41 protein-coding genes (2 of these 41 cut by a window edge) are annotated in these 57,671 nt (G+C 47.8%); 16 read left to right on the top strand and 25 right to left on the bottom strand.

Annotated elements, in window-relative coordinates; genetic code table 11:
- Together Q1V85_RS24965 and recN are read left to right on the top strand one after the other, a co-directional pair.
- Window positions 1–626, top strand: the 3' portion of a protein-coding gene (locus Q1V85_RS24965) for a C4-type zinc ribbon domain-containing protein (protein ID WP_300604882.1). Its footprint begins 130 nt before the window's first position; only the last 626 of its 756 coding nucleotides appear in the window; its start codon lies off the left edge, out of view; it ends in the stop codon at window positions 624–626.
- 283 nt (window positions 627–909) lie between these two features.
- On the top strand, window positions 910–2,565 hold the full coding sequence (gene recN, locus Q1V85_RS24960; protein ID WP_300604879.1) for a DNA repair protein RecN: 1,656 nt from the start codon (window positions 910–912) through the stop codon (window positions 2,563–2,565).
- A gap of 182 nt (window positions 2,566–2,747) precedes the next feature.
- Here the strand turns inward: recN and Q1V85_RS24955 are convergent, their stop codons facing one another.
- Window positions 2,748–3,356, bottom strand: coding sequence for a 4'-phosphopantetheinyl transferase superfamily protein (locus Q1V85_RS24955; protein ID WP_300604876.1), 609 nt, complete (start codon window positions 3,354–3,356; stop codon window positions 2,748–2,750).
- A gap of 55 nt (window positions 3,357–3,411) precedes the next feature.
- On the opposite strand from Q1V85_RS24955, the gene dcd reads away from it, so the two are divergent.
- From dcd to Q1V85_RS24935, 4 genes are all read left to right on the top strand, one after another.
- Complete coding sequence (dcd, locus tag Q1V85_RS24950; RefSeq protein ID WP_300604873.1) at window positions 3,412–3,948, top strand: dCTP deaminase; 537 nt, start codon at window positions 3,412–3,414, stop codon at window positions 3,946–3,948.
- 116 nt (window positions 3,949–4,064) lie between these two features.
- Window positions 4,065–5,384, top strand: a complete 1,320-nt coding sequence (locus tag Q1V85_RS24945; protein ID WP_300604870.1) for a dihydrolipoamide acetyltransferase family protein — start codon at window positions 4,065–4,067, stop codon at window positions 5,382–5,384.
- A 473-nt stretch (window positions 5,385–5,857) separates the two neighbouring features.
- Window positions 5,858–6,697 carry a glycoside hydrolase family 16 protein gene (locus tag Q1V85_RS24940; RefSeq protein WP_300604868.1) on the top strand — a complete coding sequence of 280 codons (840 nt, stop codon included), beginning with the start codon at window positions 5,858–5,860 and terminating at the stop codon, window positions 6,695–6,697.
- A 177-nt stretch (window positions 6,698–6,874) separates the two neighbouring features.
- Window positions 6,875–9,106 carry an alpha-L-fucosidase gene (locus tag Q1V85_RS24935; protein ID WP_300604865.1) on the top strand — a complete coding sequence of 744 codons (2,232 nt, stop codon included), beginning with the start codon at window positions 6,875–6,877 and terminating at the stop codon, window positions 9,104–9,106.
- A 276-nt stretch (window positions 9,107–9,382) separates the two neighbouring features.
- On the opposite strand, the gene Q1V85_RS24930 is transcribed toward Q1V85_RS24935, so the two are convergent.
- On the bottom strand, window positions 9,383–9,877 hold the full coding sequence (locus tag Q1V85_RS24930) for a VOC family protein (RefSeq protein ID WP_300604862.1): 495 nt from the start codon (window positions 9,875–9,877) through the stop codon (window positions 9,383–9,385).
- A 33-nt stretch (window positions 9,878–9,910) separates the two neighbouring features.
- Window positions 9,911–10,897 carry an aldo/keto reductase gene (locus tag Q1V85_RS24925; protein ID WP_300604859.1) on the bottom strand — a complete coding sequence of 329 codons (987 nt, stop codon included), beginning with the start codon at window positions 10,895–10,897 and terminating at the stop codon, window positions 9,911–9,913.
- Window positions 10,898–11,069: 172 nt separating this feature from the next.
- Between Q1V85_RS24925 and Q1V85_RS24920 the strand changes: the two genes are divergently transcribed.
- Window positions 11,070–11,447, top strand: coding sequence for a GxxExxY protein (locus Q1V85_RS24920; RefSeq protein ID WP_300604856.1), 378 nt, complete (start codon window positions 11,070–11,072; stop codon window positions 11,445–11,447).
- 479 nt (window positions 11,448–11,926) lie between these two features.
- Here Q1V85_RS24920 and Q1V85_RS24915 read toward each other — a convergent pair whose 3' ends face one another.
- A complete protein-coding gene (locus tag Q1V85_RS24915; RefSeq protein WP_300604853.1) occupies window positions 11,927–12,544 on the bottom strand; it encodes an NAD(P)H-dependent oxidoreductase in 618 nt (205 codons plus the stop codon).
- A gap of 99 nt (window positions 12,545–12,643) precedes the next feature.
- Between Q1V85_RS24915 and Q1V85_RS24910 the strand changes: the two genes are divergently transcribed.
- On the top strand, window positions 12,644–13,540 hold the full coding sequence (locus Q1V85_RS24910; protein WP_300604851.1) for a LysR family transcriptional regulator: 897 nt from the start codon (window positions 12,644–12,646) through the stop codon (window positions 13,538–13,540).
- Window positions 13,541–13,652: 112 nt separating this feature from the next.
- On the opposite strand, the gene Q1V85_RS24905 is transcribed toward Q1V85_RS24910, so the two are convergent.
- From Q1V85_RS24905 to rimO, 7 genes are all read right to left on the bottom strand, one after another.
- The gene (locus Q1V85_RS24905) at window positions 13,653–14,477 is read right to left on the bottom strand and encodes an SDR family oxidoreductase (protein ID WP_366914027.1); all 825 of its coding nucleotides are present in this window, start codon (window positions 14,475–14,477) and stop codon (window positions 13,653–13,655) included.
- Between the two features lie 31 nt (window positions 14,478–14,508).
- The gene (locus tag Q1V85_RS24900; RefSeq protein ID WP_300604849.1) at window positions 14,509–15,447 is read right to left on the bottom strand and encodes a helix-turn-helix transcriptional regulator; all 939 of its coding nucleotides are present in this window, start codon (window positions 15,445–15,447) and stop codon (window positions 14,509–14,511) included.
- A gap of 85 nt (window positions 15,448–15,532) precedes the next feature.
- On the bottom strand, window positions 15,533–16,027 hold the full coding sequence (locus Q1V85_RS24895) for a hypothetical protein (RefSeq protein WP_300604846.1): 495 nt from the start codon (window positions 16,025–16,027) through the stop codon (window positions 15,533–15,535).
- A gap of 36 nt (window positions 16,028–16,063) precedes the next feature.
- The gene (locus Q1V85_RS24890) at window positions 16,064–16,579 is read right to left on the bottom strand and encodes a hypothetical protein (RefSeq protein ID WP_300604843.1); all 516 of its coding nucleotides are present in this window, start codon (window positions 16,577–16,579) and stop codon (window positions 16,064–16,066) included.
- Between the two features lie 108 nt (window positions 16,580–16,687).
- Window positions 16,688–17,230, bottom strand: a complete 543-nt coding sequence (locus tag Q1V85_RS24885; RefSeq protein WP_300604840.1) for a dihydrofolate reductase family protein — start codon at window positions 17,228–17,230, stop codon at window positions 16,688–16,690.
- 110 nt (window positions 17,231–17,340) lie between these two features.
- The gene (locus Q1V85_RS24880; protein ID WP_300604837.1) at window positions 17,341–18,693 is read right to left on the bottom strand and encodes a PhoPQ-activated protein PqaA family protein; all 1,353 of its coding nucleotides are present in this window, start codon (window positions 18,691–18,693) and stop codon (window positions 17,341–17,343) included.
- Window positions 18,694–19,076: 383 nt separating this feature from the next.
- Window positions 19,077–20,387, bottom strand: coding sequence for a 30S ribosomal protein S12 methylthiotransferase RimO (gene rimO / locus Q1V85_RS24875; protein ID WP_300604834.1), 1,311 nt, complete (start codon window positions 20,385–20,387; stop codon window positions 19,077–19,079).
- Between rimO and Q1V85_RS24870 the strand changes: the two genes are divergently transcribed.
- Window positions 20,372–20,668, top strand: a complete 297-nt coding sequence (locus tag Q1V85_RS24870) for a hypothetical protein (protein ID WP_300604832.1) — start codon at window positions 20,372–20,374, stop codon at window positions 20,666–20,668. The two genes, rimO and Q1V85_RS24870, sit on opposite strands and share 16 nt — an antisense overlap.
- Before the next feature lie 196 nt (window positions 20,669–20,864).
- Here the strand turns inward: Q1V85_RS24870 and Q1V85_RS24865 are convergent, their stop codons facing one another.
- Window positions 20,865–22,577: an FAD-dependent oxidoreductase gene (locus Q1V85_RS24865; protein ID WP_300604829.1), complete on the bottom strand. Its 1,713-nt coding sequence runs from the start codon at window positions 22,575–22,577 to the stop codon at window positions 20,865–20,867.
- A gap of 113 nt (window positions 22,578–22,690) precedes the next feature.
- Between Q1V85_RS24865 and Q1V85_RS24860 the strand changes: the two genes are divergently transcribed.
- Window positions 22,691–25,258 (top strand): M1 family aminopeptidase, encoded by a 2,568-nt coding sequence (locus Q1V85_RS24860; RefSeq protein ID WP_300604827.1) that lies wholly within the window; start codon window positions 22,691–22,693, stop codon window positions 25,256–25,258.
- Between the two features lie 438 nt (window positions 25,259–25,696).
- The gene (locus tag Q1V85_RS24855; RefSeq protein WP_300604824.1) at window positions 25,697–25,918 is read left to right on the top strand and encodes a hypothetical protein; all 222 of its coding nucleotides are present in this window, start codon (window positions 25,697–25,699) and stop codon (window positions 25,916–25,918) included.
- 45 nt (window positions 25,919–25,963) lie between these two features.
- Here the strand turns inward: Q1V85_RS24855 and Q1V85_RS24850 are convergent, their stop codons facing one another.
- The 9 genes from Q1V85_RS24850 to Q1V85_RS24810 all read right to left on the bottom strand — a co-directional run bounded on the left by Q1V85_RS24850 (window position 25,964) and on the right by Q1V85_RS24810 (window position 41,960).
- Window positions 25,964–29,101, bottom strand: coding sequence for a GH92 family glycosyl hydrolase (locus tag Q1V85_RS24850; RefSeq protein WP_300604821.1), 3,138 nt, complete (start codon window positions 29,099–29,101; stop codon window positions 25,964–25,966).
- Window positions 29,102–29,368: 267 nt separating this feature from the next.
- Window positions 29,369–30,706 carry a hypothetical protein gene (locus Q1V85_RS24845; RefSeq protein ID WP_300604818.1) on the bottom strand — a complete coding sequence of 446 codons (1,338 nt, stop codon included), beginning with the start codon at window positions 30,704–30,706 and terminating at the stop codon, window positions 29,369–29,371.
- A 39-nt stretch (window positions 30,707–30,745) separates the two neighbouring features.
- Complete coding sequence (locus tag Q1V85_RS24840) at window positions 30,746–31,060, bottom strand: glycoside hydrolase domain-containing protein (RefSeq protein ID WP_300604815.1); 315 nt, start codon at window positions 31,058–31,060, stop codon at window positions 30,746–30,748.
- 322 nt (window positions 31,061–31,382) lie between these two features.
- Window positions 31,383–32,588, bottom strand: coding sequence for a DUF4998 domain-containing protein (locus Q1V85_RS24835; RefSeq protein WP_300604812.1), 1,206 nt, complete (start codon window positions 32,586–32,588; stop codon window positions 31,383–31,385).
- A 28-nt stretch (window positions 32,589–32,616) separates the two neighbouring features.
- Window positions 32,617–33,786, bottom strand: coding sequence for a DUF5000 domain-containing lipoprotein (locus tag Q1V85_RS24830; protein ID WP_300604810.1), 1,170 nt, complete (start codon window positions 33,784–33,786; stop codon window positions 32,617–32,619).
- A gap of 37 nt (window positions 33,787–33,823) precedes the next feature.
- On the bottom strand, window positions 33,824–35,764 hold the full coding sequence (locus Q1V85_RS24825; RefSeq protein ID WP_300604807.1) for a RagB/SusD family nutrient uptake outer membrane protein: 1,941 nt from the start codon (window positions 35,762–35,764) through the stop codon (window positions 33,824–33,826).
- Between the two features lie 21 nt (window positions 35,765–35,785).
- Entirely contained in the window at window positions 35,786–38,929 is a 3,144-nt protein-coding gene (locus tag Q1V85_RS24820; protein WP_300604803.1) for a TonB-dependent receptor, read from the bottom strand.
- A 2,117-nt stretch (window positions 38,930–41,046) separates the two neighbouring features.
- A complete protein-coding gene (locus Q1V85_RS24815; protein ID WP_300604800.1) occupies window positions 41,047–41,313 on the bottom strand; it encodes a SymE family type I addiction module toxin in 267 nt (88 codons plus the stop codon).
- Window positions 41,314–41,333: 20 nt separating this feature from the next.
- The gene (locus Q1V85_RS24810; protein WP_300604797.1) at window positions 41,334–41,960 is read right to left on the bottom strand and encodes a hypothetical protein; all 627 of its coding nucleotides are present in this window, start codon (window positions 41,958–41,960) and stop codon (window positions 41,334–41,336) included.
- A 174-nt stretch (window positions 41,961–42,134) separates the two neighbouring features.
- Here Q1V85_RS24810 and Q1V85_RS24805 point away from each other — a divergent pair, with 174 nt between their 5' ends.
- The 4 genes from Q1V85_RS24805 to Q1V85_RS24790 all read left to right on the top strand — a co-directional run bounded on the left by Q1V85_RS24805 (window position 42,135) and on the right by Q1V85_RS24790 (window position 47,734).
- Window positions 42,135–42,557 carry a helix-turn-helix transcriptional regulator gene (locus Q1V85_RS24805; protein ID WP_300604794.1) on the top strand — a complete coding sequence of 141 codons (423 nt, stop codon included), beginning with the start codon at window positions 42,135–42,137 and terminating at the stop codon, window positions 42,555–42,557.
- 12 nt (window positions 42,558–42,569) lie between these two features.
- Window positions 42,570–44,042, top strand: a complete 1,473-nt coding sequence (locus Q1V85_RS24800; protein WP_300604791.1) for a Fic family protein — start codon at window positions 42,570–42,572, stop codon at window positions 44,040–44,042.
- Between the two features lie 82 nt (window positions 44,043–44,124).
- Window positions 44,125–44,442 (top strand): hypothetical protein, encoded by a 318-nt coding sequence (locus Q1V85_RS24795; protein ID WP_300604788.1) that lies wholly within the window; start codon window positions 44,125–44,127, stop codon window positions 44,440–44,442.
- A gap of 49 nt (window positions 44,443–44,491) precedes the next feature.
- Entirely contained in the window at window positions 44,492–47,734 is a 3,243-nt protein-coding gene (locus Q1V85_RS24790) for a hypothetical protein (RefSeq protein WP_300604785.1), read from the top strand.
- A 487-nt stretch (window positions 47,735–48,221) separates the two neighbouring features.
- Here Q1V85_RS24790 and Q1V85_RS24785 read toward each other — a convergent pair whose 3' ends face one another.
- The 4 genes from Q1V85_RS24785 to Q1V85_RS24770 all read right to left on the bottom strand — a co-directional run bounded on the left by Q1V85_RS24785 (window position 48,222) and on the right by Q1V85_RS24770 (window position 57,482).
- Window positions 48,222–49,289 (bottom strand): hypothetical protein, encoded by a 1,068-nt coding sequence (locus Q1V85_RS24785; RefSeq protein WP_300604782.1) that lies wholly within the window; start codon window positions 49,287–49,289, stop codon window positions 48,222–48,224.
- Between the two features lie 1,380 nt (window positions 49,290–50,669).
- Window positions 50,670–53,204 carry a hypothetical protein gene (locus Q1V85_RS24780; RefSeq protein ID WP_300604779.1) on the bottom strand — a complete coding sequence of 845 codons (2,535 nt, stop codon included), beginning with the start codon at window positions 53,202–53,204 and terminating at the stop codon, window positions 50,670–50,672.
- Window positions 53,205–53,319: 115 nt separating this feature from the next.
- Window positions 53,320–54,747 carry a sulfatase-like hydrolase/transferase gene (locus Q1V85_RS24775; protein WP_300604776.1) on the bottom strand — a complete coding sequence of 476 codons (1,428 nt, stop codon included), beginning with the start codon at window positions 54,745–54,747 and terminating at the stop codon, window positions 53,320–53,322.
- A gap of 29 nt (window positions 54,748–54,776) precedes the next feature.
- Window positions 54,777–57,482, bottom strand: a complete 2,706-nt coding sequence (locus Q1V85_RS24770; protein WP_300604773.1) for a GH116 family glycosyl-hydrolase — start codon at window positions 57,480–57,482, stop codon at window positions 54,777–54,779.
- Between the two features lie 33 nt (window positions 57,483–57,515).
- Between Q1V85_RS24770 and Q1V85_RS24765 the strand changes: the two genes are divergently transcribed.
- Window positions 57,516–57,671, top strand: the 5' portion of a protein-coding gene (locus Q1V85_RS24765; RefSeq protein WP_300604770.1) for a hypothetical protein. It continues 66 nt past the right edge of the window; 156 of the gene's 222 nt are visible here — the first part of the coding sequence; it begins with the start codon at window positions 57,516–57,518; its stop codon lies beyond the right edge, outside the window.

The following is a 57,671-nucleotide window of genomic DNA, read 5'->3' as shown; positions in this document are numbered from 1 at the left end:
AAGATGAGATCCAGGGTTTGCACTCCCGGCAAACACGCATTGAGGAAGAGATCAATGGCGTTACAGAATTCATTGAAGAGCGGAAAGGGGCAATCAAAGAATCGGAAGAGCTGATAAAAAAATACGAAAAGGACAGTGAGAATGTAAAAAACAACCGTGAATTTGAGGCGATCAACAAAGAGATCGAAATGCAACAGCTGGAGATCAAACTGGCTGAAAAGCATATCAAAGATGCGAATGAAGAAATTTCCGACAAGGTAGTATTGCTGGAAAAGGCCAAAAAGAACCTGGGCGCTAAAGAAGGCGTACTGGATCTGAAAAAGACTGAACTGGAAAAGATCATCTCTGCCAACGAAAAAGAAGAGAAAGAATTTCTGAAACTTTCCGAAGCCGCGAAAGAAAATGTAGAACCCCGCCTGCTGGCCAGCTACGAAAAGATCCGCGGTAACTTCCGCAACGGACTGGCAGTAGTACCCGTAGTGCGCGATGCCTGTGGCGGATGCTTTTATGCCATTCCTCCGCAAAAACAGAGCGAGATCAAACAACATAAGAAAATCATCGCTTGTGAAAACTGCGGCCGCATCCTGGTGGATGAAGAGCTGCACAACAACGTTGAAGTAAAATAAATTCTTTTTTCCTGTCTGCCTGCAGACAGGCTTTTTTATTTTCCCCCATTTGCAAGAATGGGGGTTTTTATTTTCCGATATTGTCTGTCAATGCCCGATGTTTTATATCCGAAGCCGCTTCATATGCACATGGACGTAATATTTCCTGCAAATACCTGCCGGCAAAGATCCCTGAAGACCAGGCCCGCTTAACCATTCAATAAAAATTCAAACAGGCTTATAAACAGAAAATTGAGAATACAGAATGGAGATTTGAGCATTGTTTTTCTTAATTTGCCTTCCGATGCTGAAACAACTACATATCAGGAACTATGTGATCATTGATACGCTGGAGATTCATTTCTCCAACGGGATGAATATTGTAACCGGTGAAACCGGCGCCGGGAAATCAATCATACTGGGAGCCTTGTCCCTCATACTGGGAGAAAGAGCCGACACCGCCGCCCTGGTAGATAAAGAAAAAAAATGCATTATCGAAGGTTTGTTTACACCGGGAACGGTAAGTAAGATCACGCAATTCCTGGAAGCCAACGATCTTGACCCCGCTCCTGAAATTACCATCCGGCGGGAGATCGGCATCAATGGTAAAAGCCGCGCGTTTATCAATGACACCCCGGTAAACCTGGGGCAACTGCAGCAGCTGAGTTCATTGCTGGTAGATCTGCATCAACAGTTCGACACCCTGCAACTGGGTGATTCCGGGTTCCAGGTACATGTACTGGATGCACTGGCTAACAATACCAAACTCGTCAGCGACTACCGGTTGACCTTTGCCGAATGGCAGCAACATAAAAAAAAGCTGGAGCATCTGAAAGCACAGCAGGCACAGCTGGATAAAGAAAGCGACTACAATCAATTCCAGTACGATGAGCTGGCCGAAGCCAACTTGCAGGAAAATGAGCTGGAAGAGATCGATGCTTCGCTCAAACTACTTTCCAACTCCGAAGGCATTAAGGGCGCATTGGGCCGGGCATACAGTGAGCTGGAAGAGGGCGAACAACCACTAGTACAGCAGTTAAAAAGCATCGCGCACCTCCTGGCCAATTACAGTAATTTTCATAAAGACCTCCCGGACCTCGTACACCGCTTGAACAGTGCACAGGTAGAGCTGCAGGATATTGCAGCAGAGCTTGAGCATATCAGTAATGGCATTCACTATGATCCGGAAAAAATAGAAACCCTGAGCGACCGGCTTTCCATGGGATACCGGCTGCAGAAAAAGCACGGGGTACAATCGACCAATGAACTGTTGATCCTGCAAAAAGAGTTGGAGGAAAAACTGCAGGATGTGGCGCATATCCAGGAAGATATTGCCGCTCTGGAAGCCGCTACCGAACAGCGGCGCCTTTCTGCAGAAGCTCTGGCACAAAAAATTTCGGAAGCCCGTAAAAAACAGATCGCCCCTTTTGAGAAAAAAGTAGATACCCTCCTTACCCAGGTGGGCATGCCCAATGCAGCACTCCAGGTTTCTTTTGAGAAAAAAGCCCTGGGTATCCAGGGAGCCGATGCCGTGGATTTCCTGTTTGATGCTAACAAGAGCGGACAGTTTAAACCGGTGAATAAAGTAGCCAGCGGTGGCGAATTAAGCCGGCTGATGCTTTGCATCAAAAGCCTCGTAGCCCAGCGGATGAACCTTCCCACTCTCATCTTTGATGAAATTGATACCGGCATTTCGGGAGAAGCGGCGAAACAGGTAGGTATTATTATGAAGGACCTGGCCGCCAGCCGTCAGGTGATCTGCATTACCCATCAGCCGCAGATCGCCGGCCGTGCCGATGCCCACTATTTTGTGTATAAAGAAGTAGCCGGGAAACAGGTACGCACCGGCATGCGCCAGCTCGATACCGAAGAACGGATCACGGCCATCGCAAAAATGCTGAGCGGCGAAAAGCCCACTGCCGCGGCGTTGGAGAACGCAAGGGAAATGGTGCAGGCGTAGGTTTTGTTTCAGGTTTAAGGTTGAGCTTTGGGGGGGACAAGAAGACCTGGGAGACGAGGGTTTCGTTTGATGCCGGAGCTGAATCCACAGCGGTATCAACTGAAAGCTGAATGCTAACCGCTAAAACCGAATTTCACACCAAGTATAAAGCCTATCTAACCTGGAGCTTTAAACGAATATTGCTACTCCGAAACCACATAACTCAAACAAAGTCCCGCTAATTGCTGCAGGTGCACCGTTAAACGACTATCCGTAAGCATAAAATGACAATCAAAAGCGGACCGCAGATCATTATATCCCGTAAACCGGATATGTTCCCGGAAATCCACTTTGCCAAAGCCATACCATTTATACACCGCTTCTTTAGCCGACCATACCTGTGTATATTCCTCCATGGAAAGCGGGTTCAGGATCTCTACTTCTGCCGGACTCATAAATTTATGCCGGATGGAGATCACTTTTTCCACGGGAATTTCAATATCAATACCCACGCGCTGCTCCCGGCTTACGATGGCTGCCGCATAATCGCCGCAATGCGAAATAGAAAAATGAAAGGCTTCATCCGGAAGAAAAGGTTTGCGTGTTTCTGCAATTTGTATCAGGTGGTACGGGAAACCGGGAAACAGGTATTGCAATAAAAAACGGCCGGCAAGATGCTGCAACATTTTATGCGGATGGGTCACCGCCCGGTGCAGGGGAACCTTCTCCCGGAAGAACGCTGGCTCCTCCTCGATCTTCCAGATCCCCAACCTTGTGGAATTGTTAATTTCTTCTTGAAAAATAACGGGCATAAATAATCGGATTCACTTAATTTGTGCAAGTTAAGGATTTCACAAAGCACAACTCATGATCTTATCAGACCTGCGCATACTGGAAGAAATGGAGAAGGGAACCATTCTTATTAAACCTTACGACCGGGCCTGCCTGGGCAGTAATTCTTATGATGTGCACCTGGGCGCCTGGCTGGCTACCTACAAAAACCACCAGCTGGATGCCAAACAACACAATGAGATCGCCTCTTTTGAAATTCCTGATGAAGGCTTTGTCCTCTACCCCCATGTTTTTTACCTGGGTGTTACCCTCGAATACACCGAATCACATGCGCATGTACCCTTTCTCGAAGGCAAATCCTCAACCGGCCGCCTGGGAATCGACATTCATGCCACTGCCGGAAAAGGAGATGTAGGCTTTTGCGGGCACTGGACCCTGGAGATCTCCGTAAAGCAACCGGTAAAGATCTATAAAGGCATGCCTATCGGGCAGTTGATCTATTTCCCTGTTGAAGGTGAAATTGAAGTCAAATACAACCAGAAGAAAAACGCCAAATACAGCAGTCAGCCCGACCGGCCCGTTGAAAGCATGATGTGGAAGAATAAGTTTTAACCCGTTCACTTCAGGCCTTTTACGAATACTAACAAACGAAAGTTAGGACCAAAATCACTATTTTTGCGGCGGCTGATCATTTTAAACTAAATTTATTCAATAAATACAATTGTTCTATGGCTTTAGAGGATCTGGTGATGCCCAAGTTAGGAGAAAGCATAATGGAAGCAACCATCTTAAAATGGTTGAAGCAGGTGGGTGATGCCGTGGAAATGGACGAAACCGTTCTGGAAATTGCTACCGATAAAGTAGATAGTGAGGTACCCAGTACAGCCAGTGGTATTATTGAAGCCATTCTTTTTAATGAAAATGATGTAGTGCCCATCGGTACGGTTATCGCCCGCATCCGGACGGAGGGCCCAGCAAACGAAACGATTGCACCCGAACCCGCTCCTGCCCGGCAGCCGGAGCCCGTTGTAACGGAACCGGCACAGGAAGCCGAAGTCGTTTCCTCTACGATCAAACCGGCAGCCACCGGATCAGCTTCCGCAAAATTTTATTCTCCCCTTGTATTGAATATAGCCGCCAGCGAAGGCATTTCCATGAGCGAGCTGGAACAGATACCGGGCACCGGCAAGGAAGGCCGGGTGACCAAAAATGATATCCTGGATTATGTGGCCAACCGCTCCCGTCAACAACCTGCAGCCCCGGTTACAACCCCGGCTGTAACGGTTGCACCTGCCAGGGAAGCGCAGCAAAGCGGTCCGCTGGATATCAGCCGCCATGGCAGTAATGTAGAGATCATTGAAATGGACCGGATGCGCAAGCTGATCGCAGAGCACATGGTGCGCAGCAAACAGACCAGTCCGCACGTGACCAGCTTCTCCGAAGCCGATGTAACCAATATGGTGATGTGGCGGGAGAAAGTAAAAAAAGATTTTGAAAAACGGGAAGGTACCAAGATTACTTTTATGCCGTTGTTTATTGAAGCCATTACCCGGTGCATCAAACGTTTTCCGCTGATCAACAGTTCGATCGACGGCGACAAGATCATCATTAAAAAAGATATCAATATCGGGATGGCTACGGCTCTTCCGAGCGGAAACCTGATTGTACCCGTGATCAAAAATGCCGACCAGCTGAACCTGACAGGCCTGGCCAAACGCGTGAACGGCCTGGCAGATGCAGCACGGAATAATAAGCTAAAGGCGGAAGATACACAGGGCGGTACTTTTACCATTACCAATGTAGGAACCTTTGGCAGCCTTGCCGGTACGCCCATCATCAACCAGCCGCAGGTGGCGATCCTTGCCGTAGGCGCCATAAAAAAAAGACCCGTTGTGGTAGAAACCCCGCAGGGCGACAGCATCGCCATCCGGCATATGATGGTGCTGAGTATGAGCTACGATCACCGCGTGGTAGATGGGGCGCTGGGCGCTACCTTCCTGAGTGCTGTTGCGAAAGAGCTGGAGAGCTTTGTTCCGGTGGAGATTTGACATTTAGTTTCAAGTTCAATGTTCCAGGAGTCAGCCTTCAGCTATCAGCAATCAGTTTTCAGCAGATTACGTGCGGGATCGATGATCTGACATCCTATGCGAAAAGGAACAGGGAATTGAACAGCGCTCATCAGGTAACAAACGGGAACCAACCTGGAACGGTGCTCAGCAATCAGCAATCAGTTATCAGCAATCAGTTTTCAGTTGATTACGTATGGGATCGATGACCTGATATCCTATGCCGAAAAAAAACCGGAAATTGTGCTCCGCCCGCTAGGGATGCAGCTCCAGCATCAAACAAAATCCCCGTCTCCCAAGTCTTCCTGTCTCCCGAAGGCCGCCCTGAAACTTTAAACGTTAAACCTTGAACTTTAAACCACCCGCTTCCGGCAAGGCGCCTGCGCATCCGTTTGCACATTGGGGCTATTTCTCCGGCTGAGTGGCTATCTTGCGGGTTATTCAATCACCTGCCGATGCCATTGACAACCATAAAACAGATTTCCCTTTTACCCCTGGTGCTCCTCCTGCTGGCCACGGCTTGCAGCCGCCCCTTTACACGCTCCGCCCGGTATATATATCTTCAAAAGCAACACCGGCCCGAAAAAAAATGGACCCTGGTCTGGAAGGACGATTTTAATACCGCCGCCCTGGATACCGCCAAATGGACAAGGATCCCACCGGGTAAATCAGATTGGAACAAGCACATGAGCACACACCCGGATTGTTTCCGGATGGATAGCGGGTATGTATACCTCCGCGGTATCCGCAGCCCGGATACGATTTCCGATCCAAGACCGTTTATCACCGGAGGTATTTATACAAAAGGGAAGTTCGCCTTTCAATATGGCAAAATTGAAATAAGGGCGAAGCTGGAGTGTGCTACCGGTGCCTGGCCCGCCATGTGGATGCTGGCCGAACAAAATAAATACGGCGCCTATCCCAAAAACGGGGAAATCGATATTATGGAGCACCTGAATTTTGAGCACAAGGTTTACCAGACCACCCATTCTTATTATACGCTCGATCTCAAACAGACTCAAAAGCCGCCCCACTCCGGAACAGCCGCATTTGACCGGGATGGATTCAATACATTTGGCATTAAATGGTTCCCGGATAAAATTATATTTACTGTAAACGGGAAAGAGACCTTTACCTATCCACGTATTACCGGCGTGGATGCCAGCCAGTGGCCTTATGACCAGCCGTTTTACCTGCTGATTGACCAGCAGCTGGGCGGCAACTGGGTAGGCAAGGTAGATCCGCAACAGTTGCCGGTACAAATGATTGTAGACTGGGTAAAAGTGTACCAATAAAGTGCTTTACAATCGGGCAACAGACCGGTTAAAAGCTGTGCGTGTACAGTGTTTCCATAGGGACTTCTCCGCGGGGGTCGAAGTGATGATGATCTTTCTTTCAATGCCATTTTATCAAAAGCAATTCAGATGGCTCAACACATTTCAAAAACTCAAACAATCTCATACAAAGGCCTCATGAACTTTAAGACTTTTTTCCTGCTGTTAGCATTGCCGGTATGGGTACCGGCTTTTTCCCAAACCGTTAAACCGGCCAATACCATCCCCATCCTGCCGGGCGATTCAAAGGAAACCATTATTAGTAAAGCCGTGCAGGTGGTGCCCACCGCCAACCAGTATGCCGCCCTTCGCAATGAGTTTATCGCGTTTGTGCATGTTGGGCCCAATACCTTTACCCGCAAGGAATGGGGCAATGGAATGGAAGACCCAAAAATCTTTGATCTGAAAACGCTGGACACCGACCAATGGTGTGCCGCCATGAAGGCCGCCGGCATGAAGATGGTGATTCTTACCGTAAAGCACCATGATGGGTTTGTACTCTGGCAAAGCCGCTACACCAAGCATGGCCATGGCATCATGGCCTCCGGTTTCCGCAATGGGAAAGGCGATATTCTCAAAGACCTGAGTGCATCGTGTAAAAAATACGGGCTCAAACTGGGCATCTATCTTTCCCCCGCGGATCTTTTCCAGATCGAAAGTCCCGACGGGCTTTATGGCAATTTAAGCAAGTATACCACCCGTACCATTCCCCGCCCGGTAGCGGGTCGCCCGTTTAAAAACAAGACCACTTTTCAATTTGAAGCAGACGACTACAATGAATATTTCCTGAACCAGTTGTTTGAACTGCTGACCGAATACGGACCGGTGGATGAAGTATGGTTTGATGGGGCGCATCCCAAAACAAAGGGTGGTCAGCAATATAATTACGCCGCCTGGAAAAAGCTCATCCACACCCTTGCCCCAAAGGCCGTGATCTTTGGCAAACAGGATATCCGCTGGTGCGGCAATGAAGCCGGTAAAACAAGAAGCACGGAATGGAATGTGATCCCGTTTAATGAAGACCCCAATCAGATGAACAGCTTTCCGGACCTTACCGCTAATGACCTTGGCAGCCGGGAGCAGTTATATAAAGGCCGCTACCTGCATTATCAGCAGGCAGAGACCAATACTTCGATCCGCGAAGGCTGGTTCTATCGCGATGAAACGGCTCAAAAAGTGCGGAGCGCCGATGATGTATTTGATATTTATGAACGCTCCCTGGGTGGCAACTCAACCTTCCTGCTTAATATACCTCCAAACCGCGAGGGCCGCTTTTCGAACGAAGACGTGTCCGTTTTAAAAGAAGCGGGAGCCCGCATCCGTGAAACCTATGCGGTCAATCTTTTTAAAAGTGCAACCGGGCCCAAACCCGTACTGGACGCCGATCCGCGAAGTTTTGTATTGCTAAAGGAACAGCAGCCGGAGCTCATCATCCGTACTCCGCAGCCGGTTACCATCAACCGCCTGGTGCTGCAGGAAGCCATTACCACAAACGGCGAGCGCGTGGAACAACACGCCGCAGACGCCTGGATCGACGGGCAATGGAAAGAAATTGCCGCGGCCACCAACATCGGGTACAAGCGGATCCTGCGCTTTCCTGAAACCACCTCCAGCCGATTCCGGATCCGCATCCTCAGCTCCAGGGCCACACCCGCCATCAGCAATATTACCGCGCATTATTATAAAATGCGTCCGCCGCAACTGCAGTTAACGCGAAGCGCAAGCGGACTGGTAACCATTGCCCCCTATCAGCCGGCGTTTAACTGGAAGCCCCATGGTGAAAATACATTGAAGAACCTGGGCACCGGTATCGAGATCCGTTATACAACAGACGGCACTACTCCTACAACATCATCACCTGTTTACGTGGCACCTTTTACCGTAGTACGCGGCCCGGTAAAGGCCATGGCCATCAGTAAGAACAGTAGCGGTCCGGTAGCCAGTCAAACCTTTGGTCTGATAAAACAAAACTGGAAGCTGCTGGCTACAAGCGGCGATACCGCACAACATAGTGCGGCGCTCGCTTTTGATGCTGATGAAAAAACCTGGTGGCAGTCAACACCCGCCTCGGGTCATGGTTTTATAGCGCTGGATCTGGGTAAGGTTTATACACTCAAAAGCTTTTCCTATACCCCGCATGCGCAAAACAAAGCGGGTCTTATGAGTAAGGGAACCATCCAGATCAGCACCGATGGCAGCCATTGGACGAATGCCGATGTCTTTGAATTTGGCAACCTGATCAACGATCCGGTTACACGGCTTCATGCCTTTAAACAGGCATTCACAACAAGGTATATCCGCATAGAAGCCACAGAAACCGCTGCGCGGGATAATAGCGTATCAATTGCAGAACTCGATTTTTTTGAATGACGCGATGGGTATTTCCCGCTGATTCGCGCGGATCTGTTTCCCGCTGATCTACGCGGATGATTCCACCTGCCTTTTCTGCGTCATCTGCGGGAATTTTCTCCCGCTGATTCGCGCGGATCTGTTTCCCGCTGATTTACGCGGATGGTTCCACCTACCTTTTCTGCGTCATCTGCGGGAATTTTCTCCCGCTGATTTGCGCAGATTTTTCTCGCTGATCTACGCGGATAGCTTCCCTATCACTGCATTGCCTCTGCGCCATCTGCGGGATCGTTTCCTCTATTGTCCGTTCCGTTTAAACGGACCTTGTGGGGCGATCAGTTCCAAATTCGTGCCGTCCGGATCCTGGAAATAAACCACAGCCGTACCAAACCCGGATTTTAATCCATCTTCCTCCTGGAATACAATGGGCTCCCCTTCCGGCTCCACGCCTATTTCCTTTAGGCGTTTAAGCGCCGCCTCCATATCATCCACTTCAAAACAAAGGTGCATGGCACTGATCTGGTTATTCTTATAGGACGCTTTTTCTGCTTCTGGAATGACATATTCCAGTATGTCGATATTCAGGTTATCCAGGTGCAGGTTGGCGTAGCGGATCAGGGTGTTTTCCAATCCCTGTACCTGGGCCATTCGTTTACCCCCGATCTCGTCCCGGTTGGATATTTTCACCCCCGTTAACGCTTCATAGAAGGCGATCGACTCTTCAAGATTCTTTACCGTAATGCCTACATGATTGGCACGGCTAAAACCATTGGTTGATGTACGTTGTTCCATTGTATGTATTTTTTACAGCCTGCCGGTATGGCATTATTGCAAACCGGCAAGCTGTTGATTGATGAATTGCAATTCCTCCGCCGTAAGTTTAAGATGCATTGCCTCCGCATTAGCGATCGATTGTGCGGCATTGCGTGCGCCGGCCAATACCACGCTGATGCCCGGTTGCAGGGTGGTCCAGCGCAATACCAGTTGTGCCAGTGTTGCATCTTTACTTGCGGCAATGGGTTCGATGGTTTTCAACAGGGTCTTTACTTTTTCCAGGTCAAATTGTGTAAAATACCCATTGCGGTGGTCATCGCTCTTTAAACTATTTTCTTTAAAATATTTACCGGTCAATAATCCGCGTTCCATGGGGCTATATACTATAATACCGGTATGTGTTTCCTGTGCATAAGGCACCAGGTCTTTTTCAATGCCACGGTTGAGCATGCTGTAAGATACCTGGTTGCTGGCAGGTTTCAGGGTTTGAGTTGCTTCCTGCAATTGTACTACGCTATAATTGCTTACGCCGGCAGCGCGTATTTTACCTTGCCGGATCAGCAACTCCAGTGCTTCCATGGTTTCGCTGATGGGTGTGGTGGCATCCGGCCAGTGCAGTTGCAGCAGGTCGATATAATCGGTCCCCAGGCGCTTTAAGCTTTCTTGTGTTTCTTTGATTACATTTTCTTTGGATGCATATTTGTAAACGGGAATGGTCTTGCCACTATCTGCCGCATCAAAGAAGAACTCGCCTTTACCATTATTACTGCCGTCCCATACCAGTCCGAATTTGGTGAGCAATTGTATTTTGGAGCGATCCTTTCCTTTGATGGCCTCGCCCACTAGTTCCTCGCTCAATCCAAAGCCATAGAATGGTGCCGTGTCTATTGAGGTAACACCATGGTCTAAGGAGGCGTGGATGGAATCGATTGAATCCTGTTTTTCATTACCGCCCCACATATTGCCGCCGATGGCAAAGGCTCCATGTGTAATTACAGATAGTTCAAGGTCTGTATCTCCTAATTTTCTATATTCCATAATTTGAATATTTTATTGTTTTTTCCCGCGGATTTACGCAGATTTTTTCCGCTGATTTCGCTGAGCTTTCCCATAGATCTACGTAGATCTTTCAGTTCGCTTTCTGCGCCATCTACGGGAATTTATATTTTCTTTTATTAACTTTATTCATAACACTTAAAACCTATGAATCATGACCGAAAATGAATTGTCTTATGGCATCCGTGGATGCATCTTCAATGTATATAACAACTTAGGCCCCGCACTGCTGGAATCGGCATATGAAGCGGCGCTGGAATTTGAATTACACCAAAACGGATTATGTTTTGCCAGACAGGTGGGCTTACCGATGGTATATGGATCTATAAAACTTGACATCGGATACCGGATTGATCTTTTAGTGGAACACAAGGTTATCATTGAAGTAAAATCTGTTGAAACACTGTTGGACGTTCATCATAAACAAGTGATCACCTATTTAAAATTGTCTGGATTAAAATTGGGGTTACTTGTCAATTTCAATGTTGATGATATTTCCAAATCGATTTTTAGGAAAGTTAACGGGCTGTAATGTTTCCCGCGGATCTTCGCTGATTTCTATTTTTTCTGCGTTATCCGCGAGGCTTCTTTCCCGCTGATTGGCGCGGATTTTTTTCCGCTGATCTACGCTGATTTTTCCGTTTGCCTTTTCTTCGTTCATCTGCGGGACGTCTCTCCCGCTGATTGGCGCGGATCTTTTTTCGCTGATCTTCGCTGATTATTCCATCAACCTCTTCTGCGTTATCCGCGAGGCTTCTTTCCCGCTGATTAACGCGGATCTTTTTTCACTGATCTTCGCTGATTATTCCATCAACCTTTTCTGCGTTATCCGCGAGGCTTCTTTCCCGCTGATTAACGCGGATCTTTTCCGCTGATCTTCGCGGATGATTATTTTTTCTGCGCCATCTGCGGGAATTCTTTCCCGCTGATTTACGCGGATCATTCTCGCTGATCTACGCAAATAACTATTTATTGCTGCGTTTTTTCTGCGCCATCTGCGGGCACCAAACCCTAAGCCGCTATCTGTGGTGCTGCCACCGTCTCAAATACGGTTGCCAGGTGTGCCCTATACCGCTCCATATCCCGCTCCACATCCGCATTCTTTTCTATATCGTGAAAGTGAAAGCTTTTTAAGGGCTGCATACCCGTAAAAGCGTTCATCCGGTGAAACCCAAATAACGGGCCATCATCCACACTGTGCTCTTTAAAAAATTCACCCGGCAGCGTAAACGCCGTTTCGGGTGCATTCCAACTGGTAGTTAACATATAGTTTTTGCCGTGCAGCATGCCCCCCGTTCCGTAGTTGATATCCGGGTTTTCTGAGGAGCGGCCATCACTGCGGTAAATGCCTTTCCGGTGCCCGGCGGTAAATACCTCATCAATGTATTGCTTAAACCCATGGGGCAGCTGGAACCACCAGATCGGCGTATGATAAATGATGGTATCCGCCCATACGAATTTTTCCACCTCTTCAGCCGGATCGTATCCGTTGGCAATCACTGTTTCCCGTATTTCCACACCTGGCCGGCCACTGAAAAACGCTTCTGTTTCTGCGGCTACGGTATTGTTAAAGCGGCCACCGGAATGTCCGAAATGTTGTCCTGCATTGATGATCAATATCTTTTCCATATATCTCTTTTTAAATTGACAACACAAAATTATCACGCAAATAATTATCAGGGAAATAATATAATTTATAGATTTGTATTATAAAAATAATACTTAGTTATGGTCAACCTGGAATGGTATCGCACGTTCAAGGCCATTTATCAAAGTGGTACGCTTACCGGTGCCGCCGAAAGCCTGTTTATTTCCCAGCCGGGGGTAAGCCTGCATTTAAGCTCGCTGGAAAGCTATGTAGGGTATAAATTATTTGAACGGGCCGGTCGCAAAATGGTGCCTACAGAACGGGGAAAAATCCTGTTCAATGCAGTGGCGGAAAGTCTGGCCACGCTGGAAGAAGCGGAAAAAAGTTTTCAGCGCAGTACGGAAAAGCATACACCTACCATCAGTATCGGCATGTGCTTTGAAACCTTCCAGATCACGCTGGAACAATATATTTCGAGCCTGAACTTTAACGTCATCATCCGTTTTGGCGACTATCATGAAATGCTGGACAACCTAGATAAGGGCATCCTGGACCTGATCATTACACCCCATAAAGGCAGCTCCGCTAAAATAGAGCACCAGCCATTCTCGTCGGAAACGATCGTGCTGGTAGCCGGCAAAGAACTGGACGATGCGCCCTTTCAAAAACTGGTAAAGCAGAAAAAGTACACCGCTGCGGAAGCATGGCTGAAGCTGCAAAAATGGTATGGCACTACGGGCGATATGGAGCACCTCTTTCGTTTCTGGCAGCTGAACTTTGGCAACACCCCTGATTTCCGTCCTAATTATATTGTACCAAACCTGAACTCGATCGTGCGGTGCCTGAGCAGTGGTAAAGGCCTGGCCGTGATCCCTGATTTTTTATGCCATAAGGAAATTGAAAGCGGACAGGTAAAGCTGGTATGGAAAGGCCATAAGCAGCTGAAGAATACGCTTTATTTCGCCTGCCGGAAAAATACCACCCATGCAAAAGAAATCGAACTGATTAAAAACTTGTTCCGGAAGGTGATGCAATAAGTTGGAAAAGCAATCTCCCAAAAGGTGCTGATCATAAAGTACCGGTAAGAAATCGATTCTTACCGGTAACATGACTGTTTACTTTTGAGCCAATGCGCTGAATGATCATGCTTTATAACGCCTGTCCGCCGGATACCTCGATCCGCTGTCCGTTGATCCAGCGGGCATCTTCTGTACACAGAAAGGCCACTACGCCACCGATATCATCCGGCAGGCCTACCCTTCCCAAAGCGGTAATGCCTGCGATCCGGGCATTGATCTCTTTATTATCTCTGGTGCGGCCGCCGCCAAAATCCGTTTCAATCGCACCGGGAGCCACCACATTCACCCGTATCTTCCTTGGGCCTAATTCCTGGGCCAGGTAGCGGGTGAGCACTTCTACTGCGGCCTTTATCGATCCATACACGGAGGAACCCGGAAATGTGATGCGGGTCAACCCCGATGAAATATTTACAATGCCCCCGCCGTCATTGATAAATGGCAGCAGTTTTTGTGTAAGGAAAAACACACCCTTGTAATGAATGTTTACAATATCGTCCAGTTGTTCTTCGGTTGTGTCAACAGCCGGTGCATACAAAGCGGTACCGGCATTATTAACGAGGAAATCAATATTCGGACTGCCGGTTTCCGCCTTTAAATAATCCGTCAGCTTCCGGGCAAAATCATCAAAAGACCCGCTATTGCTGGTATCCAGCTGAAAGGCCGCCGCCTGTTGTCCCAGTGCCCGTATCTCTGCAACGGTGGCATCAGCCGCTTCCCTGTTGCTGTTATAGGTTAACACCACATCGATCCCCTTTTTTGCAAGGGCAATGGCCATATTCTTACCCAATCCCCTGCTTCCCCCGGTTACCAGGGCTACTTTGCTTTTAGCATTCATATCATTATTATTTTGATACGCAAAGTTGCAATAGTCTGCAGTGACTGCTATTGCAAACATCAATCCATTATTTGCAAAAATCAAATAATCATCAGGAGCGGAACAAAGCCGGCGTAACAGCCGCCTGTTTCTTAAAGAAGTTTGAAAAATGCGCCACTTCCTCAAAACCGAGGCTATAGGCAATTTCAGAAATGGTCCAACCGGTTTGTTTTAATAAGATCTTTGCCTCCTGTAAGATGCGGCCGCTGATCATTGCGGTGGTGGTTTTTCCTGTGTGTTCTTTCAATACTTTATTGAGGTGGTTTACGTGCACGGACAACCGGCCGGCATAGTCCTTGGCGGTACGCAGCTGCAATTGTTGCTGTGGCGATTCAATGGGAAACTGCCGCTCCAGCAACTCGATAAAAAGTGCGGTAACACGGGCCGCTGCATTTTGACTACCATTAGTTGTAGGGGCTGGTTGCAGCTTTTGCCCGTAGTGGATCAGCTCCAGCACATAATTGCGCAGCAGGTCGTATTTAAAGGCATAATCGGAAGCGATTTCCTTTTTCATTTTCAAAAAGACGGATTCAATTTCCACGGCCTGTTCACCGGTGATTTCAAAAACGGGGTAGGCTCCCGGTTGAAAGATCGGCAGCTCCTCCAGTACCACGCCACTTTTATTTTTTACAAGAAAGGCATCCGTAAATACACAAAAATGACCGGACTGACCGGGGTCCTGCGGAATCCAGTGGTACGGCACTTTGGGGGTGGCAAACAAGAGGGCATTACCGGCGATATCAATCACTTTATCGGCGTATTCTGCCCGGTTCCGTCCGCGTATCAGGCTGATCTTATAATAGGCCCTCCGGTTGTAGGGCATCTCCTTTTTCCGTTTTGCAGCCTCGATGGTAGCGGCTATATCAAAAATATTAAAATGACCGATCTCTTTGCCGATGCCCGGCGGCAATAATGCGTTCACCTCCTTACCCGTTAAGGCGGCCGCCTCTTCATAAAATGCTTCCAGGGATGTGGGTTTCGTGGTATTCATATTATCTGCCTGTTTGCAACATTCAAACAGCAAGTTATATAAAGATAGCCAGGCTCCAATAGGATTTTATTATTCTAATAAGATCTCAACCTGCGGGCAGTATAGCGATCTCATCAAACGAAATACCGCCACGCTCCCTCTGATCAATTACCTGGGTTGAACAATACCGCGGGAACTGCCTTACATACTGCCGGTATCCAACGGATCTAAAGGAGATACTTCCCTGATGTGTATCTATCAGCCAATCCATCTCGGTTTGCCGTTCGATATAATCAGCATTTTTTGGCCGCCGCGGGTTTTTCCGGGATATACCATCAATTTCAACTCCCATATCCCAGGAACTTATATTCAATTGCAGGTTATACGCATTCTCAAAAACGAGGGTACAGGGTGCTATCCAAAAGTGATAGGTCTTATCTGTCAATACCCATTTAAAAATATAATCAATATCAAAAAGCAGCTCAAAATTCCCGCCAAAAGAAATCGCGTATATATGATTATCGTGCCAACCCATCTGATCAAAATCCTCATCGGTCCAGTAACTTTTTTCCAGATGATATCTTTTTACAGATGCTGTCATTCTTTATAGTTGTTATATGATTTAGGGGCAATCTTTTTACCAATCGCTGTTTTCACCCGTGGCGCCAAAACCGTTTGTGCCCGCCCCTTTTTCATTTTGAATCACATCTTCTATAAACAAAACCAGTTCCTGTTTTTCCGCTTCGTAGGTTTCTGTCAGCTCCTTCCCTGTTAAAAAAAAGCCGGCGATTTCCGAGGAACTCAGCCCCTTTTCAAAATGCAGGTAGCTGATTTGTTCGATAAATTGACGGGCATCCTCCTCGTATTGCCTACCCCGCTCCAACGCATCCGGATGGCCTTGCAGTATTTTTTTTCGTTCTTTTTCCGGCAGATTCGTTACCAAAAAACCGGCATCGGGCGGTACATTATTCACTACTTCGGGATCCACGGTTCCGGTTCCGTTACAATAAGCGCAGGTACCCGGCAACCACATTAATTCCTGTTTCAGCCGCCTGATATCTTCCTGATCCACCTGGCCTTTTCCCAAACACCGGGGGCATTTGATCAACGCAGACGGTTTACCGGAGCTAAATAATTTTTTAAAGACATTCATGGCTGCATGCTGTTTTGGGTTGCTTCATGTGTAGTTCATTTGTTTCCGGGTATAAATATAGCGATAAATGCCGGTTGCTGCGTTCATCAAAACCAACTCTCCTTATTATTATTTCCGCTCATAAATCAACTGTACCACGCCGGACCGGAAGGTATGCGTTTCTACCAGTTTCAATTCCAGCCGCTCTTTCAGGTCTTCAAACAACGGTTTGCCGCTGCCCAAAGCGATGGGATGCACCGATATCCGGTATACATCGACCAAACCGGCATGGATAAAGGTTTTGATCAGGCCGGCACCTCCATAGAGCCAGATATCTTTGCCGCCCTGTTTTTTAATTTCATTTACCCTTTCCGCGATATCTTCTGCAATAAATGTTGCCCTTTCGTCCTCCGGCGGACGGGTAGAGAAAACAATTTTCTTTTTTGAGTGCACTGCCTTCCACAATTGTTGTTCCGCATCGCTGGCCGTTGCATCCGGTTGAAAATTGCCCCATTGATCGTAGCTGACCCTCCCGTAAAAAATGGTATCGATACCGGAAAGAAAACCGTCAAAATTCATATCATCGTCCATAATGCACCAGTCAATTTCCCCGTTGGGGCCTTCAATAAATCCATCAAGGGTAACCGCCAGGTCCAGGATCACTTTTTTCATATTGGTTTATTTTGCGGATAAAAATAGGTAATAATATTAAGGCAGCATCGTTGTAATCTGGGAGACCAGGAGACATGGGGGACGTCCGGCTGATTGCTGAAAGCTGATGGCTATAAGATCCGCTTCGGATCCGCTACAAATACGCGCGTACAAACCGTATACGGGTCACCGTTTGAACGTTCATATTTTAACGCTGCATAAAACGCATGATACCCTTTAACAGGTAAAGGCTCTCTGATCCTGATGGCAGATCCATTACCGGCCGGCAGCTCCCGGCTCATCCATTTTTCATTCCGGAAATCCTGATCCTCAGAACCGGCATACCATAACGTAATTCCTTTTAACCCTGCTGTTGTTGCCGTTATATCCAGCGTTACCTGCTGCTTTTTAATCTTCGTATTCCAGTTACATACCGGGTAGGGTACCCGCGCCAGGGTCATCCCGAAAAAAGCGCTGAGTGCAGGCATGGCCGTAATGCCCCTGTTGAGATCATGCCCGGCATTGGGCGTATAATGCAAGAGGTTGTTACCAGGAATCGAATCCAGGTAATTTTTTACATTATCCACTACCCAATAGGGATCATTGGTACCGATAAAGATCATCTTCGGCATGGTCAGTTTTTCCCGGTAGGAGAACGGATCGATCATAGTAACAAGCTCCCGGCCCTGCGAGCCGGCCATCCCCTGTACAATCCCCAGTTTTACATAGTCTTCTATTTCCACACTGTACCCGCCATAAGCATCGATCTGGTGCTGCAGGTTTGCCGGCATATTCAGCACATCGATCACCATCGGGCCAATGGCCACAACCCGGGGATCATTGGCTCCGGTAAGCCAGGTGGTCCAGCCCCGCTTTGAGGCCCCTGCCACTACAAAACGATTTACGACATGCGCTTGCCGTTGTTTTGAAAAATCCTGTACCGCATCCATCGCCCGCACGGCGCTTTTTACCATGGGGAATAGCAGGGGCCAGCTATAGTCACTATCCTGTTTAAACTGGTGCAGTGTATATGAAATAGCGGCGTCTTCTGTAAGGTTGCCAAAGATGGGTTGATGAGGCACCTGTCGTAATACAGCTACGATGGCCGCATTCCGGGCGGCGATGGCACCCATTTGTTGCACCAGGCGGTCGTTCTTACCGCTCCAGTTGGGCAAACCGGTCTCTTTGTTATTGCTGCCTCCGGTGATAAACAATAAGGCACCATCGTACCGGTTTTCTTTTGGAATGAGCACGGTGAGCTGGTGGGTCCAGGTATAGCCATGCCATTTTTGAGAGGTCAATAACAATTGATATGCCGTACTGTTTTCCAGCACGGCGGAATCGCTTAGTTCCCATTTATAGGTGGTATCTCCGTTCTGAAGATACCGTTCCAACGCTGTGGAGGCTGTAATCGCCTGCTGTGCCATTACCTGAACGGTCAACAGCAGCTGCAGCAGGATGCAATAAACAAAGGCTTTTTTCATCGTTTTGGATTTATTTATATCATTTACGCACCGGCAAGGGCTTTCACCTGCTCTGTATTGCTTTCAAAATGCCCATACAGAGAAATGTTTGATGACACTAAGATACGCCGGCGGCTCCAATTATATTTCATTTGCCTGCTCTTTGCGGATCTTTAAATCCTGCCCGGTAGTATGTTGACGTAAAGGTTTCTCCACTGCGGTCGAAACGACCGGAGATTTGTAACACGAAAGAAATATCATCGTCACCCCAACCCCTGCGGAGGGGTCTCTACGGGGTCATCCATGCACCCGGTTTTCTAATCCTACCTGGTTAGTACGATGACATAGGGATTTCTCCGCTGCGATCGAAGGATGGAAGATTTGTACCCTGAGGTTGCCAGCGGTTATTTTACAACAATACCTTCCAGATCGTAATCATAGGCCTTCTCGATCTGTACATTGTAAAATTCACCGATCTTTAATTTATCCGTACCAGTAATGATCACCTCATTATCTACCTCCACACTGTCGAATTCGGTACGGCCGATATAACGGCCCGCCTCTTTTTTATCGATCAGGGTTTTAAAGGTGCGGCCCACTTTTTCCTGGTTCAGTTCAAAGGAAATTTCCTGCTGAAACTCCATCACTTCCTGGGCCCGGCGCTCTTTTTCTTCCTGGGGAATGGTATCCGACAACAGGTAAGCAGTAGTATCTTCTTCATGCGAATAGGTAAAGATACCTACTCGGTCGAACCGCTCTTTCGCAAGGAATTGCTTTAATTCTTCAATATCATCCAGGGTTTCACCAGGGAAACCTGCAATCAGCGTGGTGCGTAAACAAATGCCCGGAACCTTCTCGCGGATGGCACTCACCAGGTCTTCCATCTCTGCCCGGGTGATCTGCCGTTTCATCGCAGCCAGCATATTATCCGCAGCATGTTGCAACGGCATATCGAGATAGTTACAGATATTGTCACGCTGGCGCATCACATCCAGGATCTCCAGCGGAAATTTTGTGGGATAGGCATAATGCAAACGGATCCATTCCAGGCCCGGAATATCTGCCAGGCGGTTCATCAGGTCGGGCAGCATACGCTTCTTATAAATATCCAATCCGTAATAGGTCAGCTCCTGCGCAATCAGCATGATCTCTTTTACGCCTTTCTTCACCAGGCCTTCTGCTTCGGCCACCACCTGCTCAATGGTTTTGCTGACATGCTTACCGCGCATCAGCGGGATGGCACAAAAGGAACAGGTGCGGTTGCAGCCTTCGGAAATTTTCAGGTAGGCATAATGCTGGGGCGTTGCCAGCAGGCGTTCGCCCAGCAGTTCGGTTTTATAATCGGCTTCAAATTGTTTCAAGATCAGCGGCAATTCCATGGTACCGAAAAAGGCATCCACTTCCGGGATCTCTGTTTCCAGGTTGTTCTTATAGCGTTCGCTCAGGCATCCCGTTACGTATACTTTATCCAGTTTACCGCGCTTTTTATATTCTACCTGTTCTAAAATCGTATTGATGCTTTCTTCCTTGGCCTTGTCAATAAAACCACAGGTGTTTACCACCACGATATTGTGATCAAATTTCTTGTTCTCGTGGGTTACATCAATATCATTGGCCCTTAGTTGCCCGCTCAGCACTTCGCTGTCTACCATATTTTTGCTGCAGCCAAGGGTAATGATGTTTACCTTATCCTTTTTTAATGTTTTTGCTTTCAAACCGGATTTTCAATTTTAGAAGTTGCAAAGGTACGGTATCAGCCGGATATGCGTTGTCACAATTGCAGTCTGCCGGTCAATACGCGCATCAACGATCGTATTTCCCGCTGATGCGCGCAGATTTTTTTCGCTGGTTTACGCCGATGACTATTTTTTCTGCGCCTGACCTGCGCTATCAACGGGCCATTACCTCGCCGATGTTGCTGATTTCCAGAGCACAACATAAAAAAGGTGATCAGCGATTAGCGATCAGTTTTCAGCCTTCAGTTATCAGCCCTTAGCTATCAGCAATCAGTTTTCAGATAATTACGATCCGGAATATAAATCTATCCCACGATGGACATGCCAGGAACGTTAAATCTAAAATAATTCAATAGTCCCCCCTAGTCTACATGTCCCCCCAGGCAAGGGCACCAGTAAATAGCCAATAGCTCATCAAGTATAAAACGATTCTAACCTGAAACAAACCTAAAAGGTTCACTCCGGCCACCGGGTTTCCACGCCCTGGCTCCGGATAAATTCCTGGAATTGTTTCAGCAGTTGCCGGTCTTTACGCACCATTGCTGGCAATACGCCCTGCGCCTTTGCAAATACCAATAATAATCCAACGGCTTCGCCAATGCTCCACTCCACCGGGTGCAGGCGGTAGCACCCATTGGTGATATGGGTAGTGCCGATATTTTTATTCGCGGGGAAAACATTTTCCATCTTCTCCGGCAATAAGGCGCCCAGTGGGATCTGGAACGGCAGCGACGGAAAATCGATATAATTATTACCCCGGCTGCTGGGATGCAGGTCAATATGGTAATACCCGATACCTACCGAATCAAAAAAGTCCGCAGCCTTCGGTTGGGTGGTACCCGTTACCGCTGCCCGCTGCTCCCGGCCAACATGTTCTTCAAGGATGGTAAACTGGGCTTTGATCCTCCGTGATTCCCGGATGTACGGATATTTTGCCAATCCGTCCGCAGTACCCATAATATCGCTGCGCAGCCGCAATCCCGGCCAGCCCTTGCGGCCACCAGACCGGGGGGCTTCCGTTTGTAACCAGTATAAGAGGGATAAACTCAACTGTTTGGCCTGTTCCACGTGTTTTTTAAATACCTGTGGAGATACATCTACAATATTCCCGGGCATATAGTCATTCTGCGGCCAGTTAACAATAGAAATATCGCCTTTATAAAATCCGTCTTTAAAGTTCTTGCGGTCGATAATCCTGCGGTAGTTCCACAAGTTCAGCAGGGACCCGGTCGCACTGCCATCCGGTGCAAAGCCCAGCTCCTTGGGTTGCAGGGTTTGGGGTTGCGCGTATTGGAGACTGAGTAATTTTCCAGGCCAGGCGGGTTGCAATGCCGGCGTATAATTGCGCCAGAAGGTATAATCCGCCGGACGGGGTATGGTATGCGCTTCGCCTTCGACATAGTCTATCGCAAAGCACATGGTAAAGGCCTGGTTATTGGCGGCATCGGCCTGCAGCGGCGCATGGAGTTCATTGGTCTGACTCCGCGACTCGGTTCCGGTAACATAAGCGGTTCCGGTCAGCGGCAGCAGGTCGCCCAGTTCCGTAGCATCAATAAAGAAACGGCTTTGCAACAGCCGCTGTTCCCCGCTTTTTTCATGCTTTACGGCAATGGATGTAACACGCGTGCTTACGACATCGGCTTTTACGGCACGGTGCTCCATCAACAGCACCAGTTGCCCGTTGGAAAGATAGGGCATCAATAGTTGCCGGATCACTGTTTCTGCTACAGCCGGTTCATGACACAGACGGGATACCGCGCCGTTGCCCGGGTTCAGTTGCGGTTGATTCTTTGCTTTTTCCGACAACGGGTAATACTGCCGGTAATAGTTGCGGATATGGTTACGAAGCTCCCGGTAAGACCGGGGGGCTCCGTGTGTTTCGATCCAGGGATGTTCATCCGGCGGTACGCCCTGGGAACTGAGTTGTCCGCCCAGCCAATCGGTCACCTCTGTAAGGATCACGGTTGATCCGTTTCTCAAACAGGCCAGTGCAGCGGCCACACCGCCCAAACCACCGCCTGCAATCACCACATCGGCCTGCAGCTGCGCTGTTCCATTGCCCGTAACTTTTGTACCGGTTGCAGCGGCTGTAAACGGGAGGGCTGTGCCTAACAACGCTCCGGCGCTGCCTCCTCCCAGGAGTTCCATAAAATGTCTTCGCTTCATCATTGCCAAACGATCGTAATAAATGTTTGCTAATATAACCAAACCCGGCATCCCTTCCGCGCATACCGGGTAAATACTTTAAACAGCACAAACAAAACCGCAATATCTTTACAACTATGAAATGCATACCGGTTTACTTTCTCTTATTCGTGTTCAGCATCACGGCATGCAGGGAACGGTCAAAAGAAACCGCCATCAGCAGCGGTGTTTCTGATACATTGGCCAACACCCGTAAGCATACGGTTAGCGATCTTCAGTATGTCCTGTTGTTCGATATCCCGGAAAATAAAGCAGCGCCCATTACCGCCCGGGAACAATTACAATTCCGGTATTCCGGTAAATCAACAACGCCGCTGTTGCTCGACTTTAAAGAAGATGCACAGCAGGTAAAAAAGATCGTGGTAAACGGAAAAGAAACACCGCTTCAATACCGGAATGAGCATATCATCATTGAAGAAGGGTTGCTAAAAAAAGGAAGTAACACCATTGCCATTGATTTTATAGCCGGCAACAATGCATTAAACCGCCGGGATGATTTCTTATATACCTTGTTTGTACCCGACCGGGCGCGAACGGCCTTTCCCTGTTTTGACCAGCCCGATCTAAAAGCCATTTTTACGCTCAGCCTGGTGATTCCACAACACTGGGCCGCCATCGCCAATGGCCAGCTGCGGGATTCTGCCATCAGCAACGGACGCAAGACGCTTCACTTTGCCCCTTCAGACAAAATCAGCACCTACCTGTTTTCATTTGTTGCCGGAAAATTCAATCGCGCCCGTGAAGCATTTGGCAACCAGGAAATTGAATTCCTGTACCGCGAAACCGACTCCGAAAAGATCCGTAACAGCCTGCAGCCAATCTTCGATCAGTACAAAAAAGTAATCCGTTTTTACGAACAGTGGACCGGCATTCCCTATCCTTTCCAAAAACACGGTCTGGTGGCCATACCCGATTTCCAGTTTGGGGGCATGGAGCACCCGGGCGCCATCTTATTACAGGCATCTACCCTCTTCCTTACCCGCGACGCTACCGAAGGCCAGCTCAACAGCCGGGCACAGTTACTGGCACACGAAGCCGCACATATGTGGTTTGGAGACCTTGTTACGATGAGCTGGTTCTCGGATGTATGGATGAAAGAGGTCTTTGCCAATTTTATGGCCGATAAAGCCACCGCCATCCCCGGACATGAACAGGGTTTTTCATTGAAATTTTTGACCGACCATCTCCCCCCTGCCTATGCCATCGACCGTACCACCGGCGCCAACCCCATCCGGCAACCCCTGGAAAACCTGGAAAAGGCAGGAACCCTTTACGGTGGGATCATTTATCATAAATCGCCGGTGATGATGCGGCAACTGGAGGAGCTGATGGGGCCGGCTGCTTTTCAAAACGGCATCCAACAATACCTGAAGACCTACGCCTTCAAAAACGCTTCCTGGCCCGACCTGATCCGGATCCTGGATGCCGGTACCCCGGCGGATCTCAACGCCTGGAATGCGGTGTGGGTAAATGAACCGGGCCGGCCGGTATTTGACTACCAGGCAACCTATGATCCACCCGGTAACCAGATCACCGGCTTTTCTGTTTTTCAAAAACCGGAATCCGGCAATAGCCGCGTCTGGCCGCAGCGTTTTGACATTAGCTTTTATTATAAAGGACTGGTTCGTACTATTACCGTCAGCGATAGCCTGGCGGCGCAGGAAGTACCACGAGCTACGGAGCGTAAACAACCGCTGTTCATCCAGTTCAATGCATCGGGTATGGGCTATGGCGTATGGCCGGTTGATACGGCCATGCTTTCGCACTTATTTACGATCGATAATTATGTAAGTCGCGCCTCTGCGTATATTACATTGTATGAGAATATGCTTAACGGCCGTTACAATACCCCGGCACAACTGCTGCAGCTCTTTGCAGACGGCCTAAATAAAGAAACGGTTGAATTAAATATGCGTCTGCTCACCGGCTATATCAGCGCCATCTATTGGAACTTTATGACGCCAGCAAAACGCCGGGAATGGGCGGGCCGTTTGGAAAACAGCATCTGGAGCGCCCTGCAACAGCAAAAAAGTCCGAATAACAAAAAGATCCTGTTTGGCTGCTATCAATCGGTTTTTGAAACAGAGGCCGCCGTAGCGCGACTCTATGCTATCTGGTATAGCCAGGGCCCGCCGGCGAATGTTGTGTTGAAAGAAGAAGACTATACCAGCCTGGCCTTTGTCCTGGCATTGAGAAATAAAAACGGGGACAGCATCCTGCAGCAGCAACTGCGCCGGATCAAAGATCCCGACCGCGTTAAACGGTTCCGCATCATCATGCCGGCGCTTTCGCGTGACACCGTTGTTCGCGATGCATTCTTCTCCGGCCTGCAAAAACGCGAAAACCGGTCGAACGAGTCTGCAGTGGGTACCGCGCTAGGCTACCTGCATCATCCGCTCCGGCAACCTTCTGCAGAAAAATATCTTGAAAAGACACTGGAACTGCTGCCGGAGATCCAGCGTACAGGGGATATCTTCTTCCCGGGAAACTGGATTCAGTCCAGCTTTGGCAGCTACCAGTCGGCATCGGCCTTTGATATTGTAACCCGTTTCCTGCAGACCCACCCGCAGCTGGATCCCAATTTAAAAGCAAAGATCCTGCAGGGCACCGACAACCTGCGAAGGGCGCGGATGATTGCACGGTAAGGCGGGCAGATCAGACGCACGTCGCATTGACGATCCGCTTTAAGTTTTAGCCGTCAGCTATCCGTTTTCAGATGATCCCGTCCGGGGTAGCAGATCATTTATTCAAAGCGGATCTGCAATAGATTTATTACTCCCTACAGGGAACGCCATAGCTGATTGCTGAACGCTATACCAGGGTCGCCTTTGTGGCTTTCGTTCTTAAAGTAACTTCAATTTCTTCACGGATTACACCGATGCTCACAGACACATATTGTAATGGGATATTGTGGCTTCTATGCAAATCTGTGAAATCTGTGAGCTATGAGACTAAAACCGGTATCACTTTTTTTGCATGCAGCCGCGCCCAACCATATAAATTAACCTGTGTTAATTTGCCATTCCTATAAACTGGTATAAATTGCGCCGGATTTCAGGAATACCAATCACAATGAGCAACGAATGCCTATGACATCAGATACCCATACTACAAGCGCGGCCGGTTATCCCGGTTTTCATTATACACATGAGCAGCTGTATAAATATGCTGAATCCTCCGGTATATTTTCGATTATGCTTCAAAATAAAAGCATCGTGCATTTTATACCCGAGCACCCTGAAAAATTCAAACGCTGGTTAAAAAGCAACCATATTTTCGATATTAAGGCTGCTGCATCCAACTAAACGGATCAGCAGGTGCGGCATTGATTCGTATAACGCCAAGGAAAATCAATTGCCTGTGCCCCAGGCCTTATTGGGCGCTGGCCCCATCTCCAGCTCCAACCGGCCGCCTTTGAGCAGTTCGCCGGCGGGAAAACGGAAGCTATTCAGCACACGTCCGTTGAGCCGCGCCCGTTGTATGTATTTATTTTCCTTTGATGCTGCAGGCGCACTGATGATAAATTGCTTTCCGCGGCCATACCGGCTCCCCAGGTCAATGACTGCTTTTTTATACAGCGGACTGGTGATTTCATATTCGGGGATCACATTGCAACCGCCATCCGTTTGAAACAGGCCCAGCGCCGCCATTACAAACCAGCTACTCATCTGCCCCTGGTCTTCATCGCCCAGGTAGGCATCGGCCGTACCAAAACCATAATACCGGGCGAGGATGGAACGGCTCCATTGCTGTGTTTGCCAGGGCTCGCCGGCCCAGTTGAACAGGAAGGCAAAATGCATGGATTGCTGATTGCCCTGTACCACGGGAAAATCCCAATACTGGTCACCCGGTGCATTATAACGCCAGGGTTCACTGGCTTTAAACCCTTTTGTCAACCGGTCTGTGAAACGCTCCCTGCCCACCGCATGCATCAGCGCCGGCACATCCTGTGGTACAAAATACGTAAGCTGCCAGGCATTGCCCTCTACATACTGGTGATTGGCGCCGGATTTATAGGGATCAAATTTTTGTTCCCATTGCCCGTTGCTGTACCGCATGCGGGCATACCCGGAAACCGTATCGATGGCATTTTTCCACCAGCTGCCCCTATCCATAAAAACGGCGGCTTCGGGCCGGCGCATGGCCGTTGCCAGCTGCCCCACCGTCCAGTTATCATAGGCGTATTCGAGGGTGTTGGAAAACCGCCCTTTGTCGGCCGGTACATATTTGTATTTTAAAAACGCTTCAATATCCCTGTTGCCGGCAAACCCGTTGCCCACGCGCTCCGGTTTGGAGGTAGCGGTCTTCACCACGGCCTTAAACAGCTTACCGGTATCATAATCCCGGATGCCCATCTGGTAAGCACTTACCAGCAACGGAATCTCGTGTTCACCCACCATTACCGGGATGTATTCCATCCCCGCCGGCCCTTTAGCCAGCCAGCCATTGGCATCAAACATGGCCAGTTGCGAACGCACCCATTTGCCGGACCATTCGGGCGCTACCAGGTTCCATACCTGGTTCAGGTTCCAGAACGTGTTCCAGAAGGCGTCGCAACCCAGTGCACGGTCTCCAGGATTGTTCAGCTGTTGTATCTTTTCGGTGGCATCTACCCAACGCCCGTCTACATCGCTGAACGTATTCCGGCAAAAGCTCCGGTAAAGATTGGTATAGAACCGCATCTTTTCCCGGCTGTCGTCACTGGTAATGGTTACCCGGCCCAGCAGGTCATTCCATGCGTTTACCTGGTGTTGCCGTACGGCATTGAAATCCCAGCCAAATGGTGTAGTCACCTCTTCCTGCAGGTTGCGCCGGGCACCTGCGGCATCCACATACGAGATGCCGGTTCGCACCTGTACCACGGGCGTTTGGTGCGTGTCAAATTCCACATAGCAACCCATCTGATCCGGGTGCTCCGCATTCAACCGGTCTCCGCCGGTTACCGCATCATTGACCCAGCCACCCATTTTCTTGATGGGCCGGTCAAACTCGATCCGGAAATAAATGGTATAATCCTGATCCGCATCGGCCGACCATACATTTTTTGATTGCTGTACGCTATATCCCTCTATCGTATGCGCATCCACCTGCGTAAGCCGGGCGTTGAGAATTTTATAATCATACTCCGCCGGAATTTTCAGATCGATCATGATGCGCCCGTCCTGCTGCTGCGGATAGGTATAGCGCTGAAAACTGCAACGGGTAGTGGATGTCAGTTCAGCTTTAATCCCATAGTTGATCAGATCGGCTTTATAATAACCAAGCGGCGCTTCCTCCGTAGCTTTATTGATCCGCGAGCGATACCCCGTTGTATCATTTTTCAGGGCGGACTCGTCGCCCATTTTTATCTTCAGCGGTCCATTCACCGGCAACATACCCAACCCGGCCATGGTCCACTCGTGTACATGACTAAACGTACCAATGCTTTCAAATACGGGATCATAGCCCGCCTGCCAGCCGGCATTCTGGTTATCCGGACTGACCTTTACCATGCTAAACGGCATCCAGGGGCCCGGGGCAATCATCCACCGGGAATGCGCCGTACCCAGGAATGTATTCACATAATCCGAAGGCTGCACCAGCGGTTGCGGGTTGCGAGCAACCGTGCCGGAAGTCACCGGCTTCCCATCCGCAAAAATGGTATAACTGCTGCGGATGTTCTTTGTTGCTGCCGGCATGGGCACTTCCAGTATTGCTGCACCCGCCTCCAGTCTTTTATTAAAAATGGTGCGGCCATCCAGCTGCACATTTAACATGGGCCGGCCATCTGTATGTACGATATCCACCAGCAGGGGTTGTGTGTCAGCATCCCGTTTCCAGGGAGCGGCTTTTACATTGCGGATCCGTACGGGTGCCGGCACGGGGTTCAGACTGGTTTTGCCGCTGCCCGTCATGCGAAGATCATCAAACACCAGCCAGGAACCTTCGAGACTCGTCAGCTGTATTTCGTTCGTCCCTGTTCGGAGGATGGCAGCATCCAGTGGTATCGTAATCGTATGCTGCAGGGGATTGCGGTTATCACCGGTGAGCGCCGCTTCGTTGGTTCCTTTGGGCAAACGGAAATTCCAGGACTGTCCGTTAACCGTAACTTTTAAATACGGCGGTTTATTGAAATGGGTATGCAGGATGTCTACGATGAGGGCATTGGCAGCCTCCGGATCCACAGCTTTCAGATCAAACAACAGGTTCAGTACCTGGGTGCGGATGCCGGCGGTAGGACTGGTGCCGCCCCAGGCATCGGCCGGACCGGGCAATACATAGGGCCAGTCTTTCTTTGGATCCGATTGCCCGATGATGTATTGCCGGTTCTCCCATCCAAAATCTTCCTTCAAAAAATCCTGGTACCGGCCGGGAGCCAATGCAAATTCTGCGGCGCTGTTGTCTTTTTTCCCGATGCTCCAGAGCACCCGCTCCTGGCTGTTACAGAGCAGTGTTACCGCTATCAAATAAACGGACAAGCATGTTTTCAGCAAAATATGTTTATGCATACGATCATGGATATTAAATTGTATCTGATTGGGTCTTATTGCCGGTTCGTGCGGACACGAACCAAGGCTTAGCAAGGACAACTACTATAACGACCTTCGTTGCGACCTTCGTTGCGATCTTAGCGGATGCTTTGCGACCTTCGCGGTTCAAATCAAACCGCAAGGTGCACGCAAGGTGCGCAAGGATAGCTTCGACAACGACGTTGATTCATCATTACCTATTCCCCATTCACTTCTCACTATTAACTATTCACTATTGCCTATCCCCTACTTCACTCCCCTCGCCCAGTCTCTCAATAGTTCAATCGCATCATACAGCACACCGGCTTCTCCCCTGAAATCGCCGGAGCCGGAGGCCTTGCCATTGCGCACATCGTACCATTCGTAAAAACCTTTATTCTTCAATACCCGGTCGATCATCGGGCTCATCTCCGCGTATGCTTCCTGTGCCATGCCGTTGGCCGCCAGGGCATGGATCATCCGTCCGCCAAACCAGGTCCAGTCACCAGCATTCTGATAATGGTAGGCCGCCATATTGGGAAATTCTTCCACCGGGTACGGCGGGTAAACCGTCATACCGATCGTTGCAAATTTTTCTTTCTCTGCCGCCAGCAAAAACTGGTCGTTGATCTTTTTGATCTCCTTGCCGCTGTGCATGCCGGCCAGGATGGCACAGGTGGTACCGCCGGTATACAGGATGCTGCGCTCATCAAAATTCTTTGAGAACGGGCTTCCGTTTAAATAAATATGGGGAATGTATTTAGCGCGGCCGGCATCCCAAAGATGTTTACGGATATTCTTTTTAATGGTATTGGCCGTAGTCTGCCATTTTTTATGCAGGGCTCCGGATTCCGGCGTCATCCCGATAAAATCATTAAGAGCCATTACAAACATGGCGTTATCATAAATATCAATGGCCCATTTTGTTTTTTCATTTAAGGCTACGCCCCAGCCCTTTTCGGGTTGTACATCACCCCAGTCGATGGTGGTAGCACCTTTTACCAGTCCGTATTCTTTTGACCAGCGTTCAGTCATTACATAATTCAATGCCGCTTCCAGCCGCTGCAATACCGTTTGCCCGCCGATCGTTTCCTGTAAAATACTTTTATCCCCGGTTACATCGATGTATTTTTTTACCGCCTGCACCAGTGAAGATTCCTGGTCGGTTTCCACCGTATTCTTATGCGCGGCCCAGTCCGGAGCCAGGTTGGAATAGCTGTACTTATAACCAATATTCGCCTGCTTTTTATTGATGGCCCCATCGGGAATATTACCATCCGCACCCTGTATTTTAAAGAACAATAACAAGGCATCCTTTACATCCTTTTGATCCCGCGCCTTCAGCGATCCCTTAATAAAGGTATTAAAATCGCGGATCCAGATTTCTCCGTAACCGGTACCGGCATTAAAGCCGGTTAAGATGCGCAAGGCACGGGCCCGTACGGTATCCAGCCGCTCATCGGCTAATATCTGTGCGGCCAGTTCCTTTTTGCTGATGCCACCTGCAGCTACCCGGCCCGCATAGGACGACAAGTTCAGTTTTCCGGTTTGCGCCTGCGCCCCGGCCAGTAAAAAAACAAGGTTCAATAAAAATAGTCGCTTCATAAATGTTATTTATTCTTCTGTTTAAATCTTTAATATAGTTTATGGCTGTTTGGGTGGCATTGCCGTCATATACAGTTCCAGCAAGCCTCCGTTTACGATATCATTAAAACGAATGTAGGGTTCTTTCAGTGTTTTGCCATTTAATTTCATGGACCTGATATAAATATTCCCCGGTGTATGATCATGTGCCCGGATGATAAACTTCCCGGTTTGGAGCACCTGGTTTTCCCGCTGATCGGCGCAGATTGAATACACCGCTGATTTCGCGGATTGGTTTTCTGCGAAGATCTGCGTAAAAAATCGGCGTAGATCTGCGGGAAATACCACCGCATCCAAACATTTAAATCGCTTCATTTTAAGTCGTTCAAGCTTTTTCCAAAAAAATTGAGGCATTCGGCTTTCCCGCTGATGGGCGCAGATTGAATACACCGCTAATTTCCGCTGATTGACTTTCTGCGAAGATCTGCGCGAAAAATCGGCGTAGATCTGCGGGAAATACCACCACATCCAAACATTCAACTCGCTTCATTTTAAATCGTTCAAGCTTTTTCAAAAAAATTGAGGCACCTGGGCTTCCCGCTGATTGACGCAGATTGAATACACCGCTGATTCTCGCTGATTGACCTTCTGCGAAGATCTGCGGGAAAAGATCTGCGTAAATCTGCGGGAAAAACAATTACCGGTCATGCGTATAAAAGGTTATTTCTTCCAGGGTCATAAAATTGCTGCCACCCCAGTTAGACAATAATTTAAGCCGGTAGTACCGGTACTTTGCGGTGCTGTCGGGGACCGCAAACGCTTCACCAGCCTTTGCATAATCGATATCTTCCTGCGTATTTGTGCCAACCGGAAGCCCGGAGGGTTTTACAGACTGATACGATCCGATCTTCGTCCAGCTGGCCCAGCTGCCATCCGGCGCCGGGTTATTGCTTCCATATAACTCGAATGTTTTTACGCTTTCCAACTGGTATAAGCGGTCGTTGGCCTGCCACACTTTAAAGCGACTGAGCGCTGCCGCGGATCCGCAGTCGATCGTAAACCAACAGGGTATGATGGATTGCGTGGCAAAGCCCGGCGGATCATATTTTTCATCCCATAAGTAGGGCAATAGCCAGCCGTACCCGCCATCCTTTACATCCGTTGGCAGTTCCAGCACTTTAAAACCCGACTTGGGCAACCGGCGCTCAAATTCCGGCAGCGTAACGGTGGAAGCCTCGGGGTAAAAGAATTCAAAAGCGGTTGAATCCGGTTTGTATTTAGACCGGTAACTAAGCACGGTTCCCCCCTGATAGTCCGCCAGCACCGTACGCGTTTCCGTTGGCGGTACAGTAAGCTTTTGCGCGCTTCCGTTTGCCCCGGTATAATCCACATCCACGCCCAGTTCGCCGCCGGCCGGTTCACCCCAGTTCAGCACCAGGTTGTTTCCATCTTCCGATTGCTCCACCGATCTCAGGGTACGGTTTACCAGTGACCCGGTATAATTCTGACCATAGGCCACACCAAAAGCATTGACCACTACCGATTGATGATTTTCTTTATCATAGGTATAAAGGGTAAAATTATAGTTCCCTTCCCGCAGGTCGGGCACCAGAATATTAAGGGTGTCTCTCCCCTTTGTGCGCTTTACGGGAACCTCCATCGAATCGCGGCCGTTATTCCAGTGGATGCTCAACCGGGTTACCAGCGGATCATTGCCCAGCACGGCAGCAAGCTGTATGCGGTTATGCCCGGGCCGTACGATCACCGTATCCAACCGGCCCGGGTAGGTGATCTCTCCCTTTTCCAGGTACCTGTTATAGGCATCGCCGCTGGTTTTGGTGCAGGACTGCATACCGGCCACCAGCAGCATTCCTAAAACTATTACGCTATTGATCAGTTTCATGTATTCGTATTTCTTGTTAACAGATGAATTATTTGGTATCGCCCCACATCATGATCTCATAAAAATTCACATAGGTTCCGTTTGACCAGTTCTTGAGGGTTTTAAAACGGATGTACCGCACCTTGGGCGTATTCAGCGGAAACACTACGGTATACCCGGCCAGGGCCGCATCGATATCCGCCTGCGAAAGCTGTCCTTCCGGAAGCCCGGAGGGCTTTGTTTGTGTGGCCGTGGCCAGCAGGGTCCAGCTGTCATCAAAGCTGCCGCCCGGGCTAGGATTGTTCGATCCCCAGATCTCCACCTCGCGCGGGTTGTGCAGTGTATAATAAAAACCGGGACGCATAAACCATGCAAGACGGCTTAGCTTTGCCGTAACCCCCATATCATAGGTAAACCATTGCGGCATTCTTGCAGCATCACCGGAATGATAAAATCCACTCGTGGTGTTTCCGTCGAAAAGCCCGGCAATACTGCCGCCATAGCCCAGTGGTGCATCGGAGGGTAAGGTAAGGCCCTTCATTTTTGTACGATCCAGCAATGCTTCAAACAACGGCGTCAGCTGTGTGATCAGCGTATCTGAAATATTCCCCCAGCGGTCCCGTACATACACTCCAAACTTCGTAGGCACATCGGGCATGTTGCGGGTAGAAAAATCGCCGGTTTTCAGATTGGTATATTTCGTGGCCTGCGGCGCAAACCGTCCCAGCGAATCATTGGCCAGCACTACAATGGCCAGGTCCTGTTCCCCGGGATTGGTATACTTTACGTTAATGCCACCGAAATCAGGCACCAGCTTCAGTTGCCGGCGCACGATCCAGATCGGCGGTTCCAGCGGGCGTACGGTTACATCAACCGCGGGGGAGCTATTCTCACTTTTATCTACGGCATAAAGGGATACCTTGTAATCGCTGGTATCTCCAAACCCGTCTACCAGGATACTGCGGTTATAACGGCTCACCTTTGTTTCCCGCACCGTTCCCTGCCGGGTGGTGTACCGCGCCTTTACATACAACAGGTCCGCATCATCCGGCAGCTCATAGCTGATCCGCACGGCACCGTTCAGGTTCTCGATGGTTACATCACGCAGGGGCTCCGGTATGCGATCATCCTTTACCGCCGGACCAGCCACCTCCCGTTTGCAGGCCACCGTTACCAGCAAAAAACAAACAAGACTATAATAACAAATACATTTTTTCATTTCAATACATTTAAGCATAGTTGGCAATTAAATACTCTTACCAGCCGGGGTTTTGCACCAGGTTGGGATTGATCTGCAGGTTGTATTCCCGTACCGGCCAGAAATAGTCGCGCGGCGCAATGAACTGCGGACTGTACAGCAGCACCCGGCGATTGTAATCTTCGTACGTTGTTTGCAGTATATCCCATCCGTAGATGGCGCTGCTTAAGGTTTGCGGAGCGGTTTTCCAGCGGCGCAGGTCCCAGAACCGGCTACCCTCAAATGCCATCTCTATACCCCGCTCCTGCCGGATGATGTCCCGCAGGCCTTCTACCGACTGGTATTTGGAGGCCCGGTTGGAGTACGTGGACCAGGATTGCTCTACCGACTGCAGCCCGGCTCTTGCGCGGATCTGGTTGAGGTAGGTTAAGGCTGCTGCGGAACTTCCCGATTCATTCAATGCCTCCGCATACAGCAGGTACAGATCACTCAGGCGCATAACCGGCCAGGGATAGGATTCTACCTGTAAGGAAGTGTTGTTGTACACCAGGTTCCAGTTTACGATCTTCTTTGTATAATACCCGGTTACCGAATAGATGCGGCTTTGTTTTTTACCGGAGTACTCGCCCAGTTTACTTTGTATATTGTAGTTGCCGTTCCGCATAAACCATTTTGAGCCATCAAAGCCCATATCTGCATAGAACCGGGGCTCGCGCTCAAAATGCAGTCCAACGGTTTTATAGCCTTCCTGGATACCGGTATCCTTACCGGTGGCCGTACGCAAATGAAACCGGTTGGCATAGTCCCAGGTTTTGTCCTCCTCTATCGGCACACCGTTCTTGGTATAAAACAGCTCCGCCATTTTCATGGGAGGCGCCAGTTTGCCTTTGAGGTTAATGTTAAACTGGTTCGGATCCAGCTGGGGACAGGCATAGGTTTGCAGCCAAAAGGTAGGATCACCGCCCGTGGTCAGTCCCCAGATCAGTTCGCTGTTCCATTTTTCACAAACGGCATTGCGGATATTCATCTCGATACGGGTAGCATGATCCACGGTAATAATGGCCGGGTTAAAGTAGTACAATTTTAAACCGGCGGCCTGTGCCGCGTCAATCGCCGCCTTGCAGGCTTCCCGGGCGCGCGTCCACTTACCCGCATCATATTGCGGGTTAAACAGTACCTGGCCGTTATTATTTTTAAAGCCGGTAAAATCATTGTTGCCGTTAAACAGCGGACTTGCTGCCGTTACCAGCAACCGGGCTTTTATAGCCAGTGCCGCCACCTTGGTAACGCGCCCCAGTTCGGTGGCCGCACTGGTAATCGTTAACGGAAGACCGGTATTGTTATCCCCCGCAGCGGCATCATCGATCAGTGCGGCAATATAATTCACCACGGAGTCAACCGGCTGCCGGTACACTTTTACTTCAGCGGGCGATGCGGTGATGGGCAGGTTTTTATCCATCAGCGGAATGGGGCCATACATGCGGAACAGGTACCAGTGAAAATAGGCCTTCAGGAATTTTGCCTCGGCAATCCACCGTTCTTTTTCATAGGGCTGCAGATCCGCTACCCGGTTAATGTTTTCAAGAAAGATATTGCAGGTACGGATCCCCTGCCAGAGCGACTTGCCGTCATATCCATCCCAGTAGTTCATATAGGGCTCTGTTTGCCGTTGCTCGCCGCGGGCAATCTGATAGGGATCGCGGTAAAAAAAGTCTTCGATCATTGGCCAGTAGGTCCAGGCTTCGTCTCCGCCGCTGAAGGCCGGGTTTTTATCCGGATGCCCTTCCTGCGGCAGATATGCATAACAGGTATATAAATATTTTTCGGCCTCCAGGCGATTGGAAAATGCGTGGTCCAGTGTGGGCACATTATCCGGCACAAGATCCAGGAAGCCCTTTTTGCAGGAAGCCAGTACGGCCAGTACCCCGCATAAGCAGAGAAGGCACAGCCCCCGGCGGGTATTTTTTATAAATAGTAAATGGCTATCTATTGCGTGCATATATTGTTAGTTTTATCTGTATTATAACTGAACGTTGATTCCGAAATTGAATACGCGCTGAATGGGGTACCCCAGCCCGTTGCCGCCCTGCTCGGGATCCCAGAGCTTAAAGGCACTGATCAGGAACAGGTTGCTGCCATTGGCGTAAAGCCGCAGTCCGGCGATCCGGTATTTCTTCAGGCCTTTATTGCCGATGTTGTAACCGATCTCCGCGCTTTTCATTCTCAGGAAGGCGCCGTTGCGCATCCACCAGTTGGATGGTTGGTTGTTGTTGCTGTTCTGCGTAAGCCCCAGTCTTGGCCAGAATGCATACAGGTTGCGGTTGTCTTCGGACCAGTGGTCATCCGCAATTACTTTCAGCAAACCGTGCTGATTGGCGCCATCGGCTACAAAGGGAGAAATGGCTTCGGGGTTAATAAAAAGCGAAGACCGTGCCGAGCCCTGGAAGAAGGTGCTGATATCAAAATTGCGGAAGCCAAAGGAGAACCCAAATCCATAAATGATTTCGGGTGTAACCGGGTATCCCAGGCCGTTGATCATGTCCAGGTTCGTGATCTGTCCGTCACCGTTCAGATCGCGGTATTTGATATCCCCACCTCTTACTTCTCCAAAGTTTTGCTTGGGTGAATTCTTTACATCTTCATCGTCTACAAACAACCGCTCCGCCACTAATCCGTATACCTGTCCCAGCGACTGCCCCACACGCGAGAGATACAGCATATTGGCCGGGTACTCCGGTTCTTCATTTACCAGCAGCTTACTGGCCGCATAGGTAAATGTACCGCGGGCCTGTAGCCAGGACCTGCCGAATGTTTTATTATAATCCATGGCCACATCCACACCCAGGCCTTCCGCCACACCTACATTTGCGCTTACATTGGGTCCCAGGCCCATCGTGGTGGGGATATAAGACCGCACCATCAGGATATTACTCCGGCGCTCCTTATAGGCATCTACCGTTACATTGAATGCATTCCATAACCCCAGGTCCATGCCGATATTTACTTTCTTTGATTTTTCCCAGGTGATGCCTTCATTGGGATACCGGGAAATGGATACACCCGGGCGCGACTGCGCATAGTTCTCACCAAAATAATACCGCAGGTCGTTGTCGTTCAGGTTTACGTTAGACAGGTAAAAGAAGCGGTCATTGGCATTACCGATCTGGTCATTCCCCACCAACCCGTAGGTGGCGCGCAATTTCAGTTTGGACACCACGGACACCAGGCTTTCAAAGAATTTTTCATTGCTGATATTCCAGGCCACGCCTATTGAAGGAAAGAAGCCATAACGGTTACGCTTGGCAAAACGTTCCGAGCCGTTGTACCCGAAGTTGCCTTCAAACAGGTAACGGTTATCATATCCGTAAGTAAATCTTCCGGATACGCCCTGGTTGCGGAACGGAAGCGATGATTGCAGATCGCCCGCATTCCCGTTCAGGTAATTGCGGCGGATGCCGATCAGCAAGGCGCCAATATTGTGCAGGTTATTAAACGTGCGGTTATAATTTACGGCCGCCTCTGCATAGGTAGTGGTATTGACGATCTTTGGCCCCGCATTGTAGTTGAGGTATTCGGTAGCGGTATTTTCATTCAGCAGGGTCAGGCGGTACGCATTGGGATCGATCACCGTAGGACTGGCCGCATAAAAGAAGGGATTGTATTGCCGGCTCAGGCTAAAATAGGAATACCGTTTGGTATAGATCATCACCCGTGCGGATAAACCCGGTGTTACAAACTTCAGGTCCTGCTTTACCTCCGCCTGAACATTTAGTGTAGAAGTATTGTATTGCTGAAAGCCGGAAACCATGGATGCGTAGGGGTTGGCATATACTTCACCATTTAATCCCCTTGCGGCATTACCAAACAGCGGGTGCTTTACCAATGGCAGGTCCGACGCCGGGAAGATGGCCGGGAAAAGAACGGGGTTGGCATTTAAGGCGCTTGAAAAAATAGCCGCACCGCCGCCGATGGGTCCGTTGTAGTCATCAAAATTACCCGAAGTACGGATGATGGCTTCTGTAGTGGACGTTAACTTCAGGTTGATATTGGAACGTATCTCATAGCTGCGCAGCTGGATATTATTGTTTACGTTACTGCCGGGTTGCCGTTTCAATACGCCGTTATCCTGGTTGGCGGTAGCGCCCACATAATATTGCGCCCGCTGGCTGCCGCCGGTCAGGTTCAGGTTCAGCCGCTGGTTGTTGGTATATTTTTTTATCAGCGCATCAATCCAGTTATTGCTGGGATAGAGATAGGGATTATCCCCTGCAATGGTATGATCGATCTTGTTCTGATCATACGGCAACGGGTTAAGGGGATTACGCGTCAGCGCTGCTTCATTAGCCAGCTGCATGTAGGTGATATTATCTGCCAGCCGGAAATTACGCGTGTTGGAAGACGTTGAGTTTTCAAACCGGATGTTCATGCGGGTGGCCCCTGTTTTACCCGATTTGGTGGTTACCAGGATCACGCCATTGGCGCCCCTTGCCCCATACAGGGAGGCCGCGGCCGCATCTTTTAAAACGGAAAAGCCCGCAATATCATCCGGCTGCACGCGGGCCAGTTCCGTTCCGCTGGATTCCATACCATCGATCAGGATCAGCGGATCCAGTTTGCCGGAGCCAAATGAAGAAATACCCCGGATAAAGAAAGCGGCGTTATCGGCACCCGGCTCACCGCTGCGCTGGTAAGAGATCATGCCGGAGATGCGCCCGGCCAGCATGGTGGTAAGGTTACTGGTAGGCCCCTTCAGTTCTTTGGGATTGATGGCGGTAATGGAGCTCACCATACTTTCTTTTTTCTGCTGTCCGTAGGCCACCACCACCACATCATCCAGGTCGCCCTTATCTTCCGTTAATACCACATCCAGCACCGGTCGCCCGTTTACGGGTTCTTCCCTGGGCAGGTATCCCACATAGGAGAACACCAGGGTGTCCATCCCGCTGCGGATATCAATGGCATAGGTACCATTGGCGGCGGTAACGGTTCCGGTTTGTGTATGTTTAATGGTAATGTTAGCCCCGGGAATGACCTGACCTTTTGTGTCGGATACTTTTCCCGTGACTTTCAGGGCCTCCTGCCCCGCGGATGCGTTTCCCAGCAACAGGAGCATACAGGAATACACATATTTTTTCTTCAGCAAGCTCAGTAAGTTTTTGTTCATAAATGACCGGCAAAGGTTAAATAAAAAATCAATTGTACATACATAGATACATATTATTTTATTCAGGAACAAAATTTTTTTTATAAAAAAAGAAGTATGCATTGTTTATCAATAATTTACGGTCATCAAAACGGTCCGTACAAGCAACCTCCTCATCCCAATGTATGTATACATTATCTGTCTTCATATCACCCACCCGGTGGTTCACTGTTGCGGAACGCTGCAGTACCAGGATGATAACAAAAATCGCAAACAACTAAAGAACAAATAGTTATACAAATAAGCACGAAACCCCACGCTACCGCCCCTCCTACCGGTATTAAACCCGCCGGCATCATATGTTCCTACATAACAGGAGCTGCCGGTGAATACCGGTTCTTCTTATCCTTTTACTTTTTAAACGGTTCTATAGCTCCCGCAGATTTTTGCTGGATCTTTCGCGCGGATTGCGCAGAAACCCATCAGCGGGAACGTCAGCTTCCAATATTGCTGGTATAAAGTTGGCCGTTTTATGCGCCGGTTTATTTTTTTGATCCCTCGTGATCCCTTCTGAACCCTTCTGATCACTTGTGACCACTTCTGACCCCTTCTGATCCCTGCTGATCTCTTTGTATATCGGTTGTATATCCTTTGTATATCCTTTGTATATCGTTTCTGTATCCTTTCTATATCCTAGCTATATCCTAGCTGTATCCTGGCTGTATCGCTCGTATATCCTTTCTGTATCGGTTAGGGCATGCTGCCGGACCGGGATCAGAACGAAGGCATATGATGTCATTACCGCATTGATCAGGTTTCCGTATCAAATACTGCCAATGATAGATCACGTCAGGTATCGGAGAACAATCATACTACCGTCATGCTGAGCGCAGCCGAAGCATCCCTGAAATACCGGACTGCCCGAAGATCGGGAAACCCTTCGGCTTCACTTTGTTGCGCTCAGGGTGACGAAAGCTTCATCTGTCATTGCCACATTGATTAGGTTTCACTATCAAATACTCAACTTGACGAAAGGATTATACAAGCGTCGTGCTGAGCGGAGCATAGCGCAGCCGAAGCATCTCTGTTATACCAGACCGCCCGAAGATCGGGAGACCCTTCGGCTCCACTTTGTTTCGCTCAGGGTGACGAAAGGATATGATGTCATTGCCACATTGATTAGGTTTCACTATCAAATACTCAACTTGACGAAAGGATTATACAAGCGTCGTGCTGAGCAGAGCATAGCGCAGCCGAAGCATCCCTGAAATACCGGACTACCCGACGGTCGAAAGACCCTTCGGCTCCACTTTGTTTCGCTCAGGGTGACGAAAGCATGTCATTCGGAACACAGATTACGCCAGGTATAGAAGAACAATCCTACTGTCCCATGCGGAGTTTTTGATAGGAGGCCCAATGCGGAGATGACAAACCCTCCCGAAAAATCGGAATATTTCAAGGTCCTGCTTCATTTTTTTTCCACTTTTCCAGTCGATGAAAAGTGGAGCAAAAATCTTGTCCGCCAGGAGGTGAATCCCGCCTGTCTGTTCTTGGCCGGGAGGCGGGACCAGGGAAACCGGCGCTTCAGGCTTTGGCGACGGGCCACACACTTTTCCGCGCTATCCGCCGCCGCCATTCCGCTTGATTTCCCTTTTCACTGCCCGGCGGACCATCTTCTAAGAAAGCACCCGTCCATATTATTGTTTCGCTTTCATCGGGCAGTTCTTTCTATAATTACTCCTTAACGGAATAGCAACTACAGCCATCAGCAAGATCCGCAGCGCCTCTTTTTTACGTAGCGTATATTTTTCCCAAGAGTGATCATCTTCGTAAAAAAGCAGCGCGGTAAGTGTTATACACTAAGCAGGCAGCAAGCGCTTCAGCTGATTCCTCCGGGGAAAAGAGGCTGTTGCTTTTCGATCCGGGTCTGTAGTGCGTGGCCGGTTAAACGGCGGAGCATTCGTTTAACCTTGGCTTTTGCTCCACTTTTTGCCAAGAAAAAGTGGAAGAGAAAAAGGGTGACGAAAGCATCATCTGTCATTGGCTTGCTGATGGCCAGGGTGGCGAAAGCATATGGCACCATCGCTCCATTGATGTTGCAACGCAAATGCCCCGGCAGGACACAGGAGGTCTTTGGATCAGTCCACCGGGGCTTCGGTTATCCCCTCCTCCCTACTCGCATCCCGCGTAATCACCAGCTTACCGGCTTCTACGGAAACCCGTATCGCATCGCCCGGCATAAAGCCGCTATCCGCCAGCCATTTCCCCATCAACCGTATTTCCGGGAGGCGGGATACGGTACTGTGCATATACCCGGCATTGTAGATCAGGATCTTTTCATACACTTTTAACCGGCGGAGTTTTGGAAGGGCCGGACTGTTTTTCATGGTTGCAATAATGGCCATAATGATGGTTTTTATAAGGCTTAAGAAGTGGGTGCTGTTGTATGTTGTCCTTCGGGTTGGTGAGCAGCCTGCTGCTTTCCAAAGCCGCCACCACCCTCTCGGATCCATACCAAATGTGCCGCTTCCAGCAGTTTTAATAAACCCGTACGGGTGCGCAGTACCCATCGCTCCCCGTCCAGGTTGCAGGGGCTCAGCGCGGTTGTTACCAGTTGTTCCCAATCGTTGATCCACTCGCTGAGGGAACGTTTCCGGAACCGCTTTTTAAATACCGTGCAGGGATGACAGTATTCTTTAAACGATATCGTACGTGGAAAATCGTCCCAGTGGTTGAGCGTGCCCATGCCGCTGCCATACGGCCAGGAACCGCGCAGCTCCTGCGTTGCAGCGGCCATATCCTTACCGGTGGCATCCTGCAACACATGGGCCGCCATCAGCGCCGACCGCACCACTTTCATATCCACCAATACATCGCCGGGTGCCCGCCGGTGGTATATTTTACCGGACAATGCATGCGCTGCCATTTTTGTTATGAGTCTTCGCCAACCGCCCATATCCATATAAGAAAAAATTTCGGCAAATGCCTCGATGGGGTCTGTAATGCCTTCCCGGCTCCAGCCTGTCATGCAAAAAGGATCGTTGTTTTTCATTGTTTTGGTTTTCGTGTTTTGGAATCATTAGCACACCACAAAGTACCTGCTCCGCAGACCGGTAAGCAACATATAACCGGTGTAAAATACAAGTTGCTCCTTGTTTTTTACTGCCGTATTTTACGTACCTTTAAAAAGCGATGCAATTCATTATTAACGCTTAAATTTGAACCTATGACAAATACAGATGCTATGGAGAAAAAAATACATCAGGGCCGGAACATCAAACGCTTTCGTGAAATGCTGGGCATCAAACAGGATGTCCTGGCTTTTGAACTGGGCGATGATTGGAACCAGCAAAAGATTTCTTTATTGGAACAGAAAGAAACGATTGATGCGCCCCTGCTCCAACAGATTTCTGCGGCACTGAAAATACCGGTGGAAGCGATACAGAATTTTGATGAGGAGCAGGCGGTGAATGTAATTGCAAATACCTACTCTTTCCAAGATTTCAAAGATAATGCTGTTGCTTCGGGATTTAATTATCAGCCATCCTTCAACCCTATTGATAAAATGGTTGAGTTATACGAGCGTATGTTGCAACAGCAAAAGGAGATGATTGAGAAGTTGGAGAAGTTGATTGAAGGTAAATTATAAATAGAAAATTACATGGAAGAAAGAATAATAAATATTTGGAAACCTATAGAATTTACAAAAAATTGGGAACAATGTGATACCTCAATTCTTGATGACCTAGCTCCAAGTTGGTTTGCAAAGCGAGAAGAATTGAAGGAAGGTAATAAAGAGTATGAGCAGTTTCTTGATAGGCTAAAGCGCCAACATGCAATAGAAACGGGCGTTATTGAAAAATTATACGACTTAAGTGAGGGGATAACAGAAACTTTTATTAAAGAGGGATTTGTCGAGTCTTATTTAAGTCATGAAGATACAAACATACCTCCGCAACAGTTAATGGGCTATTTAAAAGACCATTTTACAGCAATGGACTTTATTTTTGATCTTGTAAAGAATGAAACTCCTTTATCCATAGGTTTTATACTACAATTACATCAACTCATTACAAAAAATCAAGATTACACTATTGCAATAAACACTCTTGGACAAAAAACACAGGTTAAACTTTTAAAAGGAGAATTTAAACAACACGAAAATAATCCGAAAAGGGAAGATGGTGCTAAATATCTTTATTGCCCTCCATTACAAGTGCGGTCCGAAATGGACAAACTTATTGAAATACACGAAAAGCTCTGGGGAAATAATATAAATCCACTGATAATATCATCTTGGATACACCATGCTTTTACTATAATTCATCCTTTTCAGGATGGAAATGGTAGAATGGCGAGACTTTTGGCCAGCCTGGTTTTGATCCGTGGTAAGCTATTCCCTTTTACTGTAAAGCGTGAAGAAAAGGTTAAATACATTAATGCACTGGAAAAAGCGGATAAATCAGAACCTCAAGATTTGGTGACTTTTTTTTGTGAAGTTCAGAAAAGAAATATAGAAAACGCATTAAATTATAAAGTTGAAAAACCGCAAAATTCAATTTCTGAAGTAGCTAAGCTCTTTTCAGAAAAAATAGAAATTTTTACTTCGAGAAAGAAAGAAGAAAGAGAGGCTGTATTACAAAAAAACCGTGATGGAGTATTTGATTTTGTTTATAGTTTACTTGGCACTGCTCAACAAGAACTTTTTCAAATAATATCAAAAGATAAGGCCCTTATAAAAGTCATAGCGGCTAAACCTAATGATGACAAACACTTTTGGTATACGCAGCAAATCGTAAACTATGCCAATACTCATGATTATTATTTTAACAAATTTCTTCCAAGAGGGTGGTTCAAAATTTCTTTTTCCATTAGTCAAGGTAAAAGATATGATTTGGTAATCTCTATCCATCATTACAGTTACAATGATTCAGTTATTGCTATTGGTAGCTTCCTTGAATTTGTTGAGGATATACCTCACAACGATAGTGAGGAGGAGAAAACTACGATCCCTATTAATCTTCGACCTTACACTATCTCCTTAGAAACCGAGCCTAAAAAGCAAAATATAGAACATTATGTACGTGACATAATAAAAATAGGACTAACGATCATAGCAAATGAAATTGGATAATTTTTAGTTAATCAATATAAAAGTATAACTAAAATTGTGCTCCCATTGAATATCTACATTCTGAATTAAAAACGCCCCATATATGAAACATCCTATTAAATATACATTTCTTGGATTCTACTTGAACTCACTTGTCGATAGCGGCGAGTTTATTTCATTATCCGATATGAAAAAAGCAATTGATAATAAAACTGTATTCAGTCTCTTGAAATCTCGATATGAAGACAGACTTGACATAAGTCTGTATACTGAAGAGGAGCTTGCAAAATTGGAAGAGTTTTTTTATGAATTAAACAACGTGCTTGACGAACAACGGAAATTGGGAATTGAAAAAAATGGTTTGTGTTTACTTGTTGCCTATTGTTTTGAAGCATTACAGCATGATCTAGAAAAATATTAGAATCGCTCCAGCAACTAACAGGATATGCAATTAATCCAGAAATATTAAAATGAGAAATGCCTATATCGGTTATACTTATCAAAAGCATGTAACGCAACTTCTGCTGTCTCTTATGGATGTCGAACGCAGCATTTCCAATATAGAAATTGAAGCAAAGACAGACGATCATTTTGACGACCTTGTTGTTACAGTTATTAAAAGCAGTTATCAATTCCAAATAAAAGATTTTGAAAGCATTTCATTAAGCGATCTGTTTATAAAGGAGGGCAAAATTTACCTTCAGGGTAAACCACATACATTATCAAGGAAGAAAAACATCATATTCTTTAAACACCTTGCAGTAAAGCCTACCGAGGAAATCCTTGGGTTTCCCTGCTATAAGCTTGCGCAGAATGTCTTCCTGGTATCTTTATCCCGAGTGCAAATTGATGAAAGGATAAATAACCTCTATCAAAATAATCCACTAAGAAAAAACGAAATAGACAGTTTTTTCAGTACGCTCCTTGATAAAAGAATATGGCAAATATCAAGAGAATCACTCCCCCATCTTAAAACCTTCGTAACTGAATTGCAGGAAAAATCAGTTGAAATAAGTCATCGGCTTCTTCAATTTGAAAAACTGCTATTGATAGAGGGCAAACCGGGTGTAGGAAAGAGCCACTTTGTGAATACACTGCAGAAAAAGTATAAAAATAGCATTGTGTATCGATTCTGGATCGGCAATCAGGACAGGGATTATCAGGAGAGATTGAAGTTCTCAAGTTTTTTTCGAGACATTAATACTAAGCTATTCAACGATCTTAAAGAAAGAAGCGAAGATACAATTTTGCAAAAGCTGCAACAGCAGGACAATACATTTATCATTGATGGATTAGACCACGTTGAAAACTATAACAAACCTGAGTTTGATAAATTCACTTCTTTTATTAATACGCTAAAAGAGTATTGCAAGGTAATCGTTTTATCAAGGCCATTAATTAACGCGCCAGATTGGACTAGGCACATTCTTAACAACTGGAACTTAAAGCAAACAGAAAAGGTTTTAAAGGAGTTATTCCATTTGGATAGTTATTCTATAGCAAGTGATATTTTTAAAATTTCGCAAGGGTATCCAATCATTGTTAAATACCTTGCAGAACATTATAAGTTGTATCATTCTTTACCAAATATTGCAGAAGTTACAGATATTGATTCTTACTATCAGAATGTAATAGCAGATGAAAAAGGCAAACATAGTCTATCTGTTTTCTTATGTACCAAATCGTATATAATGGATTCGGAAATGGAGTTGTTCATTGGTGACGAAAAATATTATGTTGAGGAATTCATACGGGAACACCCCTACTTATTCGATATTAAACTAAATAGAGTATCTCTTTTCCATGACAGCTTTAATACATTCCTCCGAAAACAGATAGATTATAAACATAAAAAAGAAAAGGTTAGTAGCATTGTTACAAAATCAATTTTAAAACTTGAAAAAAGATTCCAATCAAGATTTAGTCAGTTTGAATTGTCTGATGACCAGAATAAACAGATATTAATCAAGTACGCATCTATTAATACGTTTGAGAAGGTGATAAATGGCGCCATCGACTTCGAGGCTGTACGGGTGTTCTATACTCAATTGCGTGAAACGCTAAAGAATGTAAACCCACAGGATTTGAGCGTCATTAATTATTACGACCTATCCCTCATTAGCAATTTAATAATCAGAGATCAATTTTCAACTAACAACCCATTTTCTTACACCTATGTTCAGTCACTTATTTACAATGGATATATTGATGATGATATAACGAGTTCGGGGTATCTTTTTGGCATGTATTACTATGTAAAAACCGGAAATGCCGTTTTACTCTATAATCAAACTGCCAATGACAATTATGATACCGAATATTTTCATCGGGAATTAGAACATGAGGTATATAAGGAGGAATCTTACATATCAAAGCATAATAAGCGTTTTACCAAACAACAAATAGATCGAGCTTTAGTCGATGATATCTATTTGAGAGATAAGGTTACAACGGTCATCGAAAATTTTTTTATTCATCAATCTGCCGCCAAAGGTTATGAAGTGCTTAAGACTTGTTTAGACGAGTATTTAAACGATAATAAGCATAAGTCAATTTACCTATTACATTCGTTTCTTTTAAAAAGGGGTGATAGTTCAGATGATTATTATTCCAGATGGGTTTTAGAAAATGTCGTAAAAAACTTAGCTTCATATGGCTATACGATTGGTGATGAGAAAAATGAATTTCAAGCGTTGACATTAAAGCAACTCATTTTAAAATATAAGGATCAGGGAAGTTTTAATTTGGGAACTAAAATACACATTTACATTCGGTTGGCTCTATTAGAAAAACGGAAAATCGACATTGAAAGTATTTCTCTTTATTGGACGAAGTATTATAATAGAAAAGACTACACCTTATATAGCTTACCACTTGCTCTAAAAACATTAGAAACTGAAAAGCTGATTTCTCTTAAAGAATGTATCGAACTGATTCACAAGGTTCAAGAGATGTCAGAAAAAGGCTATCGTCATCTACTTGCCGAGTTTATTGAACTATACCATCCATCTAAAATAATACCCTTTTTGGAAGGATATTTTGATGTTAAAGATTTGCGTGTAGATTGGTTTAAATTGCCAGTAAAATACATAAACAAAATAAGCGACCAAACCTATAATCACGAAAAAAACGAGTTACTCAGATATCATCTTAGTTTTTCAATTCCGTTTGAAGAGATAGAAAATGTTTTACACTCAAATAGGTTTAGGGAACTTGAATTCACTTTGGACTTTTTTAAAGCAAAAATCAGGTATAAAAACTCACAAGAAAAAAGTATTGAAAAGTTTAAAAAATCTAAACTATGGTTTGAAAAAGTGATAGAGAGAGACGATTATAGCAAATACAAACAAAGCAGCCAACAACGCTTTGACAACGGAATTTTGACTTTTGATGATATCGCTTTTATAAAGAAAAAGAAACTCAAGTCTTATGATATCGCGAAATTTTCTGATGGCAATTACACTTCGCTACCCCATGTAACTGTTTTTAAAATTTATGAAGCAAAACAAATATCCCATCACTTCAAAAAAATCCTATACAATACATTAATTAACAAAACAAGGAGCATAAATTATTTTTATTCCCTATATTATCATCCGGGCAATATATTATCAATGATAAAGGTTTATAGAAATAAAGAGTTTAACGCTGCAATAAATAGCTTTAAGAAATTCTTAGAGTTGTCCATGTTCGAGCTAAAACTAAAGGAGTAGAGAAATTGCAGACCAAGTAGCTTGGCTGCTCCTATCTCCGCCACAACCATCAACTTATGACCCGAACCTATGGTTCTCCTGCTCTCATAGCCGATTTTTACAACGAACGATGTTCGTCGTTGACATATGAGCGCGACGCGATGCGTCTCCCCTTCTGCTCATTTTTAAAAGAATTTTTATCATCCCTTATAAAAAGCCATCGGCCTGCATATCTAAACAACTCCGGAATTTATTCCGGGGTTAAGGCATACAAATCGTGTGTGGGGTGCCATCGACACGGTACATTTCCTGCACAGCAATCAGTACCTATAAATGCTGCTGTCAGCCCCGCTTTCCGCAGCGGGCATGGCCTGTATGAATCTAAACCCGGCGGCCGGATATCAAAACAACCTGAGGTCAAGTAACGCCCCTGCACAGGCCGGGAGGCTTGCGCAAGATACACAAGATACATACTCCCATTCATTCAACCCGGTGAAACAGTGTCAAATCAAAAATTCGCTAACAGCTTCTTTGCAGTTTTCAAACTGTCCATATAATCATAAACCGCTTTATAAAATAAGGAAGTATATTCTTTGTTGCTAAAGCAATACAGCTCATTAACGCCCGTGGTTGATTGAATACGCAACTGGCCATATTCTACGATCGGTATCTGGTAGTTATTGGCAAATCGCCTGTCTGGAGAGCCATCTTTATTTACCTTAAACCAGGTACGTCCCACCATTTCTGCGTCATCCGGCACCTGTTCGTCCTCAATAAACCGGGTAATCAAAAATTCAACAGCGGTATCTGTATAGTCGATGAGTGCAAAGTTCTTTTTCGATTCATACACAATCATAAATGCCGGAAAAAAATAAATATCACCGCCATTTACGTTATGAATACAAAAAGCCGCTTCATCCGCATTCAATATGGGCAATGTACGTTCCGTTAATTCTATTTCGGATCTTGTAATAGTATTGACAGCAGAAGTGCGCTCTGCAACCCTGTTGGTGGCGCGTGAGCTGGTAAAATCCCACTTCTTTTTGGAACGCTTCAGGAGTTGAAACGCTTCCTTTATATTCTGGTACAATTCAAAATAAATATCTTCCGCATCAATCTCCAGGTTAATAACGGACAAACGGAGTTGTTCGGTCAACTCCTCTTTTTGTTCATTCAATGTACCCGATTCCTCTTCAAAACGGGCGATCCGTTTTTTATAAAAAGATTTAAACAGACTTTTTTTGAGTTTATTCAGCTTGCCTGTTATCGCATTGTAGGCACGCTCTTTTTCTTTCAATAAAGCCGCTGTTTCCTCCCGTACATCCGAAGCGTTTATAAGTAAGTTTTTAAATTCCTTCAAATTGCCGGATGTGAGCGAATGGGTGGCGCCGCTTTTTATTTCATGTTGCGGATCGTAAGGCTTATAAAGCCGGTTCATCAGTTTTTCTTTACTTATAGCAGCGTCCTCATCGGTAGTGCTAACAGCCGGAACAATGTCTGTTTTAATGCCTTGCCTTCCGTAGGAGAGCTTTACACCGGGGAAAGCCTGAAAGTCTGGTCGGTATTTCCAATTCATAACTAAAACGCTGGAGGTAGTTTATATGCTTTTATTCTTCCTTCCAAATGTATTGCGTTGCCAACGACCTTTTTTACGGAAAACCGTAATACACTACAATCCTGTTGATAGCAGACACACTGGCTCGTGTTCGCACCATCACCAACTTATGGCCCGAACCTATGTCGCCCCCCTGCTTTTCACTTAAGCTGGCGGTCATGGCCTGCGAGGATCCTAAAACCCGGCATCCGGATATCAAAACAACCTGAGGTCAAGTAATGCCCCTGCACAGGCCGGGAGGCCTGCGCAAGATCTTACAATTACTCCGGAACGAAATAGCAACTACGGCCAAAAGCAAGATCCGCAGCGCCTCTTTTTTATGTAACCTATATTTTTCTAAAAGTGATCGCCCTCATAAAAAAGCAGCGCAGTACCTGTTGTTCAACAAACAGGCAGCATGCTCTTCAACTAAACCCCTCCAGAAAAGAAGTAAAGTTACTTTTCGATCCGGGTGTGCAGCGCGTGGCCGGTCAAACGGCGGAGCATTCGTTTGACCTTGACTTTTACTCCACTTTTGGTCAAGCAAAAGTGGAAAAAGAAATTTACGGACTGCCCGAGAATCGTGAGACCTTTCGGCTTCGCTACGCTCCGCTCAAGGTGACGAAAACATATGGTGTCATCACCACTTTGATTAGGCGCTCTATCAGATACTCCGCGCATGACGAAAGGATAATCTGTCATTGGCCTGCTAATGACAGATTAAGTCAGGTATAGAAGAACAATCACATTGTCTTCATGCTGAGCGGAGCACAGCGCAGCCGAAGCATCCCTGTAGTAACAGGCAGTTCGACAATTGAGAGACCCTTCGGCTCCACTTTGTTGCGCTCAGGGTGACGAAAGGATCATCTGTCATTGGCTTGCTGATGGCCAAGGTGATATTAGGTATAGAAGAACAATCATACTGTCGTCGTGCTGAGCGAAGCACAGCGCAGCCGAAGCATCCCTGTAGTAACGGACGGTTCAACAATTGAGAGACCCTTCGGCTCCACTTTGTTTCGCTCAGGGTGACGAACGCTTAATCTGTCATTGGCCTGCTAATGACAGATTAAATCAGGTATAGAAGAACAATCACATTGTCTTCATGCTGAGCGGAGCACAGCGCAGCCGAAGCATCCCTGTAGTAACAGGCAGTTCGACAATTGAGAGACCCTTCGGCTACACGTTGTTTCGCTCAGGGTGACGAACGCTTAATCTGTCATTGGCCTGCTGATGACCAAGGTGACGAAAGCATATGGTGTCATGGCCTTATTGATGTTGCTATAACAACATATTGCATGATGAATACAATCCCCCAAAACAAAAAAGCCGTCCCCTTTATGTTGGAGACGGCTCGCTTTTTATTTAATAGAGTTTCACCGTTTGTCGCCGGCTATTGCCGGCCGGCATGGGCAGGTCGCCCGGTGAGCCGGAAGTGGGTGCCGCCGCCTTTTGCTCCGCCAGTATATACGCATCAAATTTTGGGGTGGTATCCGAAAAAAGGAGCTCCACTTGTTTACCGGCATAAGCGGCCAGGTCGTAACCACTCATCTTCCAGTCGCCTGCCTTTGTGCTCTTCATCCCGGCAACGGCATAGCTGGCAAAATGATTCAACCGGGCCTGCTGCGTTTTTTGCGGCTGCACGGCTTGCCCGTTGATAGTAACCGAAGGCAACCGGGGATGCCCGATAACGAGCAGTTCACAACGCCCCTGTATATCGGCGGGCACGGTGACCGTCGTTTTTACAGAAGCGCCGGCCGGCACGGTTTGAAACCGGATGGACTGCGGAAGGGCGGGCTGACGTGTGACCGCCGCTCCCCTTTCAAACTCCAGTGCCAGGGTGGCATAGCCCGGGATCCGGATGGTGATTTCCTTTCCGGAGGTAAAGGTTTGGGCAAGGGCCTCCTGGTACGGATAGGTGACCCGTGCACGGTAGGCCTCACCGGCAGCACCATAAAAACCGGTTTCTTCATTAAAAGGAACCCGGAGCGTTTGCTCCCCGGGACCGGTATTGCGGGCCGTTAAGATCCCCTTGTGCTGATCCCAGCCCATATATCCGTAGGCATTGCCCTCATCCGGGCGCCCGCCCACAAATACCGTATGGTTCAGGGCCGCCTGGTGCCGGTCGGCCCATTTTTGCACCGCACTGAGCGCCGCCCATAATTCCGGGCGCATGGCATCTAAAGAAATATACCATTCCTTTAGCAGCGTTCCCCGGCCATAATGCATGAGCACATAATCCGTCCAGTCCTGCAGGGAAATATCCTGCTCCTTTGGCGAGGTCTGCAAAATGCCGTGCGTCATCAGCCGCGATACCGGTACCAATGGCCGGTCGGCCGCATTCCCAAACATCCGCCAGATATAGGTATCCCGGTCGGTTGTAAACATCGCTTTTAAGGAAAGCTCCGGGGTATTGCCATTGGAGCCATCATCCCCGGCCAGCATCCACAGATAATCGGCATACTGCAGCCACCAGGGCGAGAACCAGACCCAGTTGGTCAGGTTTTGAAAAATACCCGGGCGGGCATTCCTTGTTGCTTCCAGCACCTGCAGGGCCACATCTAAATTGGCCTCGTGACCATGACGGTCCGTAGGCGGATGATTATTGCCCTCGCCCAGGTCGCACAGTTCATTAAAATCGTGCTTATAGTAAATCAGATCGGCTTTCTTTGCCAGCTCCGGCACCCGTTTCAGGATGGCCGCTTTGTACTGATCTGCCGAGAGACTAAAATAGCGGCCGTATTGTTTAAAATAAGTATTGCTTTTAGCGACGGTATATCCCTGCTCCTGGCCCCATTGCATATCATTGGTATACCCGTTTAACGACAACCAAAGGCCGAGGTGTGTGCCCTCTTTTTTCAGCTTATTGCTGAGGGCCACCAGGTCGGCATCGCCACCGGGGAAGTAGGAAGCGGAGGGTTCCCATACACTTTTGCGGTTCTGCCAGCCATTATCCGGAACCATACCGTCGATCCGGATGCCATAGGGCTCCACGGCCGCTTTGTATTGCTTATACACATTTACAAAACGGTCACCACTTAAGTCCTTGGCCGATTTATCGAACCAGTTATTATAATTCACGAAGGAACGGGGCTTTTTCCAGATCGATTCCAGGTATTGCATAAAGGCCTGGCGGATATCCATACCGGGGCGCGCGTAACCGGTTACTGCTGTTTTGCTCCATACGGTATACCCGGTTTCGGCTTTTACAGCATAACCGGGAAAATGCATCAGCCGCACCATCCCCTGTTTGGCCTCCGGTTCCCGATCCCTTCCCTCCAGGTCTATAAAACTATAATTGCCCACGCTGTCGTAATAACGGCCATAGCTTGCGGGTAGGTTGCCGTTGCTACGCCGGCTATAGCCTGCGGGATATTCCAGCCCCGTAAACCATTGCCCGTTTATAAAAACAGGTTCGCCTCTTCCGCCACCGGATTGCGCATCGTTGTTGGTAAAACGTTCCACCTCCAGCCGGTCGACCGTTGCCGGTTTATCAAACAGCAATTCCAGTCTTTTGCGGATAAACGGCTGCCCTTTCACCGTAAAATAGGTGATCAGTAGCTTTTGCGGACAGGCGGCATTGGTTAACGCCGCTGCACCGGGACGATAAGGGATCGTATAAAAAACGGTATCCTTAACCTGGTATTGTTTGGGTGCGGCCGTAGCCACAAAGTCGGCGATGGTAAGCCCCTGATCGCTATTCATGGGCAGGATATGAAATTCATCGCTTTGAACGTTTAAAGCAACCCGGCCATCGGCGCTGAGCCATTTTGTGGTGCGCCACCGCTTGCCGTCGAATTGCAATACCCGCCGGATCTTGTCGTTCTTCACCACCAGTTCCTGTGCTGCAATGGTGCCTGCACAGCAACAAACAATCATTATCAAATAAATTCTTTTCATGTGTTGATTACTGATTTTATTTTTTCGCACACGGGAGACTGCATCGCCTTTTTCATCATTTCCGAAATGTTGGTCATCACCGGAGCATTCACCGCCCCGCTGTTAGATATTGTTTTTATTTTGAACTGTCCGTATCGTAAAATACCGGCATCGGATCACCGGTACGCTGATGCCATCGCTGCATTTCTGCATGCATCTGGCGGATAACCGCCTGCATATTTTTTGCCCTGGCGATGTTACGGGTTTCCCAGGGATCTTTATCCAGGTTAAACAACTGGGTATGCCGGGCTCCTTTAACAAGGTACTCGATCAGTTTATACGGTCCTTTGCGCAGGGCCCGCTGGTAGTTGGCGTAAATATAATACTGCGAGGTTCTGCCGGTAAAAGTTTTCCCCTGCAGTGCCGGGGCCAGGCTCTCCCCGATCATTTGTGCCTTTCCCGGCACGGGTAACCCCAGGTAATCGCAGAGGGTGGGGAAAATATCCGTGAGGTAAGTGAGCGCCTTTCCCGATTGATGCGGCAATACACCGGGTCCGGAAAAGATCAGGGGTACCCCCACACTATGTTCATAAAGGTTTTGCTTGCCCATGAGTCCGTGCTGACCTACGGCCAGTCCGTTATCCGATGCAAAGATCACCAGGGTATTTTTGTCGAGCCCTTTCCGTTTCAGCTCCTTCAGGATATCACCGATGCGCTGATCAATATGCGTGATCATGGCATAATAATCGGCAATATGCTTCCGGATCTCCGCCGGATCGCGCGGGAATGCCGCCAGCTGCTCATCCCGTATCCGCAGATCCCCGTTATCAAAAGGATGCTCCGGTAAAAAATTAGGCGGCAGCTTTGTGGTTGCCGGATCGTACAGGTGCTGAAAGGCAGGCGCCACCGTTCTGGGATCATGCGGCGTTTTGAAGGCCACATAGGCAAAGAACGGACGGTTGTCTTTATAATTTTCTAAAAAACGGATGGCTTCGTCCGCAAACAGATCCGTGGCATGGACGCCCTCCCGAGCCGGCCGGCTGTTTGCCGTTGTATATTGACCATCCGCACGGAAATCATTCACCCGGAACGCATATTGCGGCCCCATCCCGGAGAAAAAGATCGAGGCACCGCCGGTAAAGCTTCTTACAAACGGCGCATATTCATTGTGCCATTTCCCGGTCATCCAGGTATAGTACCCGTTTGCTTTCAGGTACTGAGGTAACAGGATCAGGGAATCCGGAATGGTCTGGCCATAGTTACCCCGCATTTGGAAAACACTACGCCCGGTAAACATACTTCCCCGGCTGGGGGCACAAACGGCCCCGCTGGTACCACCCATGATATAGGAGTTCTGAAACGTGATGCCGCTATGCGCCAGGCTATCGAGCACCGGTGTTTTGAGCAGATCCGGGGCAAGGAAAGTGCCTCCTCTCCGCTGATCATCGGTAAATATAAAAAGGATATTGGGCCGCTTTGTGGCCGCCTTATGCTGCGACCATGCACCAAACGGCAGGGCGATCATCAGCAGCAATAAAAACCGTTGGAGATACAATTGGAACATGACTTATTCTTTTACAAAAAGCGCATCTGTTAAGCGCCCAGTACGATCTTTAAAGCTGCGCCGGGCAGCAGGGTTACCGGTTGATTGAAACGGATCTGTAGCTCACCGGCCCTGACATCCGCTTTAACAGTCAGTTTTTCATTGCCTGCGGTCACCACAATATTCCGGGGCTTTACACCCGGTACCGGTTGCAGGCCGATGCTGTTCAGCAGCAGTTTCCCGTATTTTACTTCCAGGACCGCCTCCTGTTTGCCCTGCATGCTTTTTTGCGTATAACTACCCCAACCTTCCGCAGCGGTAAAAGCCGCTTTAAAATGCTCCTGGTGCCATTTTGGAGCAAAGCGGATATGACCTTTGGGACCATGGTATTCAAACCCGCAGGCAGTAATAAAGGTACCATAGCTGGCCATGGCGCGCCCGTAATGATCACTGCACTCAATTTCGTTAAACGGATTGCGTTTGGATGCATGATAGCGGTCGTGTATGGCCCGGGTCAGCGTCATGGCTTCATCCGTCATGCCTTCGGCCATCATATGACTGGCAACCTGGTGTTCAAAGCCGCTCATACATTCATGAAAGTATCCCATCTGCCAGGTGGCATTCTCTCCATAAGGCTTCGGTTCATTTTTTGGATTGGTGTTCATTACCATACCCGACTCGCCATATAAGGCGTAGGGACGGCCACCCTTATGCGTTTCCGCATACCGGCCCATATCTTTTACAAAATTGTATTTCCACAGTGCCCGCAGTGCCGACAGGCTCTGCTTTTGATCGATGATCCGGCCCAATCCTACCTGGAAGGCCCAGCTTTGTCCGAACACCTGGTCTATATGACAGGTATTATAAGAGCCCACATTTTTGCGGCCTTTTACAGGATCCGGGCGATGGATAAAATATTCGCCATTGAAAAGGTGGTCGTGCATGTTGCGGCTTCCCTTTTGCACATAATCCCGGCAGGTGGCGGCAAAAGCCGTATCCTGCATTTCTTCCGCCATCAGCTGGCCGGCTTTTACGGCAGCGATGCATAACCCCACAATCCAGGCAATTTCGCCGTCCCAGATCGCATCCAATGTATTTTCGAGCGGCGTATCTACCATACCGTCTTTATTCTTATCCTGGTTGATGATAAACTGCGTGGCCCGTTTTATTTTATCCCAGTTCTGTTGCAGAAAGCGGTGATCCGCACTCATCTGGTGCTCGCGATAGCAACCCAGTACCCGTCCGGCCTGTCCGTCAATGGCCGGGCGTTTATCATATTCCCCCCGAAACCAGATGCCCCCATTTTCCTGCAGGGAAATGCCCAGGTCTACCCGCTCGCGGTTGTCCCGTTCCATGGCCGGAAAAATCCGTCCCGTGCCCTGTGCATATTGCCATACATGCGTACAATTTCCCTGGCAGGCGCCTACGCCTTCCCATGCCCAGTACCGGCCCGATTTAAACCGGTGCGAGGTGGTGGAAGCCAGCGCGGCAATATTCACAAATGTGCGATCGAGAAACCAATACGGCAAGGTGGCGTCATACCAGGTATCTTTCCAAAGCAGGGTAAGCCCCGACAGCTCCTTAACATTTGCGGCCACATAGATTGCCACCTCCTTTGCATTTTTAAACTGGTTATCGTAGTAGCGGCCCCGGTCGGCCTCCGGCAATACCTTACCACTATCCATCATCAGGTTGGGCGTGTGCCAGCTGAGCACATAAGGGACCATTGCCGATTGTCCGGCAGCCACCTCCATAACCACAGCTACGCTACCCATCAATTTTTGCTGGGCAGCTTTTAATGCTTCGGATGCATTACCGGCCGAAAACAATGCGGCTTCTTCTGCTATATCTACATCTGTATTCACTACCGCGCTGCCGTTGAGGGCCGCCAGGCAAAGTGTGCCGAAGTCAAAACTCTTTTCCGCCTGTTGGTTTCCAAAAGACGTTTTTTCCAAGGTATAATAGATCCCCGTAGTACTTCCCTCTTTAAATGCGGTACTTTTCCGTTGCAACCGGTTGATCAATCCCGTATAGGGGGCTGCTTTATTTTCCAGCCATCCGGCAACGCTTGCCCTCATCGGCTGTGCGCTCTTATTCCGGATTTCTATATTGAAAATGGTAGCAGGAATACCCGAACGGTCCGTATCCAGCGGTATAAACGGACTAAACGCCTGCATCACCACTTCCACCGGCAGGGCTTTGTCTGTATAGGTAATAGTAGCGACCGGGTAAGTGGCTTCAAAACGTACTTCTTCCCAGTCCTGTTCATCCAGCTTCCGGACGATTGTTTTTCCCTCATATTCGAGCTTTACGGCAAAGCCTTGCTCCAGCAACCGTACTTCCTTGCTTTTGGGTGGTGCTACATAGCTGCCTCCATCGCGCGAACGTATTTTCTGTCCCTCATGTACCGGGTCCTTCCAGGGAACATCCAACGGGTTAATGCCTTCCTGGTTCAGGTTAAAGATATCCCAGAGCCAGAGTGTTCCATCGCCCCCCAGGTATAATCCGCCAGTATTGATGCCGCCCACCGGCATCCCGATATATTTTAATTCATCTTTTGATTTTAAATACGTGGTTACCGCTGACCGTTCATATAAAGATCCAGTCAATTTTGTACCGGAATGTATTGCAGCGGGACCACTTGTTGCCGGCTGCTGCAAACCAGCCCACGCGGGAGTTGTAAGTACCAATCCGGCACCGGCCAGACTGCCTTTACGGATAAAGTTGCGACGGGAGATGTTATAACGATCTTGCATACCTGTTTTTTGTATTTGAAATAGCTGGGGCCGATGGCGCCGCTTACAACGATCCATAAGAAAAACAGCAGCCATCGCTTTACTAACCGGATTTCAAATATAGTGGAAACTGCAATGCGAAGCGCCACAGCAGCGGCTTTGAGTCAAATTCAGGAGGTCTTAAAAGAACGTTTTTCACCAGGTCTTCAA

Origin of the sequence: Niabella sp. (assembly GCF_030150205.1) — a bacterium.
In the GTDB taxonomy this organism is placed as follows: Bacteria; Bacteroidota; Bacteroidia; order Chitinophagales; family Chitinophagaceae; genus Niabella.
This window is presented reverse-complemented; position numbering and strand designations above follow the sequence as displayed.

Coding starts and splice junctions, on each gene's coding strand:
- recN (WP_300604879.1), top strand. CDS start 910: ATGCTGAAACAACTACATATCAGGAACTATGTGATCATTGATACGCTG.
- Q1V85_RS24955 (WP_300604876.1), bottom strand. CDS start 3,356: ATGCCCGTTATTTTTCAAGAAGAAATTAACAATTCCACAAGGTTGGGG.
- dcd (WP_300604873.1), top strand. CDS start 3,412: ATGATCTTATCAGACCTGCGCATACTGGAAGAAATGGAGAAGGGAACC.
- Q1V85_RS24945 (WP_300604870.1), top strand. CDS start 4,065: ATGGCTTTAGAGGATCTGGTGATGCCCAAGTTAGGAGAAAGCATAATG.
- Q1V85_RS24940 (WP_300604868.1), top strand. CDS start 5,858: ATGCCATTGACAACCATAAAACAGATTTCCCTTTTACCCCTGGTGCTC.
- Q1V85_RS24935 (WP_300604865.1), top strand. CDS start 6,875: ATGAACTTTAAGACTTTTTTCCTGCTGTTAGCATTGCCGGTATGGGTA.
- Q1V85_RS24930 (WP_300604862.1), bottom strand. CDS start 9,877: ATGGAACAACGTACATCAACCAATGGTTTTAGCCGTGCCAATCATGTA.
- Q1V85_RS24925 (WP_300604859.1), bottom strand. CDS start 10,897: ATGGAATATAGAAAATTAGGAGATACAGACCTTGAACTATCTGTAATT.
- Q1V85_RS24920 (WP_300604856.1), top strand. CDS start 11,070: ATGACCGAAAATGAATTGTCTTATGGCATCCGTGGATGCATCTTCAAT.
- Q1V85_RS24915 (WP_300604853.1), bottom strand. CDS start 12,544: ATGGAAAAGATATTGATCATCAATGCAGGACAACATTTCGGACATTCC.
- Q1V85_RS24910 (WP_300604851.1), top strand. CDS start 12,644: ATGGTCAACCTGGAATGGTATCGCACGTTCAAGGCCATTTATCAAAGT.
- Q1V85_RS24905 (WP_366914027.1), bottom strand. CDS start 14,477: ATGTTTGCAATAGCAGTCACTGCAGACTATTGCAACTTTGCGTATCAA.
- Q1V85_RS24900 (WP_300604849.1), bottom strand. CDS start 15,447: ATGAATACCACGAAACCCACATCCCTGGAAGCATTTTATGAAGAGGCG.
- Q1V85_RS24895 (WP_300604846.1), bottom strand. CDS start 16,027: ATGACAGCATCTGTAAAAAGATATCATCTGGAAAAAAGTTACTGGACC.
- Q1V85_RS24890 (WP_300604843.1), bottom strand. CDS start 16,579: ATGAATGTCTTTAAAAAATTATTTAGCTCCGGTAAACCGTCTGCGTTG.
- Q1V85_RS24885 (WP_300604840.1), bottom strand. CDS start 17,230: ATGAAAAAAGTGATCCTGGACCTGGCGGTTACCCTTGATGGATTTATT.
- Q1V85_RS24880 (WP_300604837.1), bottom strand. CDS start 18,693: ATGAAAAAAGCCTTTGTTTATTGCATCCTGCTGCAGCTGCTGTTGACC.
- Q1V85_RS24870 (WP_300604832.1), top strand. CDS start 20,372: ATGTTTTTGCTTTCAAACCGGATTTTCAATTTTAGAAGTTGCAAAGGT.
- Q1V85_RS24865 (WP_300604829.1), bottom strand. CDS start 22,577: ATGATGAAGCGAAGACATTTTATGGAACTCCTGGGAGGAGGCAGCGCC.
- Q1V85_RS24860 (WP_300604827.1), top strand. CDS start 22,691: ATGAAATGCATACCGGTTTACTTTCTCTTATTCGTGTTCAGCATCACG.
- Q1V85_RS24855 (WP_300604824.1), top strand. CDS start 25,697: ATGCCTATGACATCAGATACCCATACTACAAGCGCGGCCGGTTATCCC.
- Q1V85_RS24850 (WP_300604821.1), bottom strand. CDS start 29,101: ATGCATAAACATATTTTGCTGAAAACATGCTTGTCCGTTTATTTGATA.
- Q1V85_RS24845 (WP_300604818.1), bottom strand. CDS start 30,706: ATGAAGCGACTATTTTTATTGAACCTTGTTTTTTTACTGGCCGGGGCG.
- Q1V85_RS24840 (WP_300604815.1), bottom strand. CDS start 31,060: ATGAAGCGATTTAAATGTTTGGATGCGGTGGTATTTCCCGCAGATCTA.
- Q1V85_RS24835 (WP_300604812.1), bottom strand. CDS start 32,588: ATGAAACTGATCAATAGCGTAATAGTTTTAGGAATGCTGCTGGTGGCC.
- Q1V85_RS24830 (WP_300604810.1), bottom strand. CDS start 33,786: ATGAAAAAATGTATTTGTTATTATAGTCTTGTTTGTTTTTTGCTGGTA.
- Q1V85_RS24825 (WP_300604807.1), bottom strand. CDS start 35,764: ATGCACGCAATAGATAGCCATTTACTATTTATAAAAAATACCCGCCGG.
- Q1V85_RS24820 (WP_300604803.1), bottom strand. CDS start 38,929: ATGAACAAAAACTTACTGAGCTTGCTGAAGAAAAAATATGTGTATTCC.
- Q1V85_RS24815 (WP_300604800.1), bottom strand. CDS start 41,313: ATGGCCATTATTGCAACCATGAAAAACAGTCCGGCCCTTCCAAAACTC.
- Q1V85_RS24810 (WP_300604797.1), bottom strand. CDS start 41,960: ATGAAAAACAACGATCCTTTTTGCATGACAGGCTGGAGCCGGGAAGGC.
- Q1V85_RS24805 (WP_300604794.1), top strand. CDS start 42,135: ATGACAAATACAGATGCTATGGAGAAAAAAATACATCAGGGCCGGAAC.
- Q1V85_RS24800 (WP_300604791.1), top strand. CDS start 42,570: ATGGAAGAAAGAATAATAAATATTTGGAAACCTATAGAATTTACAAAA.
- Q1V85_RS24795 (WP_300604788.1), top strand. CDS start 44,125: ATGAAACATCCTATTAAATATACATTTCTTGGATTCTACTTGAACTCA.
- Q1V85_RS24790 (WP_300604785.1), top strand. CDS start 44,492: ATGAGAAATGCCTATATCGGTTATACTTATCAAAAGCATGTAACGCAA.
- Q1V85_RS24785 (WP_300604782.1), bottom strand. CDS start 49,289: ATGAATTGGAAATACCGACCAGACTTTCAGGCTTTCCCCGGTGTAAAG.
- Q1V85_RS24780 (WP_300604779.1), bottom strand. CDS start 53,204: ATGAAAAGAATTTATTTGATAATGATTGTTTGTTGCTGTGCAGGCACC.
- Q1V85_RS24775 (WP_300604776.1), bottom strand. CDS start 54,747: ATGTTCCAATTGTATCTCCAACGGTTTTTATTGCTGCTGATGATCGCC.
- Q1V85_RS24770 (WP_300604773.1), bottom strand. CDS start 57,482: ATGCAAGATCGTTATAACATCTCCCGTCGCAACTTTATCCGTAAAGGC.